Origin of the sequence: Streptomyces sp. NPDC048415 (assembly GCF_040651675.1) — a bacterium.
In the GTDB taxonomy this organism is placed as follows: Bacteria; Actinomycetota; Actinomycetes; order Streptomycetales; family Streptomycetaceae; genus Streptomyces.
The window spans coordinates 1-56,414 of sequence record NZ_JBEZKJ010000039.1 but is presented as its reverse complement, the minus strand read 5'-3'; the positions used below and the strand labels follow the sequence as shown (position 1 = coordinate 56,414).

The window sequence follows — 56,414 nt, the reverse complement described above, 5'->3', positions numbered from 1 at the left end:
CGTCGTCGGCCTGGGCGGTCAGCAGCGCCTCGGCCCAGGCGTCCACCACGGCTGCGGTGAAGGCGTTCCGGCGCCGCGGGCGGTTGAGCATGATCGTCGCCACCCGGTCGTCGACCGAGTACTCAAGGTCAGCCACGGTAACCTCCGTCGATGTCGAGGCCGGCGAGGACCTCGGCGGTGTCCGCCCCGAGAAGAGGGGCGTGCCAGGACGCGTCAGGCGGAGCGTCCCCGGTCGGGCCGGGCATGGTGGGCAGTACGAGATCGCCCTCTGAGGGATGGCTCACCCGGCGGAAGAAGCCGGTGGCGAGGAGGTGCGGGTCACTGAACAGGTCGTCGATCGAGTTGACCGGACTGACCGGGATGCCGCTCGAGGCCAGTTCGTGCAGCCACTCCGCGCTTGTGCGCTCGCCCATCGCCGCCTCGACCATCCCGTAGAGCTCATCGATGTGCAGCGTGCGTTCGGTGATCGTGCGGAAGCGTGGGTCCTCGGCCGCCTCAGGCCGGCCGACGAGGCCGAAGAACGTGGCCCACTGCGCGTCGGTGTAGATCATCACGGCGATGGAGCCGTCCTTCGTGCGGTACGGGCGGCGGTAGGGCGAACTCGTCCGCGCGTAGCCCGAGGGTCCCGCCGGCGGGTCGAAGACCAGTCCGCCCTGCTGCTCGAGCAGCGTGAACGAGACCATCGTCTCCAGCATGGGTATCTCGATCGCACGCCCGCGGCCGGTGCTGTCCCGCTCGTGCAGCGCGGCCAGCAGGGCCGCGGCGCCGTACACGCCGACGATCTTGTCCGCGATGGCACTGCGCACGTAGGCCGGTTCACCGCAACCGCCGCCCTGCAGCGCGGCCAGGCCGCTGCGGGCCTGGATGACATCGTCGTAGGCCGGGTCGTTCTCGGCCGGACCGCCGGCCCCGAAGCCGCGGAACGCGAGCAGGACGCAGCGGGGGTTGCGCGCCAGTACGGCCTCGGCGGTCAGGCCGGCCCGTGCGGCCGCCTGCGGACGCATGGTGTGGACCAGTACGTCGCAGGAGTCGATCAGCCGGTTCAGCGTCGTGCGGCCGCTGTCGTCCTTCAGATCCAGCACGACGCTGCGCTTACCGCGATTGGTGTTGAGAAACACCGGGCCCATGCCGGTGCGACGACGGTCGCCGATGTAGCGGACCACATCGCCGGTCGGTGGCTCGACCTTGATCACGTCGGCACCCCACTGCGCCAGCAGCAGGGTGCAGTACGGACCCATGAACGTGGAGCTCAGGTCGACCACCCGCAGACCCGCCAGCGCCGGCCCCGTCATACCACCACCCGCTCTTGGTCGCGCGCGGCTCGGGCAACGCGCCCGAGGCATGCACCCAAGGCGGCGGGCGCGACACGCTTTTCCGGAGTGAACGCGTACTCGCGCTCCCGCCGGTTCAACAGGATGGGCGCGAAGCGACCGCGCACCGCGTACTTCACATCCGCCACAGGATTCCCCTCTCGTCAGCGTTTTCGGCCACAACGTCTCAGGCGTGGGGACGGGTGGCCCGCAGCGCGCCGGAGTCGACCAGTCCGTCCGTGCCGATGATTCCGAGGTCGATCAGCTCACCCAGCTCCGTTGCGGACAGGCCGAGTTCGGCCCGCAGGATCTCCTCGGTGTGCTGACCCACCCGTGGTGACACCTTGGGCAGGGACTGATGGCCGTCCATGACCACGGGCGAGCCCGGCGCCAGATGCCTGCCGACCCCGGGTTGGTCAAGCTCTGACAGCAAGGGGTTGTCGCGCAGCAGGAGCGCACCGTCGGCCGCGAGATCGGTGAAGCTCTGGTACGTCGACCACAGCACTCGGGCGTGGCGCAGCACCGCCTCCGACTCGGCGAGGGTGTGCCTCTCGAACCAGCCCGCGAGCAGTCCGCCGAGCATCGCACGATGCCGGTACCGTTCGTCCTCGTCGTCGAAGTCGACGCCAAGTGCGGTGGCCAGTGCCGAAACAGCGTCGGTCATGTCGGTTGCCCCGAGCAGGTCGCGCCAGTGCCGGACCGTGAGCGCGACGATCATCAGCCGCTCACCGTCCGCCGTTTCGAAGTCCCGCCCGAAGGTGCCGTAGACGTAGTTGCCGCCTCGCTCACGCGGTGTGGTCACCTGCGCCTCGGCGAGATAGCCGAGGTTTCCGGCGGTTGCCATCGCGACGTCCTCGAGTGCGATCCGCACCTGCTGTCCCTCACCGGTGAGGAGCCGGTGGCGTTCCGCGGCCAACAGGCCGATCGTCAGGTAGAGGCCTGCCGCCACATCCCACGCCGGCAGCACGTTGTTCACCGGCTGCGTCCAGCCCTCCGGACCGTTCAACTGGGGGAACCCGGTCTTCGCTTGAACCGTGAAGTCCACTGCGGTTCCACCGTCGCGCCGACCGGTGAGCTGTACGTGGACAAGGTCGGGCCGCCGCACGCGCAAAGCGTCGTACGTCAGATCGGGATACCGCTCGGAGTTGCTGATCACGATCCCGCCGCGCGGTCCTCCGCCGACGATCAGATTCTCCACGAGCTCGCGACCGCGCTCGGACGAGAGGTCCACCGCCATGGCGCGTTTGCCCTTGTTCACGCCCGACCAGAGCAGGCTCGTACCGCTCTGCGACCGCGGCCACCGGGTGCGGTCGGCGGCGCCACCGAGCGGCTCGATCCGGATCACGTCGGCGCCCAGCTGCGCCAAGGTCATGCCACTCAACGGGGACGCGACGTAGCTCGACATCTCGACGATCCGCATGCCTCGCAACGGCTCGCTCTGCGGCTGCTCCGAAGCGTGTCGCTCGTCATCGGTCACCGTCAAAGGCGACTCGTGCCGGCTCATCGTGCCTGCCAGTTCGGACGACGCTTCTCGGTGAAGGCACGGGCGCCTTCCTTGGCGTCCTCGGAGCTGAAGACGGGATCGATGATCTCGCGCTGGCGGGCGAACCGCTCCGGCTCCGGCCACTGCTCGTGTTCACGGATGACGCGCTTGCTGGCCAGGACGGCGAGAGGGCCGTTCGCCGCGATCCGGGAGGCGAGCGCCAAGGCCATGCCGAGGGCGTCACCGTCCTCGGCGAGCCTGTTGACCAGGCCCACCTCGTAGGCCCGCTCCGCGGTGAGCATGTCCCCGGTCAGGGCCAGTTCCATCGCGATCTGCTGAGGTATGCGGTGCGGCAGGCGCAGCAGTCCACCCGCCGCGGCCACCAGGCCGCGCTTCACTTCGGGGATCCCGAACCTGGCTGAGCGCGCGGCGACAACGAGGTCGCAGGCGAGGACGATCTCGCAGCCACCTGCCAGTGCATAGCCCTCGACCGCCGCGATCAACGGCTTCTTCGGCGGGGCCTCGGTCACGCCCGCGAACCCGCGGCCCTCGATGCTGGGCCGTTCGCCGCCCAGGAACCCCTTCAGGTCCATACCCGCGCAGAAGCTGCCGCCGGCGCCCGTGATGATGGCGGCCCGAAGGTCGTCCCGGCGATCGAGCTCGTCGAGCGCGGACGCGACACGCTCCGACACCGCCCTGGTGACGGCGTTCTTCGCGTGCGGCCGGTTGAGGGTGATCACCATGACGCCGGGCTCGTGGCCGATCAGCACCTCGTCGGCGGCGACAGCTTCCCTGATCTCGTTCGTCATCGTTCTTGCGTCCTTACTGAAACCCCGCGGGGACAGTCATCAAGCATCGTTTGCGCGCTCGCCGTTGGAGCCGTCAAAGAAGCCATTTGCCTGGGAAGTCCGGCTCGGTCTTGTCCACGAAAGCCCGCTTGGCAGCAGGAGCGTCAGTGGCGTAGTTGACCACCTGTACCCGGGCCTCGCTCTCCAGCGCTTCCCTCAGGGAGCCGGTGGTCGCCTCGTTGAGCATCAGCTTCGACTGGGCCAAGGCGATCGGCGGGCCTTCGGCCAGGCGCTCGGCGAGGTCGTCGGTGAACTCGTCGATTTCCTCCGGTTTCTTCACCCAGGTGACGAGACCCAGTCGCAGGGCCTCCTCGGCATCGATGAAGTCCGCCAGCAGGGCGAGACGCTTTGCCTGCTGCAACCCGACGATCCGGGGCAGCAGCCACGATCCTCCGAAGTCCAGGGAGAGACCGCGGCGGGCGAAGATCTGGGAGAAACGGGCGGTCGTCGACGCCACCACGAGATCGCAGCCCAGGGCCAGATTCCAGCCGGCACCCACGGCGACACCTGACACCTTCGCGATGACCGGCTTGGGCATGTCGTGCAGTGCCATGGCGATGTCGCCGTACCAGCGCATGCGGTTCAGCGGGTGCCTTTCGACCTGTGCCCCGCTCAGATCGGCCCCGGCGCAGAAGTCATCCCCCGCTCCCGTAAGCACCACAGCCCGTACGCCCTCATCCATGCGTGCGTTCCGCAGTGCGTCCTGCAGCCGCGACCAGGCATCGGCGTCCATCGCGTTCTTGCGTCGAGGACGGTTGAGCGTGAGGGTGAGCACGGGGCCCTTGCGCAGGACGAGGACCGACTCGCCGGCATCGGTTGTTTCGGTTGTCACGCTGTGCACTCCCCGTCCTTGAGGGCGCGATCGACGGCCAGTTCGCCTGCTTCCCGGCGCAATTGCGTCTTGAGCACTTTCCCCATCGCATTGCGCGGGAGTTCGGAAGCGAGACGGATCTGTCGAGGGCACTTGTAGGCCGCCATCCGCTCCCGGCACCAGCGCTCGATCTCGTCAGCGGTGGGCGAGGCGCTCGCATCGCGTGGCACGATGACCGCCAGCGGGGTCTCGCCCCACCGGCTGTGGGGCGTGCCGACCACGGCGACCTCAGCCACCTGGGGGTGAGCCGCGAGGACGTTCTCCACCTCGGCGCAGTAGATGTTCTCCCCACCGGAAATGATCATGTCCTTCTTCCGGTCAACGACGTAGAAGTAGCCGTCGTTGTCCTGCCGCACCAGGTCGCCGGAGTGGAACCAGCCTCCCGTGAACGCCTCGGCGGTCTCACGTGGTCTGTTCCAGTACTCCTTCATGACTGAAGGGCCGCGGTAGACGATCTCTCCGGTCTCTCCCTGAGGCACGTCGTTCATCTCGTCGTCGACTACACGCACCTCGACGTTGAGGAGCGGTGTCCCCACGGAACCGATTTTGCGGAGAGCGTCCTCGCCCCGGAGCACGGTGGTGACCGGGCTGCACTCGGTCTGGCCGAAGGTCGACTCGATCTCGGCATGCGGGAAGGTGTCGTGCAGGGTCCGCAGCAGCGTGGTCGTCGCGGGTGCGGCGCCCCACCGGACGATGCGGATCGGCAGGTCGCGGTGGGCGATGCCGGGAACATCGCAGATGGCCTGCCACTGGGCCGGAACGAAGAAGCATTCCGCGATCCGCTCCCGCTCGAGAAGGTCCACCATCTCGACCGGGTCGAAGCTCCCGGACCGGGCCAGCACGACCCGGCCGCCGGCCAGGATGGAAGGGAACAACCCCGCGAGGCCGGCGATGTGGAACAACGGCGTCGCCGCCAGCCACACCCGGCAGTCGGTCGGCATCCCCAGATGTGCGATGCGGCTGATGGTCTGGACGAACAGGTTGTGGTGGGTGAGCACCGCGCCTTTGGGCCGGCCGGTCGTCCCCGACGTATACATGATGTAGGCGGGTGCATGCTCGTCGGCCGAGCCCTCGGCGCAACCGGGCGAGGCCTGTTGCAGCGCTGCCTCGTAGTCGTTCGCGTCCGGCAGTGTGCCTGCGGCCGCGCTTCCGATCACGAGCCAAGCGCGGACGTTCGGCGCCCCAGCCCGCGCGCGGAACGCGGTGTCCGCCAGGGCGGCCTCGGCAATGAAGAAGCACGCCCCGCTGTCAGCAAGGACGTAGGCCACTTCGTCGGCCACGAGACGGAAGTTGACCGGCACGCAGATCGCGCCCAGCCGAGCGCAGGCGAAGTACACCTCGACCGTTTCCAGTCCGTTGTACGCCATCAGCGCCACGCGGTCGCCAACCCCCACGCCGTACTGGCGAAGGGCGTGGGTGAGCCGGTTGACGCGTTCATCGAGCTGCCGGTAGGTCCGATCCGTTTCGCCGAAGCGGAAGGCCACCTGGTCGGGGATCGTGCGCGCGTGCCGGCTCAATTGACCGCTGATGGTCATGTCCTGCCCAGGCGTCACCGTCGTCGCCATCGTGCTCCTTGTGTTCGTGGGTGATCGGGCCCACCGCTCACCAAGCCGTGCTGGGCCGCCGAACCTCCCGCCGCGCGAGCCCGGTTACCTCCCCACCCGCGGGGTTCGTCTCTCCTTCGCGCCGTCTCCGGGCCACCCGAGTGCATCACCACGCACGGGCGTCGCACAAAGACTCAGGTGTGTACGGATCCATTTACAGAACCTATGTCCGCAGGTCACAGCGGTACACGCTGCCCACCAGCCGGGGAGAGGTGCCGTAGCCTGCTGTGGTGGATCTCCGTCTGGTCGAGTACTTCGTCACTGTCGTCGATCACAGCAGCATCACCAAGGCCGCGAAGGCCCTCTACATCTCGCAGCCATCGCTGTCGCAGGCCATCCGTAACCTGGAGGGCCAGCTCGGTGTCCAACTGTTCGACCGTTCCGGCAGGCAGCTCACCTTGACGGCCGAGGGGGAGTCGTTCGTCGGACCGGCCCGACAGATCCTGGCCGACGTCAAGCGCGCCAAGGAGAGAGTGCACGCCGTCCGGGAGCTTGCCACCGGGCGTCTTGAGATCTCCGCCCTGTCGACTTTGGCCGTCGACCCGCTACCGGACCTGACCATCAGGTTGCATCAGCGCCATCCCGGCATCCTGGTGGATGTACAGGATCCCGGCAGCTCAGTCGGTGTCGTCAGCCAGGTCCGCCGCGGGCAGGCGGAGCTGGGCTTGACGGAACTGCCGGTCGTGGGAGACACCTTGCAGAGTCAGGAACTCTGGGTGCAGGAGACCGTCATTGTCCTGCCCCCTGCTCTGGCCGCCGAACTGCCCGACCCGGTGCCACTCGAGGCGGTCGGCGGGATTCCGCTGGTACTGGAGTTCTCGGGCTCCCAGGGTCGAGCCCGCCTCGATGAGACGCTGGATCAAGCGATCGGCCATGTCGCCGTCGAGTGCGCTCACCGGGAAGCCATCTGGGAGTTGGTCATGCACGGCGCGGGCGCGACGTTCCTTCCCCGGCGCATCGCCGAGAGCGAGCTCAGCGGTGTGGTGGTGCGCTCGACCAAACCGCAGATCAGGCGTTCGGTGGGCTTCGTGTTCCGCCCCGGTCCCCTGTCACCGGCGGCCCAGGCGTTCTTGGACGTTGCGGAGGTCATGCGTGCGGAGCGCGCGAACGAGCCAGGTCCACAAACGCACGACCTGCGGGCGACAACGTCGAAGCGTCGTAAACCAGACCGTAAGCGCGGCTGATCCGCGGTTCCACGGCCCGCACCACCGCCCCTCGAGCTACCGAGGCCTCGGCCATCGACCGCTCCATGAAGCTGCCGCCCACACCCGCGAGAACGAAGGGCAGCCGCGCCTCGCGGTGCTGCACAACCGCCGCGGGCCGGACCACGCGACCCGCCGCCGCAACCGCGTGTTCGACCTCGCCGGCCTGCGGGAAGCCTCGCGGCACGATGACTTGTGGCAGGTCCGGGAGCGCAGAGAGCGGCAAAGGGTCCTCGGGCGGCAACTGTGAGCCGGGAGGAAAGACCAGCCACCACTCCTGTACTCCGAGTTCACAGACAGCCAGGCCGGCGCTGCCTGGAGTCGGCAGGTGGCACACCACGATCTCGCAGTGGTCATCCCTGATCAGAGAGGCACCGGCCGCCTCGTCACGCAGGTGCCCGATCCGGACGTGCACCTTGGGGAACTCCTGCCGGAACGCGCCGACCAGTCGCGCCACCGGATCCACCGACAGGGCGGGCATGGCGACGATGTCCAGTCGGCCGCGCCGCCGCCCGGCCGCATCGACCAACGCCCCCTCCGCGGCGACGACATCGCGGAGAATCCGCCGCGCGGGCCCCACCATGCTGTGACCGGCGGAGGACAGCACCATGCCGCGGCCGATCCGGTGGAACAGCGGGACGCCCAACTCGCGTTCCAGTGCTCGGACGGCATGCGAAATCGTGGGCTGGGCGACATCGAGTGCGGTTGCCGCCGCATTGATGCCGTTGTGGTCGACGACCGCGAGAAAGTACTCAACCTGGTGCAGATCCACGGACCCACCCTAGACGCGATACCGGGAATCACTTTGGTGATCTTGTCGACTCAGGCGACTGGGTCTGCGGTGCACAGGACCTGGAAGCGGCTTGCTCGTCGACGGGGTCGATGGGGCGCGGGAGTCGTGTCGATTCAGCGGATGAGGAAGGTTGCGCATCGGGCGCGGACCGTGGCGCCGGGCGCCGGAAGGGCGGTCAGCGGTGACCACCTCCCACCGGTCAGCGCGGTGCCATCCGGATGGCACCGTCGAGCCGGATGGTCTCGCCGTTGAGGTAGCCGTTCTCGAGAATCTGACAGGCCAGCTGCGCGAACTCGTCCGTGCGGCCGAGCCGGACGGGGTTGGGCACGGCAGCTGACAGTGAGGCCCGCACGTCGTCGCGCAGGCGGGCGAGCAGCGGCGTGTCCATGATGCCGGGGGCGATCGTGCACACCCGGATCGACCTGCCGGCCAGATCACGCGCGGCGGTCAAGGTCATCCCCACGATGCCTGCTTTCGATGCCGTGTACGGGATTTGCCCTATCTGACCTTCATACGCGGCGACGGAAGCGGTCAGCACGATGGCGCCACGCTCGCCGTCGAGCTCCTCGTGGCGGGCGATGCGGGACGCGCCGAGCCGCAGCGCGTTGAACGAGCCGATCAGGTTGAGCTTGATCACCCACTCGAAGTCTTCGAGCGATCCGGGGTTGCCTTCCTTGTCGAGCAATCGGAGCTTTCGGCTCGCGCCGGCGCAGTGGATGAGGCTTCGGAGCTCGCCGTGTTCGTCGGCCGTGTCGAGCGCCGCTTCGAACTGCTCGGCGTCGGTGACGTCAGCGGCGACAAACCGAGCCGCCTCACCGAGCTCCGTGGCGATGTCCGCGCCGTTGGAGGTGGGCAGGTCGATGATGGTGACCTTGCTGCCCGCCTTGACCAGCCGCCGAGCCGTGGCCAGCCCGAGCCCGGAGGCACCTCCAGTGACGGCCGTGGACAATCCTTCCAAACGCATGTGCGTCCCTTCTCAGTACGCAGAGGCAACTCAGAGGTCAGGCGCTGGGCGGTAATCGTTCTCAGCGCCCAGTGGTGGCCGCCGTACATCCGGCCAGTCTCGGCGGCGTCAACCGCACTCAACTCACCCGCATGCACAGTGGCCGTCATGTAGGTGAATGCCTTGCGCTCTTGCCCGGGCGGGTTGTGGGCCGGACCTGATCTCTCGGCGATGTTGTGCGGGTATCAGAGCAGCTCGAGGATGGTGGCGTTGGCTTGACCGCCTGCTTCGCACATCGTCTGCAGGCCGTAAGCGATACGCCGGTCCTTCATGTGGTGCACGAGACGCGTCATCAGGATGGCGCCGGAACCGCCGAGGGGGTGCCCCACCGCGATCGCCCCACCCAGCGGGTTGAGCCGATCACCGGCACCTCCGGTTTCCGCCTGCCAGGCGAGTGGCACCGGCGCGAACGCCTCGTTGACTTCGAAGGCGCCGATGTCGTCGATGACGAGTCCCGACTTCTTCAGTGCCTTGGCCGTCGCCTCGATCGGCCCAGTGAGCATGATGACCGGGTCGTCCCCGGCCAGCGCCACTGTGTGTATCCGGGCGATCGGCCGCAGACCTCGCGCCCGGGCGGTTTCGCTCGACGTGATGAGCAGGGCGCCCGAGCCGTCCGAGATCTGCGAGGAGTTGCCGGCGGTGATCACACCGTCTTCGCGAAAGGCGGTTTTCAGGCCGGCCAGCGTCTCCACCGACGAGCCGCGCCGAATGCCTTCATCGGCATGCAACCTGCTTTCGACGGGTGCGAGCTGGCCGTCGAGGGCACCGGAGTCCACGGCCGCCGCCGCCCGAGCGTGCGACTGTGCCGCATACTCGTCCAGTCGCTGTCGGGAGAAGCCCCAGCGCTCGGCGATCATCTCCGCGCCGACGCCCTGATGGAAGCCATCGACTCCGTAGCGCTCGAGCACTCGGTCGGGGAAGGGGTTTCCGTCTCGCGCGGCCGATCCCATGGGTACGCGGCTCATGGACTCGACGCCGCCGGCGATCACGAAGTCGTAGTGCCCGGCGATGACCCCCGCGGCCGCGAAGTGGACCGCCTGCTGGCTGGAGCCGCACCGGCGGTCGACCGTCGTGCCGGGGACTGACTCCGGCCACCCTGCGGCCAGTACGGCCACCCGCCCGACGTTGCCGGCCTGGTCACCGACCTGGCTGACGCATCCCCATATGACGTCGTCGATCTCGGCCGGATCCACCTCGTTGCGCGCGACGAGCGCCTTCAGCACGTGCGCCGAGAGCTCCGCAGGGTGCACGCCGGCCAGTGACCCGTTGCGCTTGCCCACGGGAGTGCGGATCGCATCGACAATGACCGCGTCCCTCATATGTCTTCTTCCTTCTCGAGCCATTCGGTCAACCGGAACAACTACGTGCCTCCGCTTCGGCGCAGTGACCTGACCGAGCGGCCGCCGCCCGGTCCGGGGCAGCGGCCAGGAGCACACGTGGCCGGTAATACGTGGGCTCATGACACCCGTTACAGCGCGTGCCCACATTGAACGAGGCCTGATCAAGGTGGTCAAAGTCGTGTGTCCGAACGCAGCGTTAGCCGTTGCCTATGAGCCCCTGTCAGCACGGGATACGGACGGCCCCTGGCCGACTGAACGGAGGGAACCCCGCACAAGCATCTGCGGAATCGTGAGCCCGCGGGCCCAGTCCATCGGCGAGCGGTCACGGGGGCGACCGACACGAGGCCGGCCCTTCCTGTCGGTTACCGCACTCCACATGTACCGAACGGTGTGGTGCGTCCGGCTCCGCCTTTGCGTGCCAGGAACGCTACGAATGCTCTGTGCTTCACCATCAGACGTACGTACGCCTCAATCGCCTGCCGACGGCGCCCAGGCTTCAAGGGTTTGTCGCCCATGTCGTCGAGACCGCCTTCCGGTCCAATCCGGTCTCCCCGGCGATCTCCGACGGGCTCGTCGCTCCGGACTCCAACAGGCCGGCGAAACACCGCAGTTCAGTGACGACCGTCGTCTGATGCCCGCGCCGACGAGCGAGCCGAAGCGACCATGTTCACCGCGGCGCGAAGAACGCGCCCGTGAATCGCCCGGGTTCGGTGCCGAGCGCAGAACATCGAATCGTCGGCGAATGGGGCGACCGGCGCCGCTACCTCCCCCGGGAGAGTCGACAACGCGCTGCTTCGCCCCGTGCTTTCCGTGCTGCACAGAACTGATCGTCACAACTCGCGCGCGACATACGCCGGCCAGTTCGGGAAATCCAGTCCCGCGATCGTGGTCGCGTCGGAGCTCAGCTGGTCGGCGCGCCCACAGGGTTGAGGCCGTCGGCGAGGGTCTCGGGGGTGGAGTCGGTCAGGCGCGGGCTTTCGCGATGGCGGTGCATGGCGGTGACGAGCCCCGGCCGGTCGTGCGCGGCGATCCGGTCGATGATGTCCCTGTGCTCCTCGACGCGCTGGCGGCGCGACTCGGATGCGATCATCCGCGTGGCCATGAAGGGCTGAGCGAGCCGCCACAGTCTCGCCAGCTCGTCGACCATGATCGAGTGGGGTGACAGCGAGAAGATCTGGAAGTGGAATTCGCGGTTCAGGGTGAGCGTCTCGGCCGGGTCGTAGTCGTCGGCCACGAGGAGCATCCGGTCGTTGAGCGAACGCAGGTGGGCGAGGGTGTCCGCGGTGGGCCAGGCGATCGATGCGATCACCTCGTCCTCGATGAGTTCGAGCATGCGGTGGTACTGCCTGAGCTCGCGATGGCTTCGCTTGGCGACGAAGAAGCCGCGGTGCTTCTGGTGGACGAGCACGCGTTGCTCCAGCAGCACCTGGAGTGCCTCGCGCACGGGGACCCGGCTCACGCCGAGCTCTTTGGCCAGGTCTTCCTGGCGTAGCTGCTCTCCCGGCCCGAGGCTGCCGGTGCTGATCCGGCCCAGGAGGGTGCCGACGATCCGGTCCACGGAGGCCCCCGACTTGGTCAGCTGCCGCTGCTGGGAATCGGTCATCGTCGTAGTACCCCATCGTATGGGGGCCCTGGCCCCCGCCCCGAGACATGAGCATGCAAGTTCGCATTCAATGTTACCTTGCCGACCAGCCTCCTCATGGGCCGCTCACCGCCTGACGAGGCGCGATCTTCCGCGATCCAACCTGCCGGCCGGGCCCGCCCGCCCTGGTTCGAGCGGGCGCGCCGGGTGCCGTGCCGGAGACCGGCGGTCCACCATCTGTGCGGCGCGCCGAAGTCGCCCCAGTCTCACAGTGCGCGGCTACAGCAGTGCACAGGGTATTCGGCCGTTGGCCACACGTAGTCCCCCGCGGCGCCGGCCCGTCATGCCACCACTGGTTCTTGGCCGTCCGCGATTCGGGCGAGGTAGTCCTTGGAGTTCGTGATCTCGGCGAAGGGGCTCTCACGCAGGACGTCGATGGCCCGGTCGTGCACTCGTTGATTGAGCGCGCCGACACAGTCGGCGAACAGGACGGGCTCGAAGTCGTACTGGTATGCCGACTTGCAGGTGGTCTCGACACAGACGTTGGTGTAGGCGCCGGACACGAGCACGTGGCGCACTCCCATGTTGGTCAGGATCGCCGCCAGCGGGGTGGCGAGAAATCCGTCGAATCGGGTCTTGTCGACGACGGTGTCCTCGGGATGGGGGGCGAGCTCGTCGATGATCTCCGCATCCCAGGTGCCACGCGCCAGGCCGCCACGTCGCATCGCCTCGGGGACCAGTCGGCGGAACACCGCGTCCGCGTCGGCGTAGTTCGGCTGGAACACCATGCGCAGATACACGATGGGGACACCGAGCGAGCGCATTTCGGTGATCGTGCGACCGAGCGTGCTCACCTGCTCGTCGAGCCGGTGGATCGGCCCGGCCAATGACCGCATCACGCCGTCGGGGTGGCAGAAGCTGTTCTGCATGTCGATGACGAGCAGTGCGTGCGACGATGCCGAACTGTCCATGGGGTGCCTCGTTTCGGTTGGGGATCATGTGGAGAGGTGATCGGGACGATCAGTGCCGCGTGAAGGCCTGCGTGGTCATCGCGCCAGTTCCTCCAGTTCGCGCCCGGCGGCCTGCTTGCTCCCGAGCAGCATCACCAGCGCGCCGGCGGCGGACAGCGTCCCGGCGGTGAGAGCGGTGACGGAGAACAGCGCCGCTCCGATCAGTGCGGCGAAGGCGGCGGGCGCGATCGCGTTGCCGGCGAAGAAGAAGGCGTTGAGGAGGCCCGCGGCGGTGCCGCGCACCCGGGTGGGGAAGGACTCCAACCCGTAGCGGCCCCACGCCGCCAGGCTGCCCTGGCCGAAGAAGCCGAAGCCCGCCATGGTCGCCCACGCCCATGCGGTGTTTCCCTCGACCGCCATGAGGCCGACCGCGACCGCCCCGGCGATTCCGAACCCGACCAGCAGCGTTCGGGCTGCGCACCGGTTGCCCAGCAGGCCCACGACGATGTTGCCGGCGAGCGCGGCGACCGCCTCGATGCTCAGGGAAAGCGCGACGTCCCGAGTCGGCAGATGGTAGTAGGCCTCGAAGTACGTGGCGGACAGCGCCAGTACGAAACCGGTGCTGAGGTTCATGAGCAGTCCGCCGACCGAGGTCACGATCGTCTGTCGGCGCAGGTCCGGTGCGAGCAGCTGGCGCCATGGGGACTGCTGGGTATGGGCGACGCCGATGTCGTGCTGCGACTCCGCCGGCCCGGTCACCGCGGCCTTCCTGACGCGAGCAGCCTCGGCCGCCCGGGCCGGCTCGCGGATGAACAGCGGGGAGAGCACCAGCAGCAGCAACGGCACGAACGTCAACAAGAACAGCAGGCGCCAGTGCCCTCCGGGCAGCAGTATCGCGCCGACGGCGCCCACCAGCAGGGTCCCGACAGAGAAGGACCCGGTGACCAGGGCCAGAGCGAGACCGCGTCGTCGTGGGGTGACCTCCTCCCCGACGATCACCAGCATCGGCGTCATCACCACCAGACAGGAGCCGGAGAGCGCTCCGATGATCGCGTACTGCCAGCTCGCGGTCACGAACGCGGTGAGCCCGCTGAACGTGCCCGCCGCGAGCAGCGCGAACTGCAGCGCGCGCTTGCGGCCCACTCGGTCCATGGCCGGACCGATGACCAGGTTGAGCAGCGCTGTCACGACGAAGGCGGCGCTGAAGACCAACCCGCCGAACGCCACGGACATGTCCAGACTGCGCAGAATCTGCGGGAGCGCCAGATTTCGGGCCACCGAGTCGAAGGCCACGGTGACCATGGCGACGACGCCGAACATCGTCACGGCGGGGCCGCGGCCCCGAGTCCTGGAGGGGTTTCGGGACGGCGATCCAGCCTCCGCAAGAGCTCTCTCCAGCATGGCCAACCTCCAGGTGAGTCGCGTTTGACTGTGCGCCGACACGATCTGACCGGGTCCTGTGCGGCGCGACGAAGGCTAGCGAAGGTGCACACCAAACTGAAGGCGCTTTTGCATTCAATCTTGCTATGCAATAGTGAAGGCAGGATTTTCTTGGCAAGGAGGCCGAGAGTGACATCAGCACCCAGGACGACGACGCCCCTGGAGGACGACGTACAGGTCTTGATCGTGGGTGGCGGCCCGGCCGGGCTCACGACCGCTCTCGAATTGGCGCGCCGCGGGGTACGCGGGCTGCTGATCGAGCGGCGGGATTTCAGCACCCACTTCCCGCGGGCACATCTGTTGAACGTCCGGACGATGGAGACCTTCGCCGATGTCGGGGTCGCCGACGCCATCTACGCCGAGTCCCCGCCCGAGGACCGGTGGCACCGGGTGGCCTGGTACACCTCGCTTGCCGGGCCAACTCCCCTGCACGGCAAGCGGATCGGCTACCTCCCCGCCTGGGGCGGCGGTCCCGACGGCCCTCGCTACGCGGTCGCCAGTCCGCGGCGTTTCGCGAATCTTCCGCAGCGGCGGGTCGACCGGATCCTGTGGGAGCGTGCCGACCGGGAATGGCCGGAAGGCATCCGGGCACGCACGGAACTGGTCGGCCTCGTCCTCGACGGCGACGGCGCGGTCGCGACCGTCCGCGACCTGGCAGCGGAGCGTACCTACCGGATCCGGGCCCGCTTCGTGGTCGCCGCCGACGGTGGTCGCACCTGCCCGGAGCTGCTGGGGATCGAGGTCTCCGGACCGCGGGCGCTGGCCGACGTCCTCAGCGTCTTCTTCTCGGCCGATCTGTCCGCGTACGCCGACCCCGAGGCACTGCTGACCCATTTCATCCAGCCGGAGGGCGGAGGCCCGGTCGGCGCCCTGCTCGCGCTGGGTCCGGGCCGATGGGGCGCGGAGTCCCCCCAGTGGTCGCTGGGGATGCGCCTCTCGCCGGATGCTCCGATCAGCCGGAACCCGGACACCTTGGCGCAACGCGTCCGCGAGGTACTCGGCGTACCCGACCTGGACGTGGAGGTGCACGCGGCCAGCCACTGGCAGTACGAGGGAGTGGTCGCCGACCGGTTCCGGGTGGGTCCGGTGTTCCTTGTGGGCGACGCCGCTCACCGGCACCCACCGACCGGTGGTCTGGGACTGAACACGGCTGTGGGTGATGCCGCGAACCTGGGGTGGAAGCTCGCGGCCGTCCTGTCCGGGCAGGCCGCCGAAGGGCTCCTCGACACCTACGAACCGGAGCGTCGGCAGGTGGCACTGCGCAACGTGGAGCACTCCCTGCGCAACGCCGGCCGGCACGCACCGATCGGGGCCGCGATGGGGTTGCGCAAGGGCATGACGCCCGAGGAAGGGTGGGCCGAAGTCGCGATCTGGGCGAGCGACACCCCGGAGGGGGAACGCCGGCGCGCCGCCACCGAGCGGGCCGTCGCGCACAACGCCGAGGACTACAGCCAGCTCAACATCGAGGCCGGCTTCTGCTACGAGACAGGCGCCCTCGTACCCGACGACACGCCACCTCCCGCAGGCCACGACTCGCCGACCAAGTTCACCCCTTGCGCACGCCCGGGCCACCACGTCCCGCACGTCTGGTTGTCCGCCGCGGACGGCTCGAAGATCTCCACCTCGGACCTGGTCGCGCCGGAGGGACTTACCCTCTTCGTCAGCGCCGACGACGCCCCCGCCTGGGAACAGGCGGCCCGCGCTGCCTCCTCGGTGGCCGGCTGCCCGATCCCGGTGGTCGTGATCGGGGGCACGGCGCTCGCCGATTCCGGGGAAACGTGGGCGCAGGTGTGCGGCGTCGGCGCTTCCGGCGGCGTGCTGGTCCGGCCCGATCGCCATGTCGCCTGGCGCACCGTCGAGGCACCGGTCGACCGCGCGACCGCCCTCGCCGAGGTCGTCATACGTGTCATGAACGACGCTCCGCCCCCGCCCGAGTCCGATGCCGGCTTGGGGGGCATCGCCGAGGCCGGAGAGGCGCTCCGCACCGGCCGCGCCCGCGAAGCCCGCCTGTTCACCGTCCTCGACGCCTGATTCACCGCAAGCCATCAAGAGAAGGACACCATGGCCGAGATCGTTTTCGGGGCCGGCACGTCGCACAGCCCGCTCCTGGCCGCGCCTCCGCACATGTGGGCGGAGCGGGCCGACCAGGACCGCCGCAATCCCATGCTCTACGACGACACCGGCGTCATCCGCAGCTTCGACGAGCTGGCCACGGCCGCCGCCGATCGCTACACAGACGCCTGCACGATGCCCGTCTGGGAGGCCAACTGGAACCGCTGCCAGGCCGCCCTGGACCGGCTGCGCGGCGACTTCCGTCGAGCCGACCCGGATGTGGTCCTCGTGATCGGCGACGACCAGCACGAACTCTTCAACGACACCAACCAGCCGGCGATGGCGATCTCGGCGGCGGCGGAGATGAAGACGGGCCTGCTGGACGACCACGACTCGGACTTCTTCAAAGAGGCGGCACGTGGCTACCTGATGGACGCCGAGTTCCAGTTCGCCGGGCACGCCGCGCTGGCGGAGGACTTGACGAAGGGCCTTATGAACGAAGGCTTCGACATCGCCTGGATGTCCGGAGCGCCCGATGGCACGGGCTTCGGACACGCGTACGGCTTTCCGATCCGCAGGTTCCTGCAGCCGCATCCGGTCCCGGTCATCCCGTTCATGCTCAACACGTACTTCCCCCCGAACCAGCCGACTCCACGTCGCTGCTTCGAACTCGGTCGCGCCCTGCGCGCGGCGGCGGCGGCATCCCCGATCGACGCGCGCATCGCGGTCCTCGCCTCCGGCGGCCTGAGTCACTTCGTCGTCAACGAGGACCTCGATCGCACGGTGCTCGACGCGATCACGAAGAAGGACGCCGACACCCTGTGCGGCCTGCCCGTCGAACCGCTCAACAGCGGCTCCTCCGAGATCCGGAACTGGATCACCGCCGCCGGCGCCATGGAGGGCCACGCCGTGGACTGGTACGAGTACGTGCCGATCGTGCGTTCCCCGGCCGGCACCGGCTGCGGCATGGCGTTCCTCGGCTGGCAGTAGCCGCCCTCATCTCACCGATTGACGACCCATCCTGACGAAAGGACGTCGACCGACATGACCCGACGATCGATCGAGGTGCCCGGACTGCACCACGGCGGGTTGCCGATCCCGCAGGCCTGCGTCGTGGGCACCCTGCTCATGTCCGGCGGCATCTCGCCGGTTGACCCGAGCACGGGGTCCGTCCCCGAAGGCACCGACGAGCAGGTCGAGCTCGCGTTCGCCAACGTCCGCCGCGTACTCGACGCCGCGGGCGGCAGGCCCGAGGACATCGTGAAGTGCACGGTGTTCGTACGGGACAAGGCGATTCGCCCCGTCATCGACAAGTACTGGCTGGAGCTGTTTCCGGACGAATCCAGCAGGCCCGCCCGGCACACCCTGCGCACCGACCTCGCCGGTTCGTTGCAGGTCCAGCTCGAAATCACCGCCGTTCTCGGAGAAGGCTGACCTCTCATGATCATCGACTCGCACGCACACCTGCTCGCCCCGGCCGACCTGTACGCCTTCAAGGCCAGTCTCCTTGCCGACGGCGGCTACCACACCAAGGGGCCGAAGATCGCCGACGAGGCGCTCGCCAAGTTCGCGGCCGGGAACGTGGCCGTCATGGACTCCGTCGGTACCGACGTGCAGTTGCTGTCCCCGCGGCCCTTCCATCTGGGGAACTCGATGTCCCCCGGGCGGATGGTGGCGCCGTGGATCCGGGCGAACAACGAGACCATCGCCCGTACAGTCGCGCTGCACCCGGACCGGTTCGCCGGGGTCGGCGCGCTGCCGCTGGTTCCCGAACAGCCGGTCTCGGTCGGCTTCGCGGAGCTGGACCGGATGGTCGACGCGGGTTTCGTCGGTGTCCTGCTCAACCCCGACCTGCACGAGGGCCGCGGCAGCACCCCACACCTCGGCGACCGCTACTGGTATCCGCTCTACGAGAAGCTGGTCGAACGCGATCTGCCCATCCACGTCCACTCCGCGGGCTGCTACAGCGACCGCGAGACGTACAGCGAGCACTTCATCACCGAGGAATCCATCGCGATCCTGTCCATACTCCGCAGCGACGTCTTCACCGACTTCCCGTCCCTGCGCGTGATGATCTCTCACGGTGGGGGATCGGTGCCCTACCAGATCGGGCGCTGGCAGGCCGAGGCGCTGCACCCCGGCCTGGGCGGCAGCCCCGACGCCGAGCGGTTCGAGATCGGACTGCGCCGGTTCTGGTTCGACACGGTGCTGCAGAACCCGCTCTCACTGGAGTTCCTGCTTCGCACCGTCGGAGCGGACAGGGTCCTGTTCGGCACCGAGAAGCCCGGCAGCGGCAGCGCCCCCAACCCGGACACCGGTCACGACTTCGACGACATCAAGCCCGTCATCGACGGTTTCGAGTTCCTCTCCGACACCGAACGCCAGGCAGTGTTCGAGGACAACGCCCGCCGCGTGTTCCCGGCTCTGAAGACCGTGGCCGGCGCGTCATGACCGGCACCATCGCGCGGCTGCGGGCCCTGGACACCTGCGCGGTGTCAGACGCCCTCGACCGGCACGGCATCCGCGGGGTGCTCACCGGACTTGCCCCGCTCGCCGCCGACCGGCAGATCGCCGGGCGCGCGGTGACGGTGGAGCTCGGGCCGCCCCCGGCCGACACTGCGGCCGCGCCGGGCCGGCATCTGGGCACGGCCGCGGTCGACGCATCCGGGCCCGGCGACGTCATCGTCGTCGCCCACCAGGGACGTACCGACTGCGCGGGCTGGGGCGGTCTGCTCTCCCTCGCCGCGGCCGCCCGCGGAATCGACGGGGTGATCATCGACGGCGCCGCCCGCGACCTCACCGAAGCGGCCACGGCTGGCCTTGCGGTGTACGCGCGGACACCGACTCCGGTGACCGCGCGAGGCCGCGCGGTCGAGCACGCGTGGGGAGAGACCGTCGAGGTCGCCGGTATCACCGTCGCCCCCGGCGACCTGGTGCTGGCCGATCCGGGCGGGGTGGTCGTGATTCCGGCCGCCCACGCCGACGAGGTGCTCGCCACCGCGGAATCCATCACGGCGACCGAGGCCGTGATGGCGCGAGCGATCGGCGCCGGTGTGCCGGTGTCGGATGTGATGGGCAAGTCCTACGAGGAGCTGACCGATGGCAACCAGTGAAGACGACTCCGAAACCGACCTGCCGGCCCGACTGGGCAAGCTGTCGACCTCGGGAGTGTCCGACGCGCTCGACCGCCTGGGCATCCCCGGACAGGCCCTCGGCATCGCTCCGCTCGACCGGTCGTTCCGAGTGGTCGGCCGCGCCTGGACGCTGCGCTACGGCCCGGTCGGGCAGGACCGCGGCACCGTCGGTGACTACATCGACGACCTCGGCCCGGGCGACGTCGTCGTCCTCGACAACCAGGGCCGCCTCGACGCCACCGTCTGGGGCGACATCCTCACCACCGTCGCTCACCGGCGGGCTGTGGCCGGCACCGTGATCGACGGGGTGTGCCGCGATGTCGACCGCAGTCTCCAGCTCGGCTATCCGGTGTTCGCGCGCGGCAATTGCATGCGCACCGGCAAGGACCGCGTCCGCGTCGAGGCCACTCAGGTGCCCGTGTCCATCGGTGGCATCCGGGTGGAACCGGGCGACCTGCTACTCGGCGACGGGGACGGCCTCGTCGTCATCCCCGCCGTTCGCGCGGGCGAGGTGCTCGCTGTCGCGGAAGGCATCGAGCAGGCCGAGGAGACCATCCTGGCCGCCGTCGAGGCCGGGACGCCTCTGCGCGAGGCGCGAAGCGCGACCGGCTACCACGACCTGCAGCACCGCGTTGCCGGAGATGAGCGATGACCACTATCGACGTGTCGCTCAACTCGGCCACCGTGCACGAAGCCGCGGGCCGGATCGGCGCGCTGCCGTCCGCGATCAAGCCTCTCGACACCGCGATGCGGCTCGCCGCACCGGCCTTCCCGGTCAGGACCCCACCGGGAGACAACCTGTGGCTGCACCGCGCCGTCTACGCCGCGAGCCCCGGGGAGGTGCTCGTCGTCGACGCCGGTTGGGGATTTGAGTACGGCTACTGGGGCGAGATCCTCGCCGAGGCCGCCATCGCGCGCGGCCTGGCGGGGCTTGTGATCCACGGCGGCGTCCGTGACTCCCGCCGGCTGGTCGAACTGGGCATGCCCGTCTTCGCCGAGCGCGTCTGCGTCAGCGGGACGGTCAAGGACCCGGCCGGCCCGGGAGCACTGGGCGAGGCCATCACGATCGGGAACGCCTCCATCCGGCGCGGAGACCTCATCGTCGCCGACGCGGACGGCGTGGTGTGCATCCCGTCGGACCGAGCCGATGACATCCGTGCCCTGTCTGCCCAGCGAGAGCGGGCCGAGACCGAATACATCCGCCGCATCCGAGACGGCGAGACGACCGTCGCCATCTACAAACTGCCTTGACGCCGCTCGGACGCGCATGAGGAGGCGCCGCGCAACCTTGCCGATTCCGATTCCCGGTCACATCTCGCCCCACGGGCGAATGACCCATGTGCCAGAGCACCCTCCATTTCACAGCCGAAGAGCATTTCGTGAGCTCGCCAGGCCGTGCAGCCCTCAGAACAGGAGCCATCATGCGATCCACCACGACACGTAACAGCATCCCCCTCAAGTGCACGCCTCAGGCGGCGTACGAGTTCGTCACCACGCCGGACAACTGGGTCGGGACTCACCCGGTGACAGCCGAGGTCATCGGGGACAACACCGGGCAGTCCGCAGTGGTGGGAGCCAGCTGGATCGAGGTGATCGTCCATGAGGGAGAAGCGCCCTTCAAGGCCGAGTGGACGGTCACCGAGGCGATTCCCGGCGCCCGATGGGTGATTGTGGCCTATGAACTCCGGGGCCCCCGCGAGCACTGCGAGATCGTGTACACCTTCGATGAAGCCGACGGGGGGACCGAGTTCACTCGTGTGATGACCGTCCACTCCCCGTCCGTGGACCGGCACGGCGTCTATCTGAAGAAGGTCAAGGAAGCGCTGGAAGGCTGAACGGCCGGTACTTCGGCCGATTGCGCGGGGCTCGTCGCCAAGCAGGGTCCCGGCTGCACCAACGTGACGGGCCTCGTGACCGTACCGCTGACGGTGTCGGCATCGTCGGCAGCGCCGCCAACGCGGGCCGCATGGCAGGCGATGGCCGCGATGATCTGCTCACGGTGCTCGGCCACGCCATGGCGTAGGTCGTCCAGCACGAGGACATCAGCCGCAGCTGACGGCAGCTGTGGGAAGCGCAATGTGCCCAGGCCGCAGGGAGTTGTCGTTGGGGGGCTGGCTGGTGGTTGCGGTGTGGCACCGGAGGGCGTCTCGCAAAAATGTGGACGCCGGTCAGGCCCGTAAAGCCGCAGGTGGTGTCCGGACCGACCTCGCATCGGTGCCCGGCGAAGGCCTCCAGGATGGCCGTTCTGGGAGCCTTCGTACCTCCGGCCCCAAGTCGAGATCGGCGTCCTCGTCGCGCTCGACCGTATGCGGTCCCCTCGCACGGCGACGTGGTTCGCCGCCGTCGGCTATATCGGCACAGGCCAGCGATATGCGCGAGAACTCGGCTTCGTACCTCGCGCGGTCCCCTCACTCATCCGCTGGTCGACGACCCCGTCCCCGCGCTCGACGAGTTGCCCTTCACTCAGTGTCCGAACCGGACCGAGTCGTGGCCGGTCGCGGTCCGGGGTAGAGCGGCGCTCGCCGCGCCGGTCCATCGACCACAGTTGGGGATTGAGTTCCAGCTCCAGCGCGACCTCCCAGGACAGGGCCGGCGGTCCGATCACTTGGCGGGCCGACCGGACCACGGCTCGCGCCAGCGCCGGATCCGCGGCCACCGTGTCCGCGATGGCGACCGCGGTGGGCGTGCGGACCTTCCAGGCCGAGGACGAGATCTCCGGCATCGGGGCGGCGTTCGGCGGTGCCCTGGGCGTGACGACGACCTCTGGGCCCGGGGTGGCCCTGAAGTCGGAGACCATCGGTCTCGCTGCAGCCGCTGCTGATCATCGACGTCCAGCGCGGGGGCCCCTCGACCGGCCTGCCAACCAAGACCGAACAGGCCGACTTGCTGCAGGCCATGTACGGCCGCAACGGCGATGCACCCGTGCCCGTCGCGGCGCGCGCCGCGCCCGGGAACTGCTTTGACGCGGCCATGGAGGCGGCCCGGATCGCGCTCACCTACCGAACCCGGTCTCTCTGCTCGCCGACGGCTCCCTCGCCAATGGCCCCTAGCCCTGGCGTGTACCGGACGTCAACGAACTGCCGGACTTGCGGGTACGGTTCGCCACCGCCCCAACCATGACGATGACTTCTGGCCCTATCTCCGGGACCCCGGGACTCGCTGCGGCAAGGTTGTCCCCGGCGAGGGCGTGCAGGGGCAGGCGCACTGGCAGGACTAGCTGGTAACCCGGCCGATCAGTCTGTGCCTACCGCCGATTCGGGGGTGTTTGGCGTTGTGTCTCTGGTGGACCGTCGGCGTGGTCGTGTGAGTACTCGTTCCGCTGCGGTGAGCAGGTGATCGCGCAGCTCGTCGTCGGTGAACTCGGGGAAAGCGGCGGATGCCACGGCCAGGCCGCGGGTGGCGGCGAAGATGTAGACGCGTTCGGCCGGATCGTCCAAGTCACCACCGAAGAGCTCCTCGATCCTGGCGGTGACCATATTCCACTTGGACCGAACGGGTTCGGTGAGTCCGGCTTTGCCACCGCGCGCCAAGAAGGCCAGGAACGCTCGGTGCTTCACCATCAACCGTACGTACTCCTCGAGCGCCTGCCGGCGACGCCCGGGCTTCGAGGGTTTGTCGCCCATCTCGTCGAGGAACACCTTCAGATCGGCGAACGCAGGCTCCCCCACGGCGTTGAGCAGGATCTCCTTGGTGGGGAAATGGTAGGAGACAGCCGCCTTGGACAGGTCCATCGACGAAGCGATCATCTGGATCGAGGTGCCCTCGTAACCGTGCTCCCCGAACAGAGCGAGTGCCGTACGAATCATGCGGTCCCGGGTCTGTTCCACTGCCTCGGCCACCGTAGTCCTCCTCGGCCCCGCTGTGCCGTCTCCATGGATGCTTGACGATCGTCCAGCACGCGAACTCTACAATCGGACCATGCTTCACTCTGACCGTTCCCCACGCGCCCGGCCTGTCGGAGGGATCAGTCGCGTCGCCTACTCCCGCGTCGGGGACGGAGCACCAGGGGTACCTCCGAACGAAAGCGTGCAGCGCCGCCCGCCGGTCGCGCCCGTCCCGCTGAGGCGCGGCCGGCATTTCGGGACTGAATCAGGTGGGCAGGTAGACGGACTTGAGCTGGAAGTACGCGTGCAGGCCTTCGGGCCCGAGTTCACGGCCCAGTCCGCTTGCCTTGTAGCCGCCGAAGGGTGAGGCGAAGTCCAGCGTGTAACCGTTGATGCCGACGGTGCCTGTCTGGATCCGGCCCGCCAGAGCTGTGCCCCGGTCGATGTCGGAGGTCCACACGCTGCCGCCGAGGCCGTACTCGGAGTCGTTGGCGAGTGTGACTGCCTCCTCCTCGTCGCGGTAGGGGATGACCACCACGACCGGACCGAAGATCTCCTCCTGCGCGATGGTCATGTCGTTGCGCACGTCGCCGAACACGGTCGGCTCGACGTACCAGCCGCGGTTCAGATGCTTGGGACGGCCGCCGCCAGTCGTCAGCCTCGCACCGGCGTCCCTGCCCAGGGCGATGTAGTGCTCGACTCGCTCCCGCTGTCTGGCGGAGACGACCGGCCCGAGCGCCGTCGCCGGGTCGAACGGGTCACCCATGGGCAGGGACGCGGCCATTGTGGTCACCGCGTCGAGAACCTCCTCGTAACGGCTCACGGGTGCCAGCACCCGTGTGCTGGCGTAGCACGTCTGTCCACTGTTGGGGAAGGACACCCTGGCCAGCCCCGCCACGGTGGCCTCCAGGTCGGCGTCGTCCAGGATGACGGCCGCGGACTTGCCGCCGAGTTCAAGAGTGACCGGGCGCAGGAGCCGGCCGCAGACCTCGCCGATGCTGCGGCCGGCCGGTGTGGAGCCGGTGAAAGCGACCTTGTTCACGCCCGGGTGGGCGACCAGGGCCTCGCCCGCCTCGAGTCCGCCGGGCACCACGTTGAACACGCCGGGGGGCAGGCCGGCCTCGGCTGCGGCATCCGCCACGATGTTGGCGTCGAGGGCCGTCTCCAGCGCCGGCTTGAGAACGATGGTGCACCCGGCGGCCAGCGCGGGCGCGATCTTCATCATGGCCAGCGGCTGCGGATAGTTCCACGCCACAATGGCGCCGACCACCCCGACGGGTTCGCGTCGCACCTGTGTGGTGCCCCCGCGGAAGGCCACGCGGTCCTCCGTCAGCGGCAACGTGCGTGCCAGTCCGGCGTAGTAGCGCAGGACCGCAGGTCCGAAACTGCCGTTGACCTGCTTCGACAGAGAGATCGGCATGCCGATTTCTCCCGTGACCGTCTCGGCGATCCGCTGGGCGCGGGCCTCCAACGCGGTGGCAAAGCGTTCCAGGGCGTCGGCTCGCTCGCCTGGTGCGAGGTCGGACCAGCCGGTGCCGTCGAAGGCCCGGCGAGCTGCCGCGACGGCCGCGTCGATGTCCTTGGCGCCGCCGAGCGGAGTGCGTCCCATGGGTTCCTCGGTGGACGCCGCTATCACGGTGTTCACCTCGGCGTCGGCAGCCGGTACCCATTCACCGCCGATGAACAGTGATCGGTAGTCGTGCTTCATGACCTCTCCAGGGACTTGAGACGGCACAGGTGCGGGGCGGTGCGGAGATGTCGTCATGCTGATGAGGCCGCCGTGTCCGCGTCTTCGGCATGCTTCTCGTAGGAGGACGCTCCGCCGCCGGGCAGCTCGCCAACGGTGATGGCCAGGTTGCCTACGGTGTGCTCCCGCAGCGCCTGCGCGGCGCCTTCCGGCGTACTGCGCTGAACGTGCCACGCCTGGGCACAGGCCGCCACGAGCAGCGGAATCAGCGGCGTCGTCTGTGACGGCGGGACCCCCAGTCCGTCCGCCAGCTCGTCACCGTGGAAGTACCGCAGCAGGCCGTTGAGCAGATCACGCACCACGGGCTTGTCCATGCCCAGTTGCCCGGCGGCCAGGATGTCCGCTCCGGCGTCCAACTGCGCCTCGGTCAGCAGCCGGGAGTTCTCGTCCGGCTCGGCGATGGTGACGTCCAGCAGGTCCTTCAGTACCAGCGCCTGGGTGTTGTTGCCGTATTCGAGGTAGAAGCGCTCATCCAGGCCCAACAGGTGGGCGATGTACCACCAGTAGCGGTAGATGGCGTGCTGCTCCTCGTCGCCGAAGACGATCCCGAGCTTCTCCATGGCCAGTTGCGGTACGACCGTGAAGTCCAGCCAGGTACGGGCGAGGTCGACCTGGTTGATGGGGACGCCCCACTGCTCGCTGTTCCAGCCGTGCTTCAGCGAGGTCGCCCGCACACGCGCGTGCAGCAGGCGGACCTGCGCGGTCTGCACGTATCCCGGTGCGCCGCGCAGCAGCCCCCCGGGGGCCCTGGTCTGCGCCTGCCACATACCGGTCTCCGCCAGCCGCCGCGGTGCCATCTTGGCGAGGGGGCCCGTCTGGACGAGCAGCTTGGCGATGGGGGGCGAGGCGTAGACATCGCTCAGCTTGCTGCTGACCTCCGCCAGGCTCGCCCACAGGGGATTGATCGACAGGTATCCGACCTCTCCCGCCTCCAGCGCGGCCCGGTCGACCCACTCCGGGACCGTCTCCAGGTGGCGCAGCCAGGCGGCGATGGCGGGCGGCGGGTCGGTCAGGCTGTCCAGCCCGTCCGCCAGACCGGCGTTGATGAACCGCCTGGCCTCCTTGCCGAGCTCGTCCATCTCGACGATGACGGCGTCGGCGAGCGGATCGCCGACTTGAAGCATCTCTGCCATGAAGTCGGCCTTGGCGCCGTGCCTGGACCTGGCTTCCTCAAAGTTGATCAAGCGTTCGGGGTGCCGGATGCTCTGTTCCGTCGTACTCATGATGACCTCGTCTAGCTTGATGCAATCGGAAGCAACCAGCGGATTTGTAGGACCCGCTGCCACAGAACGACTGGACGGTCGTCCAGTTCCACTCTGCTCTCGTACTGGACGATCGTCAAGTTGAGAGCTTGACGATCGTCCAGTTGCGGCGATGGATTTCCAGGGGGCGCGGCCCGTCGTTCGGGCGGCGGCAAGCACCAGTAGCGGTCAGACACGAAGGCCGACGAGTCGAAGCATCGACTGTCCACGTCGAGCACCATCACCCTCGGTGTGAGGGCTACCGCCAGAGCGCCGAGCGGGTGCAAGCCCGGAGTACCGCCTCGCTGACTGGGAGCGGCCTTCCCCCCACTCGCCCTGGCTGATTTCAACAAATTGATGAACCGGGCGTTGAGTCAGGTGGCTTCAGTGGCAGAACTCGGCGAGCTGTTCAATCTGATCGAGTCGCGAGCGAGAAGCTGTCGCACCCCCGAAACCGACGGAGAGCGTCGTCACCCCGGCGTTCCGATAAGCGGCGACGCGGGCCTTCACCTCGTCGGCGCTTCCTATGAGTGTCGTCCCGCGTACAAGTTCCTCGGGTACCGCCGCGACGGCCTCGTCCTTGCTGCCTGCCAGGTAGAGATCCTGGATCTTTCTGGCTTCGGCCTCGAACCCGTAGCGGCAGGCGAGGTCGTTGTAGAAGTTCTTTTCGCGAGCGCCCATACCGCCGATATAGAGCGCCAGCCGGGATCGCGCCGCGTGCAAGGCCGCACTGTGTTCACCGTCGCCGATGGAAACTGTCACCGCGCTGACACAGATATCGAGCTCTCCCAGTTCGGGAGGACGTTTGGCCTTGCCATCGGTGAGTGCCTCACCCCACACGGTGTTCGCCTTCTCCGGATAGAAGAAGACAGGCGCCCACCCCTCGGCCACTTCGGCCGCCAGCGCCACGTTTTTCGGACCGATGGCCGCCAGGAGAATGGGGATGCGGTCACGGACCGGGTGCTGGACCAGCTTGAGGGGCTTGCCGAGGCCCGTGCCCTCCCCCGGAGGGAGCGGCACCTGGTAGTGCTTGCCGGAATGGACCACCGCTTCACGGCGCCACACTGACCGGCAGATCTCGACGATTTCACGAGTGCGCGCCAACGGCGCGTGGTACGGCACGCCGTGAAAGCCCTCCACGACTTGCGGCCCGGAGGCGCCGAGGCCGAGAGTGAACCGGCCGCCGGAAACGTGATCGAGCCCGGCCGCCGTCATGGCGGTCAACGTCGGTGTCCGTGAGTAGAACTGGAGGATCCCGGTGGCGATCTCCAGCCGATCGGTCTTCGCCGCGATATAACCGAGCTGGCTGACCGCGTCGAACGAGTACCCCTCGGCGACGAAGACCATGTCGAGCCCTGCTGACTCCAGGTCGCGCAACTCCTCGACTGTGTCGGTGAAACCGCCCCTGTAGTCGAGTGCCATCCCGATACGCATGGGTTGATGTCCTCTCATGGCGGTGGTGTGGGGTCAGCGGGAGAGGGGGGCCGCGGGAGCGGAGGGATACCGGGCTTCCGCACCGCCCGTTGGATCACCGACCACTCGACATCCAGCCGGGCACGTCCCCAGCCGTTCGCCCGGCCCGGGCATCACGACTGACGTGTCCGGCCACATGCGTGCCAGAACTCCGGTGGACCTGGCTCAGGTGCCATTTGGACCCCTACTCCGCCGGCTGCTCTGCCGGACCGGGGGTCAATGCGTGATGAACGAACTGGATGCAGGCGGTGCGCGCGGCGTCCAGGTCGACGCCCTCGGTGTCGATCAGGAACTGCGCGGCGACGCCTCGCAGTTGGCCGACCAGCGCGATGGACACACCGACAGGGTCTACGCCGGACCTGACCGTCCGGTTCTGCTGACCGGCCCGCACCAGCTCTTCGATGGCCTGGCGGAAGCGTGCGTCGTCGGCTACGAACACCGAACGCAGCGCTGCCTCCTCAGGCAGGGCAGCGCCCCACATGACGTAGAAGGCCCGCACCTCGCCCCGGTTCTGGCTGAGCGCCGTCAGATAGGCCTCGACGAGCGCCACCAGCGCTCGCACCTCATGGCCGCCGATCTCTCCCAGGCTCTCGACGAAGTGGCGCTGGCTGCGTTGGGCCAGCCGCTCCACCAGTGCCGCCTTGGAGCCGAAGTGGTGACTGGCGAGACCGCGGCTGTAGCCGGCCTCCTCGCCCACCTCGGCCAGTGAGGTCTGGTCGATACCCCGGCGGGCGAACAGCCTGACGGCGGCATCCAGCAGCGACTGCTCGGCCTGGCTGCGCCGCTCTTCCTGGCTGCGCCGGCGGGAAGGTGTATGAGGCTCGGCCGGGCCGGGCCCCGACTCGGCGTCCGGGGCTGAGGAGGAAGTACTCGGCGTGGGCGGGGTCGGTGTGCGGGACGACATACCAATACGGTACGTACTTGTTGGTGGCTTAACAAGTAAGCTCTTTTCGGCCCTGCGCCTTGGCCGACGGCCGGGTGCTGCCGTTCACCCGGATTCGTGCTGTCGGCGGCCCCCGCTACGTGCATGATGCATGACCACAGCCGCTCCGCCGTGTTCTTCGCGAGCTGCGAGAGGCCGCTGGTCTCCGGGATGGCAGCATGCCATGAGCCCGTGCAGATCGGAACAGGCCGCTGGCGCCAGAGGATCTCCAGTCGATCAGGTCACGCCTACGGTCGCCTGGAGAGTACTCGTCCTTGTGCCGACAGTGCGCCGTCGGCTCGGTGCCGTTTGGAGCATCCGGTCCCGAGTCTGTTCCACTGCTCCGGCCACCGAGAAATCCGCCTTGACGATCGTCCGGCAAGCCAACCGTACAGTCGGCCTGATGTCTCACCTGACAGCTCCCACGTCGGTGGCGTGATGGTCATGTCGTTGCGTACGTCGCCGAACACGGTCGGCTCGACGTACCAGCCGCGGTTGAGATGCTTGGGGCGGCCGCCGCCTGTCGTCAGCCGTGCACCGGCGTCCCTGCCGAGGGTGACGTAGTGCTCGACTCGCTCCCGCTGTCTGGCGGAGACGACCGGCCCGAGCGCTGTCGCCGAGTCGCAGGGGCCCCATGGGCAGGGACGCGGCCATTGCGGTCACCGCGTCGAGAACCTCCTCGTAACGGCTCGCGGGTGCCAGCACCCGCGAGCCGACGTAGCAGGTCTGCCCATTTCCGCGGCTGCGGAAGAGAGGCCCTCGAAGACGGTCCGACCAGTACTTCCGGGGCGTTCGGCCGAAGCGGCGGAAGTCGTGCAACGACCGGACGATTGCCAGGTTGCGCTTCAGACGTTGCGGCGGTACTCGCCGCCGACCTCGAAGAACGCCTCCGTGATCTGCTGCAGGGTGCAGACGCGTGCGGCGTCCATGAGGACGGCGAACACGTTGCGTCCGCTCGTCGCCGCATCCTTCAGGGCGGCCAGGGCGGCGTACGCCTGGTCGCGGTGACGGGCCTGGAAGTCGTGTACGCGTGCCAGCTGGGACTGCTTCTCCTCCTCGGTCGCGCGCGCCAGCTCGATGGTGCCGGGCGCGCCGGCGTCCGCGTGGGGGTTGCGAAAGGTGTTGACACCGATGATCGGCAGCGTGCCGTCGTGCTTGCGCTGCTCGTAGAGCATCGACTCGTCCTGGATGCGGCCGCGCTGGTAGCCGGTCTCCATGGCTCCGAGTACGCCGCCTCGTTCGCTGATCCGCTCGAACTCCCGCAGCACCGCCTCCTCGACCAGGTCGGTGAGCTCGTCGATGACGAACGAGCCCTGCAGTGGGTTCTCGTTCATCGCCAGGCCCCACTCCCGGTTGATGATCAGCTGGATCGCCAGGGCCCGGCGGACGGACTCCTCGGTCGGGGTGGTCACCGCCTCGTCGTAGGCGTTGGTGTGCAGGCTGTTGCAGTTGTCGTAGAGGGCGATGAGCGCCTGCAGGGTGGTGCGGATGTCGTTGAAGTCCATCTCCTGGGCGTGCAGGGAGCGGCCGGAGGTCTGCACGTGGTATTTCAGCTTCTGGCTGCGCTCGTTCGCGCCGTAGCGCTCCCGCATGGCCACCGCCCAGATGCGGCGGGCGACGCGTCCGAGGACGGAGTACTCCGGATCCATGCCGTTGGAGAAGAAGAAGGAGAGGTTGGGCGCGAAGTCGTCGATGTCCATGCCCCGGGCCAGGTAGGCCTCGACGTAGGTGAAGCCGTTCGCCAGGGTGAAGGCGAGCTGGCTGAGCGGGTTGGCCCCGGCCTCGGCGATGTGGTAGCCGGAGATGGACACGGAGTAGAAGTTACGCACGCCCTCCTGGATGAACCACTCCTGGACGTCGGTCATCATCCGCAACGAGAACTCGGTGGAGAACAGGCACGTGTTCTGGCCCTGGTCCTCCTTGAGGATGTCCGCCTGAACGGTGCCGCGCACCGATTGCAGGGTGCGGGCGCGGGTGGCGTCGGCCTCCTCGGCGGTCGGCTCGCGGCCGAGTTCGGCTCGGACGGCATTGAGTTGCTGGTCGATGGCGGTGTTGAGGAAGAAGGCGAGGAGGGTGGGCGCGGGTCCGTTGATGGTCATGGACACCGAGGTGGTGGGCGCGACGAGGTCGAAGCCGTCGTACAGCGCCTTCATGTCCTCCAGGGTGGCGACGGAGACGCCGGAGGTGCCGATCTTGCCGTAGATGTCGGGGCGCGCGTCGGGATCGCGGCCGTAGAGGGTGACCGAGTCGAAGGCGGTGGACAGCCGGGTGGCCTCGCTGTCCTTGGACAGGTAGTGGAACCGCCGGTTGGTGCGCTGCGGATCGCCCTCGCCGGCGAACATCCGGGCGGGGTCCTCGCCCTCGCGCTTGAACGGGAACACACCTGCGGTGAAGGGGAAGCGCCCGGGCAGGTTCTCGCTGCGCAGGAACCGCAGAAGCTCGCCGTGATCGGTGTACCGGGGGAGCGCGACGCGCGGGATGCGGCTGCCGGCGAGCGACTCGCGTACCAGGGCCGTGCGCAGTTCGCGGTTCCGTACGGTGACCACCAGCTCATCGCCCGAGTACGCACGCAACGTCTCCGGCCAGTCGGCGAGCAACCTGCCTGCCTCGGTGGCCAGATGGTCCCGCGCCTGTGCGAGCAGAGCGTCGATGTCGTCGGTCGCGGTGCCGGCGGCGGCCAGCTCGGCACGGACGGCGGTCAGGCGCTGCACGCGCCGGGCCGCATCGGACTGGTCGGCGGTACCGGCGTGGTATCGGCGTACGGACTCGGCGATCTCGGCCAGGTACCGTACCCGCGCGGGGGGCACGACCTGGGCGGCACCGGTGGATCGGCGCACTGGGACCTCGGGGAGCGCACCGGCCCTCACGGGCAGGCCGCGCTCGCCGAGCAGGCCGCGCAGATGCTGGTAGAGGGCGGTGACGCCGTCGTCGTTGAAGGTGGCCGCGCTGGTGCCGAAGACCGGCATGTCCTCCGGTCCGGAGCCGAACGCTTCGCGGTTGCGGACGAGTTGGCGGGCAACGTCCCGCATCGCGTCTGCGGCTCCCCGGCGTTCGAACTTGTTGACGGCCACCACGTCGGCGAAGTCGAGCATGTCGATCTTCTCCAGCTGGGAGGCCGCACCGAACTCGGGTGTCATCACGTACAGCGACACATCCGCGTACGGCACGATCGCGGCGTCGCCCTGGCCGATGCCCGGCGTCTCCACGATCACCAGGTCATAGCCGGCGGCCTTGCAGGCGATGATCGCCTCGTCCAGGCCCTCGGGGAGTTCGCTGTCACCGCGTGTCGCGAGCGAGCGGAAGAAGATCCGGTCGCCGTCCAGCGAGTTCATCCGGATCCGGTCGCCCAGCAGCGCTCCACCGCCGCGTCGGCGGGTGGGGTCGACCGCCAGGACCGCGATCCGCAGCTTGTCCCGCTGGTCGGTACGCAGCCGGCGGACGAGTTCGTCGGTGAGGGAGGACTTGCCCGACCCGCCCGTCCCAGTGATGCCCAGCACGGGCACCGTACGGGACTGTGCCGCCCGGCGGAGTTCGCGGAGCTCCGGGGCCGACAGCGAGACCGCCTCCAGTGCGGTCAGCACCCGTGCCAGCGCGGGCCGTTCACCGGACAGAACGGCGGGGATCGGGGCCGGGGCGTCCTCCCAGGGCGCGGTGTCGCATGCCTCGATCATGGAGTTGATCATCCCGGCGAGACCGAGCCGCTGGCCGTCCTCGGGGGAGAAGATCCGCACCCCGGCACGGGCCAGGCGCCGGATCTCGTCGGGGACGATGACGCCGCCCCCGCCGCCGAAGACCTTCACGTGGCCGGCGCCGCGCTCGCGGAGCAGCTCCGTCAGGTACGCGAAGTACTCGATGTGTCCGCCCTGGTAGGAGCTGACGGCCACGCCCTGGACGTCCTCCTCCAGTGCGGCGTCGACCACTTCCGCCACCGAGCGGTTGTGCCCGAGGTGGATGACCTCGGCTCCCTGGGACTGCAGAATCCGCCGCATGATGTTGATCGACGCGTCATGCCCGTCGAACAGACTCGACGCGGTCACGAACCGGACGGGGTTCTTGGGTCGGTAGAGCGTTGGGGCCGAAACGGCGGTGGACATACAGCCCTCCTGGGTGGGCGGAAGGGGCGGTCGGCGTTGGTCCGTGCCCGGGGAAGGGGACTGCGGCGGCGTTCGTGCGCCATCGTCGGCGCGGGCACCTGCCCCAGGCCGTGGGTCAGGTGAAGAGCTCGCCCCTGTCGGCCCTCTCGACCAGGGAGGCGGGAGGGGTGAAGCGATCGCCGTACTGCACGGCGAGTTCGCGGGCGCGGGCGACGAAGCCGGCCGGTCCGCCGTCGTACTGGTTGATGTACTGGACGACTCCACCGGTCCAGCCCGGGAAGCCGATGCCGAACAGCGAACCGATGTTGGCGTCGGGCACGGAGCGGAGCACGCCCTCGTCGAAGCAGCGGACCGTTTCGAGGGCCTCGGCGAACAGCATGCGTTCCTGCATGTCCCGGAAGGGGATCTCGTGGCCGGGCTTGGTGAAGTGCTCGACCAGGCCCGGCCACAGGCCGGTGCGCCTGCCGGCGGCGTACTCGTAGAAGCCCGCACCCGAGGACCGGCCCGCGCGGCCGTACGTGTCGATCATGCGGTCGATCACGGCCTCGGAGCCGTGCGCCTGCCATTCCATGCCCCCGGCCAGGGCCGCCGCCTTGGTCTCCTCCCGGATCCTGCGCGGCAGCGTGAGGGTGAGCTCGTCCATCAGCTGCAGCGCCGGGGCCGGGTAACCGGCCTGGCCCGCGGCCTGTTCGACGGAGGCCGGATGGATGCCTTCGCCGACCATGGCTACCGCCTCGTCGAGGAAGGTGCCGATCACCCGGCTGGTGAAGAATCCGCGGCTGTCGTTGACGACGATCGGGGTCTTGCCTATCTGGCGGGCGAGGTCGATGGCCTTCGCCAGCGCGGCGTCCGAGGTCTTCTCCCCGACGACGATCTCCAGCAGCTGCATCTTGTCGACCGGGGAGAAGAAGTGCAGGCCGATGAAGTTCTCCCGGTCCTTCACGCCCTCGGCCAGCCCGGTGACGGGAAGTGTCGAGGTGTTGGATCCGAGCAGCGCGCCGGACTCGACGACGTCCTCGACCTCCTGGAACACCTTCCGCTTCAGCTCAGGGCTCTCGAAGACCGCCTCGATGACGAGGTCGCAGCCGGTCAGGTCCTTGAGGTCGGCCGTGGGCGTGATTCGGGCAAGCGTCTTCTCGGCCTGTTCGCGGGTGGTCCTGCCGCGGGCGACGGACTTCTCCCACAGCGTGACCGAGTAGTCCTTGCCCTTCTCGGCGGCCTCGACGGAGACGTCCTTGAGGACCACCTCCATGCCGCCGCGGGCGCAGACATGGGCGATGCCGGCCCCCATCATGCCCGCGCCGAGCACCGCGACCTTCTTCGCCCGCCATGTGCCGTGGCCGCCTGGCCGACTGCCGCCGCTGTTGATGTGCTGCAGGTCGAAGAAGAACGCCTGGGTCATGTTCTTCGAGATCTGACCGGTGACCAGTTCCACGAAGTAGCGGCCCTCGATGGCGAACGCGGTGTCGATGTCGACCTGGGCCCCCTCGACCGCGGCGGCCAGGATGTTGCGCGGGGCAGGGTAGTTGGCGCCCTTGAGCTGCTGGCGCAGGGTGGCGGGAAACGCAGGGAGGTCGGCCGCGAAGGCCGGGGTCGCCGGGGTACCGCCGGGAATCCTGTAGCCCTTGACGTCCCAGGGCTGGACGGCCTCGGGATTCTCCTTCGCCCATTGCTTGGCCCGGGCCAGCAGTTCCTCGTGCGTCGAGACGACCTCGTGCACCAGACCCGTTCCGAGCGCTTGGGCCGGCGTGTGACGCTGCCCCTGCAGCAGCACCTTGAGCAGGGCGGCGGCGATGCCGAGCAGCCGCACCGTGCGGGTCACGCCGCCGGCGCCCGGCAGCAGACCGAGGGTGACCTCGGGCAGGCCGATCCGGGTGCCTTCGTCGTCGAGAGCGATCCGGTGGTGGCAGGACAGGGCGATCTCCAGGCCACCGCCGAGCGCGGCACCGTTGATGGCCGCCACGACCGGCCTGCCCAGGGTCTCCAGTCGGCGCAGCAGGCTCTTGATGCGGGTGACGAACGCCATCGACGCCGCCGCGTCCTGCGGCCCGGTCCGGATGAGCTCAGTCAGGTCGCCGCCGGCGAAGAAGGTCCTCTTCGCGGAGGTGACCACCACGCCGGTGATCGCGTCCTTCTCGGCCTCCAGCCGGTCCACGACGACCGCGAGGGCGTCGACGAACGCGGTGTTCATCGTGTTGGCGGACTGGTCCGGAGCGTCCATGGTCAGGACGACGATGCCGTCCGCGTCCCGCTCCCAGCGGATGAAGTTCTGCTCGCTCATTGCACTGTCACTCATTTCCGTGGGTCGCGAGGGGGTCAGAGGCGCTCGACGACGGTGGCGATGCCCATCCCGCCGCCGACGCACAACGTGCACAGGCCGTAGCGCAGATCGCGCCGCTCCAGCTCGTCGATCACGGTGCCGAGGATCATCGCGCCGGTCGCACCGAGTGGATGGCCCATGGCGATGGAACCGCCGTTGACGTTCACCTTCTCCATGGGCAGGTCCATGTCCTTCATGAAGCGCAGGACGACCGCGGCGAACGCCTCGTTGATCTCCACCAGGTCGATGTCGTCGATGGTCAGGCCCGCCTTGGCGAGAGCCTTGCGGGTGGCAGGAGCGGGACCGGTGAGCATGATCGTGGAGTCGGCGCCGGACACGGCGGTCGCCACGACGCGGGCGCGCGGGGTGAGTCCGGCGTCCCGGCCGACCTGCTCGCTTCCGATGACGACGAGCGAGGCGCCGTCGACGATGCCGGAGGAGTTGCCCGGCGTGTGCACGTGGTCGATCCTCTCGACCCGGTGGTACTTCTGCAGGGCCACGGCGTCGAACCCGGCGGACTCGCCCAGGGAGGCGAACGAGGGCCTCAGGACTCCGAGCCCCTCCAGTGTGGTGTCCGGCCTGATGAACTCGTCGTGGTCGAGGACGGTCAGACCGTTGCGGTCCTTCACCGGTACGACGGACTTGGCGAACCGGCCCCCTGCCTGCGCCTTCGCGGCCCGCTCCTGCGAGAGCAGCGCGTAGTGGTCGACGTCCTCGCGGGAGAAGCCCTCGAGGGTCGCGATCAGGTCGGCGCCGATGCCCTGCGGGATGAAGTACGTGTCGTAGGAGGTTTCCGGGTCCATGGCCCAGGCGCCGCCGTCGGACCCCATCGGCACCCGTGACATCGACTCCACGCCGCCGGCCAGCACCAGGTCCTCGAAGCCCGAACGCACCTTCTGTGCCGCGGTGTTCACCGCTTCCAGGCCCGAGGCGCAGAACCGGTTGAGCTGCACCCCGGCGGTCGTGTCCGGCAGGCCCGCCGCCAGGGCCGCGGTCTTGGCGATGTCGGATCCCTGGTCGCCGACGGGCGTGACGACGCCGAGCACGATGTCGTCGATCAGGTCCGGGTCGAGCGTGGGATGGCGGCGCCGCACCTCGTCGATGAGGCCGACCACCAGGGAGACGGGTTTGACCCCGTGCAGCGAGCCGGTCTGCTTGCCCCTGCCCCGAGGTGTCCGGATCGCATCGTAGACAAACGCTTCAGTACTCAAGGGAGTTCTTCCTCTCCGTCGTCTTACGCCGGCTGCTCACAGCGAGCGGGCGATGAGCTCCTTCATGACCTCGTTGGCGCCGCCGTAGATGCGCTGGATGCGGCCGTCGGCGAAGATCCTGGCGACCGGGTACTCGAGCATGTAGCCGTATCCGCCGTGCAGTTGCACGCAGCGGTCCACGACCTCGGTCTGCCGGTCGGTGATCCAGTACTTCGCCATCGACGCCGTGACGGCGTCCAGCTCCCCGCGCAGGTGGCTTGCGATGCAGTCATCCAGGAAGACCCGGCATACGCGGGCGAGGGTGGCGCATTCCGCCAGCTCGAACCGGGTGTTCTGCAGGGCCATGAGCGGCTTGCCGAACGCGTGCCGCTGCTTGACGTACTCGGTCGTCACCTCGACCGCGGTCTCCATCCAGGTCAGGCCGAGGGCGGCGATGACCAGCCGCTCATGGGGCAGCTGCTGCATCAACTGGACGAAGCCCCGGCCCTCCTCGGGACCCAGCAGGTTGGCCGCCGGGACCCGCATCTCATCGAAGAACAGCTCGGCGGTGTCCGTGCTCTTCTGGCCCACCTTCTGCAGCACCCGCCCGCGCTGGAAGCCGGGTGTCTCGTCGTCGACCTCGGCCACGATGAGGGATACGCCCTTGGCCCCCTGGGTCGGATCGGTCTTCGCCGCGATGACCAGCAGCCCGGCGTTCTTGCCGTTGGTGATGAAGGTCTTGGCCCCGCTGATGACGTACTCGTCGCCGTCGCGCACCGCGCGGGTCTGGATGTTCTGCAGGTCCGAGCCGGTCCCGGGCTCGGTCATCGCGATCGACCCGAGCAACTCGCCGCTCGCCATCTTCGGCAGCCACCGCCGCTTCTGCTCCTCGGTGGCGTAGGCGGTCAGGTAAGGGGCCACGATCCCGGAGTGCACGCTCAGGGCCATCGCTCCCGCGCCGGCCCGCAGTTGCTCGTCGAACACCACGATGTCGTGGGCGACCGTCCCGCCGCCACCGCCGTACTCCTCAGGGATCGAAGTACACAGCAGCCCGAGCTCACCGGCCCGTCGCCAGAGCTCCAGGTCCGGCCGGCCCTGCCGCGCGAACTTCTCCTCCAGTGGCGCGGCCTCCTTCATGAAGAAGGTGCGAGCCAGCTCCCGCACGGCGTCGAGCTCCGCTGTCTCCCAGGGGGACCTGTACCGCGTCACGCCCATGTGCCAACCTCCTTCTGCGATTCATTTCTTCCTAATGCTCATTAACAATGAGACGCAGATTCCCTTGCTGTCAACCATTCCTGTGGGCAGACTGAAGCCTAATGGTGACTAACAAACGGAGGGCTGCCATGAGCATGTACAAGCAGGTGAGCTACGTTGTGGCCGAGCGCGTGGCGACGATCAGGCTCGATCGGCCGGAGGCGCGCAACGGCTTCACGGTCCGGATGGCTCAGGAGCTGCGGCATGCCTTTGACCGCGCGGACGCGGACGACGAGGTGCGGGCCGTGGTGCTCACCGGCGCCGGCCGGGACTTCTGTGTCGGCGCCGACCTGTCCGGCGGCAGCTTCGACGTCACCGGGCAGGGAGAGGACGACCTGCCGCAGCTCACCATGGAACCGGCCGGCTGGGTGTCGTCGCGGATCTTCACGATGAACAAACCGGTCATCGCGGTACTTCACGGTGCCGCGGTGGGCGCCGGCGCGACCATTCCACTGGCCGCCGACATCCGGCTGGCCGCCACCACCGCCAAGTTCGCCTTCCCCTTCACTCGGCGGGGCATCGTGGCCGAGGGCGGCTCCACCTGGTTCCTGCCTCGTCTGGTCGGGTTGCCCAAGGCGCTCGACTGGATGATGAGCGGCCGGGTGTTCGACGCGCAGGAGGCACGGGAGGCCGGGCTGCTGCACAGCGTCCACGAGCCCGAGGCGCTGCTGGGGGCGGCATACGACCTGGCGGCCGGGATCGTGAGCCGGGCGGCTCCGGTGGCGGTCGCCATCACCCGGCAGATGCTTTACCGTATGTCGCCTCTCGACTCGCCCGTGCGGGCCCACGACCTGGAGACTCAACTGGTGGCCGACCTCGTCCGCAAACCCGATGCAACGGAAGGCATCGCGTCGTTCTTCGAGAAGCGGGCACCCAAGTTCTCGACGCCGGTGAGCGACGGCCTGCCCGACTTCCTCCCCTGGGTGGACGAGGAATGACCCCGCAGGCGCGCAGCGCCACGCGTTCGAGACCGCGGGGCCGGCGCGACCAGCTCGCGCTGATCGCCGCTGAGCTGTTCGCGCGGCAGAGCTACCACAACGTGTCCGTCAACGACATCGCCGCCGCCGCGGGGATCAGCGGTCCCGCGATATACCGACACTTTCCGAGCAAACAGGCACTTCTCGATCACATTCTTCGGACGGGTCTCGAACAACTGCTGCGCATAGTCGACGAGCGGCTGGGCCCCGGGGCGCCGAATGCTTCCGCGGACCCGGCCGACCGGCTACGCGGCGTGTACGAGGAACTGGCCGCCCATGTGATCAGGCACCGCGAGGTCGGCGCACTGTGGCGTCGCGAGCGGCGCCACCTGCACGGACCGCAGCGAGCCGCCATGGCCCGGATCATGGCGCGCGCGGCGGATCTGATCGTCGACGAACTGCGCCGGATGCGACCGGAGTTGCCGACCGCCGACGCCGAACTGCTGGCCTGGGCCGGAGCCAGTGTGCTGGGCAGCATCTCCGATCACCGGGTACGCCTGCCGCAGGCCGCACTCGAACGGCTGCTCACCGCGATCGCCATGAACGTGCTCACCGCCGAGCCCCGGACGCCGACGGCGGACGCACTGGGCCGGTCGCCGTACCCGGAGCCGACCATCCTGGACAGCCGCCGCGAGCAGCTGCTGGCCGCCGCGGCACAGCAGTTCCGAGACCGCGGCTACCACGCGGTGACGATGGAGGACATCGGCGCGGCCGCCGGCATCACGGGCCCGAGCATCTACAGCCATTTCAGCGGCAAGACCGAGCTGCTTCAGGCCATTGCCGACCGCATTGGCGACCGACTGCGGCAGACATCCGCACAGGCGTACGCCGCCGGTCAACCACCGCGCAGGACCCTGGACCTACTCGTCGGCTACTACGTCGACACCGTGGTGGACTATCACGACTTCGTCGCGGCCTACTTCAGCGAGGGCCGCAATCTGCCCCAGCGTGCCGCGGCGGAACTGCGCCGGTTCCAGCGGGCGTACACCCAGCACTGGACGGACCTGGTCATCACCGTGATGCCACAGCTGCCGGAGAAGCAGGCTCGTATCCAGGTCCACGCAGCCTTCGCCGTGGTCAACGACATCGCGCAGACCCGACGCTTCCGGTCTCGTCCCGGCCATGCGGCCGAGCTGCGCACACTCATGCTGGCCGTACTCACCGTCACCGACCTGTCGGCGGCTACTCATCCCTGAACCCCTCACCTGGTGCGATGCGGCGTATGGCGGGCCGGAGGGCCCGCCACGTCCGGTGTGCGATGGGGGGTGAGGGCTGGTGTCAGCTCATTCCGCCGCGGGCGCCTCCATTGACCGCGATCATCTGGCCGGTGACGTAGTCCGACAGCGGTGAGCACAGCCAGAAGATGGAGTCGGCGGCCTCTCGGATGGTGCCTGTGCGGCCGAGGAGCATCCCGGGGAGCTTCTTGGCCGCGTACATTTCCTCGTCGGTGACAACCCGGTCGGGGTCGACCTGGACGCCCATGCGCTGGGCTTGTTTGGCGGGCATGCCGACGTGGATGGTGCGGCCGCCGGTCTGGATGACCTCGTGGTCGGACTGAGGGAGGGCGAACCGGGTCTGGATGATGCCGAAGGCGACGGCGTTGACATTGACGTGCATGGCGCCCCATTCCTGGGCCAGGGAGCGCATCAGCCCGAGCATCCCCGCCTTGGCCGCGGCGTAGTTGGCGGCGCCGTCCAGGCCCCAGGCGCCGGCCATCGAGGAGACCATCACGGTCTTGCGGTGCCGGACCCGGCCGGCCTCGGCGTCGGCCTTGACGGCGGCGCGGAAGATCGGTGCGCACGCTCGGGCGAGCCGGAACGGGACGATCAGGTGGATGTCCAGCATGGCCTGGAACTGCTCGTCGGTCATGCTGTGCACACGGCCGTCCCAGGCGTAGCCGGCGTTGTTGACCACGATGTCCACGGCGCCGAAGGTATCCATGGTGTGGGCGACCAAGGCGTCGCAGGCATCCGGGGCGACCAGGTCGGCGATGAACGCCGAGGCGGTGTCGGGCCCGAAGGAGTCGTTGAGCGTCTTGACGGCTTCGTCCGCCTTGGCCTTGTCGACCTCGGCGATCACGACGCGGGCACCGTTGGCGGCCAGGGTGGTGGCGGTGGCGCCGCCGATGCCGCGGGCGCCGCCGGTGATGATGGCGACCTGCCCGGCCAACAGCTCCGAGCGCAGCGTGGGTTCGATGATCACGGTCAGCGTCCCTTCCACACCGCGGGGCGCTTCTCGGCGAAGGCGCGCAGGCCCTCCTGTAGGTCTTCGGAGGCCATCACGGGGGCCGCGTATTCCATCTGTTTGCTCCAGGCGTCGGATTCGACCCAGTCATAGGCGTGCTGGACGATCTGCTTGCTCGCGCGCACCGCCAGCGGTCCGGCCGCCAGGACTTCCTGAGCCAGTTCGAGCGCGCCGGCCAGGGCCTGTCCGGGTTCGGTGAGCTTGTTGACCAGGCCGAGTTCCGCGAAGCGGGTGGCGGGCCAGGCCTTGCCGGTGATCGCCAGTTCCATGGCCAGGTGGTAGGGGATCCGCTTGGGCAGCCGGAAACAGCCGCCGCCCACCGCCACGAGCGACTTGGCCGCTTCGGGGATGCCCATCGTCGCGGTGCGCGAGGACACGACCAGGTCGCAGGCCAGGCACAGTTCCAGGCCGCCGGCCAGGGCATGCCCTTCGACTGCGGCGATGATCGGTTTCGTCGGCGGCTGGCCCATGATCCCGAACCCGCCGCGGCGCTTGGTGGCGCCCTTGTCGTTGTGGACGGCGGCGATGAGGTCCTGGCCGGACGAGAACACGATGTCGGAGCCGGTCAGGACGGCGCAGCGCAGTTGGTCGTCTTCCTCGTAGGCGTCGATCACCGCTTCCAGCGCCTGTGCGGTGGCGCCGTCGAAGGCGTTGCGCCGGTGTGGGCGGTTCATCCGGATGATCAGGATGTGCTCGCCGTGGCGTTCGGTGAGGATGGCGTCGTCCCCGCTGGGTTGCGCGGCCTTGGTACTGGCTGACTGAGAAGGGTTACTGGCTGACACTGAAGCCTCCGTTGACGGGATAGGTCTGCCCGGTGATCCAGCTTCCGGCCCGGGAGGCGAGGAACGTCACCATGGCGGCCGCGTCGGTGGGTTCGCCGACACGGCGGATGAGGTAGTTCGACAGCACTCGGCGGGTCAGGTCGGCGTCCTGGAGAGCGTGCGCCATGGCCGGGGTGTTGGTGATGCCGATCGCGACGCTGTTGGCGGTGATGCCGTAGCGGCCGACGCTGCGCGCCAGTGCGCGCATCAGACCGGCGGCGCCGGCCTTGGCCGCGGAGTAGGCCTCCAGACCGGCCTCGCCGACGCGGCCTGCGTCGCTGATGATGGTGATCAGCCGCCCGTGCCCGGCCTGGATCATGCCGGGGATGACCGAGCGGCAACAGGCCAGCACGCCGTCCAGGTTCACCGCCACGAACGGCTCCCACGCCGACGGGTCGCTCTCCCAGAACGGAGCGCGCTCGTCCGCCGCGGGGCCGGCGCCGGCGTTGCCGGCGTTGTTGACCAGAACGGTGACCGGACCGAGTTCGCCCGTCACCCGTTTCACTATCGCCTCGACGGCGGCGAAGTCGGTGACGTCGGCTTGCACGGCAATGGCCGTACCGCCCTCCTCCCGGATCTCCCGGGCGACGGCCTCGGCCCGCTCGGCCCGGAAGTCGTTGACGGCCACGGCGGCGCCCTGCGCGGCCAGATACCGTGCGGTCGCCGCGCCCACGCCCTGGCCCGCGCCGGTGACCAGCGCCACCTGGCCGCGCAGATCCAGCAGTTCGGGCAACGACGCCGGGGTGGGGCCTGAAGCGGTGGGGTCAGACACGGCGCTCGCGTCCCTTCCAGTACGGAGCCCTCAGCACGTGCTTTTGCACCTTGCCCATCGGGCTCACGGGCAGCTCCTCGACGAAGGCGAACCGACGGGGCCTCTTGTAGGAGGCGAGGCGGCCGTCCAGGAACGCCAGGAGGTCCTTTTCGCTCGGCTCGGCAGCCGGATCGGCGACGACGAACGCCATGGGCTGCTCACCGAAGTCGTCCTGGGGGATGCCGATCACAGCGGCGTCGAGCACGGCGGGGTGCTGGACGAGGATTTTTTCGATCTCGGCGGGATAGATGTTGACCCCACCGGCGACGATCATGTCTTTGATGCGGTCGGTGATGAACAGGAAGCCGTCTTCATCCAGGTGACCGATGTCTCCGGTGCGGTAGAAGCCGTCCTTGACCGCATCCTCATCGAGCTTGTCGCGGCCGAGGTAACTGCTGATGACCACCGGGGTGTTGACGGCGATCTCCCCGGCCTCACCGGGTGGCAGCCGGTTCCAGTGCTCGTCGACGATGGCGATGTCCACGCCCTCGTAGGGGATGCCGCTGGTGCCGGGCTTGGTCAGCTGGTACTCCGGCCGGGCGTAGGAGATCATCCCTGCTTCGCTGGCGCCGTAGGCCTCCCACAGGACGCCCTCGCCGAGGCGGTCGACGAGCCATTCCTTCAGCGACTGCGGGACCGCCGCCGCGCCGGTGCTCAGCGCGGTGAGCGAGGACAGGTCGTAGCGGTCCAGGACGTGGCCGGGCAGATTCTGGATGCGCAGCAGCATGGTGGGCACCGTCGACCACACCTGCACCTTGTGCCGGTCGATCAGTCGCAGCGCCTCTTCGGCGTCGTAGGGATCCAGGACGACCACCGTGCCGCCCTCGGCGCAGGTGTCGGCCGCCTCCTTCGGACCCGCACCGTGATGCACCGGCAAGGTCAGCAGGGTGACGCAGGAGTCGGGGCGGGGCGGGACGGCGGCGACCGAGGCGGTGTAGCGCATCAGCCGCTCCACGTCCTTGATCGTGGAGCGGTCGAGCGGCGGCACCCCGCGGGGAGCGCCGGTGGTGCCCGAGGTGTACAGCACCAGGTTCGGTCGAAGCGGACCGAACCGGGGTTCGGTGACCGGAGTGTCCAGCAGGTCCTCGTAGCGAACGCCAGGAGCGTCGGCCGACTGCCCCACGGTGATCAGGAGGCCGACATCGGGGCGGTCCCATCCCGTGACGTCGGCGTCGTTGCACGCCAGGCCCCTGGCCCCGCTGTCAGCGATGATGTAGAACGCCTCGTCCGGAGTGAGCTTCCAGTTGACCGCGACCTGAGGGACGCCGAGCTTCTGCAGCGCCCGCTGGATGACGAACCACTCGATGCCCAGCCGGAAACGTATTCCCAGCCGGTCGCCTTGGCCCAGGCCCAGTGCGGCCAGACCTTTCGCGACTCGGTCCGCTTTGTCGTTCCATTCGCGGTAGGTCATCACGGTGTCCCCGTGAATGACCGCGGGCGCGTCCGGCCGGATGCGTGCCCAGTACTCCGGTGTACCTCGCTCGGGTTCCATCAAGACCTCTACTCCTTCGGCGGCTCTGCCGGATCGGGGGTCAATGCGTGATGAACGAACTGCGTGCTGGTGGTGCGTGTGGCGTCCACGCCGGCGTCATCGGGGTCGATCAGTAACTGGTCGCTGATGCCGCGCAGTTGGCCGACCAGGCGAGCTCACGGCCGTAGCCGGTTTCCTCACCCACCTCGGCCCGTGAGGTCTGGCCGACAGCCCCGACGGCCGAACAGCCTGATGGCGGCATCCAGGAATGTCCGCTCGGCCTGGCTGCGCCGCCCCACGTGGCTTCGCCGCCGAGGGCGCCCGCCCTGCTCGACCGGCCGAGGACGGCCGGCTTCGCGTGGTGCTCGGGGGAGGCGGGGTCCGGAGTCGAATGTGTCGATGCGCTGGACGACATGCCCACACCGTACTAACTTGTTGGTGCCTTAACAAGTAAGTTGCGCGGAGGAAACATGATGCGAACGCCTGCCCACCCCGGCCTCTATGACGTGGAGGCTGATCCGCCGATCCTCAACGGCACCACATGCTCCGAGTGCGGACGTGTGTACTTCCCACCGCTGGGGATCGGCTGCGAGGCCTGCGGGGCCGCAGCCGAGCGCCTGCTCCCGATTCCGGTCGCGGCCAGTGGGACCGTCCACTCCCTCGCACAGGTCCATCTCCACCGCGGACAGCCCCCGGTGCCTTTCACCATCGCCGAGATCCGGCTCGACGACGGGCCCCTGATCCGCGGCACTCTGGGCCCCGACGCCGACGGGGTAGGCATCGGCGACCCCGTCTCGGCGACATGGGCGGTCACCGCAACCCAGGACGACGGCGCCCAGGTCGTCGAGCCCGCCTTCGTACCGACCATCGCCGCATCCTCGACCGGAGCCGCCTCATGAGCGCCACACTCGCCCAGCTGCGACCTGTCCGCGTGGTGGGCGTCGGTCTGCACCCCTACCAGCGGCTCAGCGAGACCCCCTACACCCAGCTCGGTGTGCACGCCGTGCGCGCCGCGCTCACCGACGCCGGCCTGGAGTGGAACGAGGTCGAGACCGCGTACACCGGCACCGCCACCACCGCCATGGGCCTGTCCCGCCTGATGTATCGGCACCTGCGCGCCACCGGCATCCCCATGGTCCAGGTGGAGAACGCTTCGGCCTCCGGCTCGTCCGCGTTCCGCCAGGCGTGCATCGAGGTCGCGGCCGGCCTGGCCGACGTGGCGATCGCGGTCGGGGTCGACAAGCCGTTGAACCGCACCTCCGCGCAACAGGCCGCCGGACTGCACGACCTGGTCGACGGCCGGGTGGTGCCGTTCACCCACTTCGCGCTGCTGGCGGCCCGCTACATGCACGATCATGGCGCCACCCCCGAGCAGATCGCCGCGGTCGCGGTCAAGAACAGCCGCAACGGCGCGCTCAACCCCAACGCCCAGCGCCGCAAGGCCCGCACGCTGGACGAGGTGCTCGCCCCGCCTCGGATCAGCGGCGCGCTGACCCGGCTGCAGTGCTGTCCGGTCGGGGAAGGCGCCGCCGCTGTGATCGTCGCCTCCGACGACGCCATCGCCCGCCTCGGCCTGGACCGCGACCGGGCGGTCACCGTACTGGCGTCGGCGGCCCGCTCCGAGACCGTCTACGACGGCGAGAACTTCGACGCGGCCCTCACCCGCGAGACCACTGCGCAGGCGCTGGCCGAGGCGGGCGTGCCCGCCACGGACCTGGACCTGGTGGAGCTGCACGACGCCTTCACCGTGGAAGAGCTGCTGTACATCGAGGCCATGGGCCTGTCCAAACCGGGACAGGCCGCCGCGGCCCTGGAGGCCGGCGAATTCGACATCGGCGGCCGCGTGGCGGTCAGCGCTTCCGGCGGCCTGCTGTCGATGGGGCATCCCATCGGCCCGACGGGCGTCGGCCAGATCGCCGAGATCACCACTCAACTCCGCGGCGAAGCCGGGAACCGTCAACACCCCCAGGCGCGCACCGCCTTGGCCCACATGGTCGGCGTCGGAGCGGTCTGCGTCGTGCACGTCCTGCGCAAGGACTGATCAGCGGCTTCAGCGATGAGCGGAGCGGCGACGGTGAGTGCCACGGGCGACCCGGGGCGGGCCATACGGGCGCAGTGCGAGAGCCCGGACTGGTCGAGACAAACGGGCACCACCCGATCTCCGACCAGCAGGCCGGCAGCGCGTTGTGGTCCCAGGTCCTTCAGACACCGACACCGTCCTCCACCGCTGTGGGGAGAGAAGTTCAGTGGCTTACGGACTCCGGTGGCGCCGTCGGCCAGGCTGCCAGTGACCTCGATGCACGCTTGACGGAACGCGGTCGAGCCGGAGGCCGAGGCGTTCTCTTCCTGAGCCGTGAGGATGCCGCTGGTGCCCAACGCCGGTACATCGGGCGGGACAGGCCCATGGCGGTGGTGGGGGTGCCGGTGTACGCGGTCTGGAACTGGTTCCACTCCGGGCCGGCGTCGGTGAGCGCGGCGCGCACGGCGTGCACACCGAGCTGGGTGTGGGGCGTGTCGGTGGGACGTTGGCAGGGATGCAGGCCGACGTCCACCACGTGGACCGGTCGTAGCTGGGCGAGTGTGGCCTTCATGAGTCGGCTCCGGCCGGGAGCGTATGGGTGGCGGTCGGTACGAGGGCGGGCTCGACGAGCTCGTCGCCGTCGTCCTGGGTTCCGGTCATCGCCTATATCGCCGAGACCGCACGACGAGGGAAGCGCCGGAGCTCGCAGCGGCTCCCCTCGATCAGCGGAAGGCGGTGCGTGAGGCGACGAGGTTGCCCGGCGGAGGCTGAGTGCACAGACTCCTTACCTGGCTGAGTACGCGGGACAGTGACCTCGAAGAACGGTCCGTCGCACGCCGCTCAGTGGCTCCCGCAACTGGGGGTCGAGGGGTCTCAGGTTCACATCCTGTCGTCCCGACGGTGCGAAGGGTCCTCACAGGTGAACACCTGTAAGGGCCCTTTTCGTATGGGTCGGTTTTCGGCTTCGAGGTTGAGCACGCCGCTCATGGGCGCCTTACGGAGGCCGGCGAGGACGTCGCTACGCACCTCCCTGACCTGGGTGGGCCGGCCGTCGGCTGGGCCACGGTGAATGGGGCCGGGCGGGCTGGCGGTTCAACGACATGGTGGTGGGCGGTGCGTGGGAGGCCTCGCTGTTGATCGACCGGGGCCACTCGGACTGAGTCGTTCTGTGCGTCGAATCCTTGACCCCCGCTCGGCCCTCCACGATGCTGTGTTGCGACACGTGAGATGCGTGCCGTAATGAGCAACATTCGACTCGGGTCTTGAACCAGCTGAGGAGTGGCAATGTCTCACCAGGTCCGTGGTGTCGTCGCACGGGGGAAGGGCGCCCCCGTCAGCCTGGAAACGATCATCGTGCCCGATCCCGGCCCGGGTGAGGCGCTCGTGAAGATCGAGGCCTGCGGGGTCTGTCACACCGATCTGCACTATCGCGAGGGCGGCATCAACGACGACTTCCCGTTCCTGCTGGGTCACGAGGCCGCGGGTGTCGTGGAGTCGGTGGGGGAGGGCGTCACCGAGGTCGCCGCGGGTGACTTCGTCATCCTCAACTGGCGCGCGGTGTGCGGGCAGTGCCGGGCCTGTCTGCGCGGACGGCCGTGGTACTGCTTCAACACGCACAACGCGAAGCAGAAGATGACCTTGGCCGACGGCACCGAGCTGTCTCCGGCCCTGGGTATCGGTGCGTTCGCGGAGAAGACGCTGGTGGCGGCGGGTCAGTGCACGAAGGTCGACCGGGCCGCGTCGGCTGCCGTCGCCGGACTGCTGGGCTGCGGGGTGATGGCGGGCATCGGCGCGGCCATCAACACCGGCAACGTCGGACGTGGTGACAGCGTGGCGGTCATCGGCTGCGGTGGTGTCGGCGACGCGGCGATCGCCGGGGCCCGGCTCGCGGGCGCGGCGAAGATCATCGCTGTGGACATCGACGAGCGGAAGCTCGAAACCGCGAAGAAGATCGGCGCGACCCACACCGTCAACTCCAAGCAGAGCGATCCGGTGGAGGCCGTCCGCGAACTGACCGGTGGGTTCGGCGCCGATGTGGTGATCGAGGCGGTCGGGCGGCCGGAGACGTACAAGCAGGCCTTCTACGCCCGCGACCTGGCGGGCACGGTCGTCCTCGTCGGCGTACCGACCCCGGAGATGAAGCTCGAACTGCCCCTGCTCGACGTCTTCGGCCGGGGTGGCGCACTGAAGTCGTCCTGGTACGGCGACTGCCTGCCCTCCCGCGACTTCCCGATGCTCATCGACCTCCATCTGCAGGGCCGACTGGATCTGGACGCCTTTGTGACCGAGACCATCGCCCTTGACGAGGTCGAGAAGGCCTTCGAGCGGATGCACGGCGGCGATGTGCTGCGCTCGGTGGTGGTCTTCTGATGTCCGGCCCGGCCGGTGCCCGCATCGAGCATCTCGTGACCTCGGGGACTTTCTCCCTGGACGGTGGCACCTGGGACGTCGACAACAACGTCTGGATCATCGGTGACGACACCGAGGCCCTTGTCATCGACGCCGCACACGACGCCGACGCCGTAGCCGAAGCGCTCGGCGGGCGCACTCTGCGGGCCATCGTGTGCACCCACGCCCACAACGACCACATCGACGCCGCGCCCGAACTCGCCGCCCGTACCGGCGCTCCGATCCTGCTCCACGGCGACGACCTGCCGCTGTGGAAGCAGACACACCCGGAGCGGACACCCGACGGCGAACTGGCCGACGGCCAGGTCGTCACGGTGGCGGGTGTCGAGCTGACCGTGCTGCACACTCCCGGCCACGCCCCCGGCGCTGTCTGCCTGTACGCGCCGGGTCTGAAGGCGCTCTTCAGCGGTGACACGCTCTTCGCGGGCGGGCCCGGGGCGACGGGAAGGTCGTACAGCGACTTCGGCACCATCGTCGACTCGATCCGGGACCGGCTGCTGAGTCTGCCGGGCGACACCGTCGTGCACACCGGCCACGGGGAGATGACCACCATCGCCGCCGAGGCCCCGCACCTCCAGGAGTGGATCGACCGCGGATTCTGACCGCACGGCGGCCTCGTCCCGCCTCACCGCTCGATGGCGTCCCCGCACTCGATGACGTTGACGGCGGGGCCCCCGCGCGAGGTCTCCTTGTACTTCACCTTCCCCCGCTGATCGGCAGTCCGGACTCGTGGGCGCGCAGCAGCAGTTCGGACGCCGAGGCGAGGGGGAGCCGTACGGGTGTGCCATCGGGCTTGACGCGGTCGGCGCCCGGCGCGCTCTCGTCGACGACGAAACCGCGCCCACCGAGTAGGACGTGCGCGCCCTCAGCTCGCCGCCGTCGCGGTTCCTGGCGGTGAGCAGCATGCCGTCGGGGTGGAGCGGCAGCGTGCGGCGGCGGTGCACCACCAGGTGCTCGCGCTCGCGGAATTCAACCTCCTGGCGGCCCAGCGGCCGCGGCCGGCCGGCCTCGTGGATCCGGTGCACCCCTTGCCACTGCCGTGGCCGTGACCGGTGGCGCCGAGCGATCCGAAGAGTTCTGCCCGGACCGAGGAGGCGCGGGGCGGCGGGCCGTCCTCGTGCAGCCCGGTGACGAACGGACGGGCGGCCTTCATGGGCCCCACGGTGTGTGAGCCCGACGGCCCGATACCCACCTGAACAGGTCGAAGACGCTGATCGCCACCTCGAGCTCCTTCAGGCGATGTGTTGTCTATGGTGCATAGAGTTGCGTAAGGAGCAACGATGAACAAGCGGTCGGCCTGTCCTCTGGATGCCTTGACAAGGGTTTGGGGGCGCCCTCAAACTGGCGTTGCGCTTACCGCAATCCGTTTCGCTATACGCACCGAGGTGTCATGATGATTCCCGCGTGCCTTCTCGTGGATCTGCCGCGAGGCGAGGCCTACCGGCTCGACATCGATCCGCCGGTTTCGGTGTTCCACACCGATGACGGCGAGGTCTTCGCCATCGACGACACCTGCACCCACCAGGACGCCTCGCTCGCCGACGGCTGGCTGGAGGGCTGTGAGGTGGAATGCCCGCTGCATGCCTCGAAGTTCGACCTCCGGACCGGAGCCGTCGACGCTCCGCCGGCCAAGCGCCCGGTCCGCACGCACGAGGTTTTCGTCGAGGACGGGATGATCTACGTCCAGCCGTCCACGGAGGCCCCCAACCTGCCGCCCTGCATCGCGTCCCGGCTCGCCGGAGGTCCCGCGTGAGGACAGTGGTCGTGGTGGGTGCCTCGCTGGCCGGTCTGTCGGCGGCGCGCTCGTTGCGCAAACGGGGGTACGACGGGCGGCTGGTCGTCATCGGCGACGAACCGCACCGCCCGTACGACAGGCCGCCGCTGTCCAAGGAGTTCCTGGCCGGTGGCGTCGGCGAAGCGGATCTCGCGCTGGAGACGGACGACGAGGACCTGCACGCCGAGTGGCTGCTCGGCGCCCGCGCCACGGGACTCGACCGTGCGCACCGCGCAGTGCGGCTCGCCGACGGCCGGGAGGTCCGGGCCGACGGCGTCGTCATCGCGACCGGCGCCGCCGCGCGGATTCTGCCGGGTACGGAGGGTCTGGCCGGAGTGCACTCACTGCGCACCCTGGACGACGCCCGCGCCCTGCGGGACGAACTGACCCGGGGCGGACGGCTGGTCGTGATCGGCGGCGGATTCATCGGCGCCGAGGTCGCCTCCACCGCGTACGCTCTCGGACTCGATGTGACGGTGGTCGAGGCGGCGCCCACGCCGCTCGCCGGACCGCTCGGCGAGTCCATGGGCGGCATCGTCTCCGCGCTCCACGCGGACCATGGCGTACGGCTGTTGTGCGGTGTGGGGGTCAAAGGGCTGAGCGGGGACGAGCGAAGCGAGATGGGGGTCCCGCCGGACGGAGTCGGGGGGAGGGTCGACGCCGTCCTGCTCGAGGACGGCCGCAGTATCCCCGCCGACATCGTCGTCGTCGGTGTGGGCGCGCGCCCGTGCGTCGAGTGGCTGGAAGGATCCGGCGTCGTGCTCGACAACGGCGTCAAGTGCGGTGCGGACGGCCGCACCAGCCTGGCCGGTGTGGTCGCGGTCGGTGACTGCGCCTCCTGGTACGACCCCCACGCGGGGATCCACCGCCGCGTCGAGCACTGGACCGGTGCGCGGGAGCGGCCCGACGCGGCCATGGCCACGCTGCTGTCGTCGGGTGCGGCGGAACCGGGCGTGCCCCGGCCGCCGTACTTCTGGTCGGACCAGTACGGCGTGAAGATCCAGTTCGTCGGTCACTCGGCCGGTGCCGACAGTGTGACGGTCGAGGAAGGCGCCCCGGGCGACCGCAGTTTTCTGGCCGTGTACCGGCGCGGCGGGCATCCGGTCGCCGTGCTCGCGATGAACCAGCCGCGGCTGTTCATGCGCTGGCGCAAGCAGCTCAGCGCCGCGACATCTTGACACCACCGATGCGGCATTTCATGCTGCAGTTGCGTATAGCACGCAGCGTTGCTCCATGCACAACACCGTCCGGAGTCGCTCTTCCCGGCGCGTGAATGACCGATCCACGACGTTCTCCGAGGAGTGCACTGTGACCTCGACCAGCCTGCCCGACAGCCTGATCGCCACCCTCCCCGGCTCCTCCTACACGGATCCGGGGATCTTCGCCCAGGAGCAGGAGCGCATCTTCGAAACGATGTGGTTCTGCGCCGTGCGCTCCTCGGATCTGGCCAGGCCCGGCGCCTTCCGGACCGTGGAGGTGGGCCGCGAGAGCATCCTGATCACGCGCGCGCGGGACAATTCCGTCCGCGCCTTCTTCAACGTGTGCCGGCACCGCGGGGCCAAGCTCTGCACGGAGGAGGCCGGCGAGGTCAAGCGCGCCTTCCAGTGTCCGTACCACGCCTGGACGTACGACCTGACGGGCAAACTCGTCGCGGCGCCCAACCTCACCAAGATGCCCGACATCAGCCGCACGGAGTACGGGCTGGCGAGCGTGGCGACCCGTGAGTGGCTCGGCTATGTGTGGGTGTGCCTCGCGAAGAACCCGCCTCCTTTCGAGGAGGTCGTAGAAGAGGTCGTAGCACGCCTCGGCGACACCGAGTCGATCGAGCGATACGACGTGGAGAACCTTGAGGTCGGCAAGCGGATCGTCTATGACGTCAAGGCGAACTGGAAGCTGATCGTCGAGAACTTCATGGAGTGCTACCACTGCGCCACGATCCACCCCGAACTCACCGAAGTACTCCCGGAGTTCGCCGACGGGTACGCCGCTCAGTACTACGTGGGGCACGGCGCGGAGTTCGGTGCCGAGATCAAGGGTTTCACCGTCGACGGCTCCGAGGGCCTGGACCGCATTCCGGGGGTCTCCGAGGATCAGGACCGGCGCTACTACGCGATCACCGTCAGGCCGCAGGTGTTCATCAACCTCGTGCCCGACCATGTGATCTTCCACCGGATGTACCCGGTCGCGCCGGACCGCACGATTGTCGAGTGCGACTGGCTCTACCTCAAGCACGTGGTCGAGAGCGGCAAGGACGTCAGCCGGTCGGTGGAGCTCTTCGACCGCGTCAACCGGCAGGACTTCGACGCGTGCGAGCGCTGTCAGCCCGCGATGAGCTCCCGGCTGTACGCCAAGGGCGGCGTACTGGTGCCCAGCGAGCACCACATCGGCGAGTTCCACGACTGGGTCCAGGAGCGTCTCGGGACGGGGCAGTCGCAGTAGCGGCGGTTCTCGGCGGGCCGGCGCCCGGGGCCCGGCGGCCGACGCGGTCGTCGATGGCGACGCGGGCACGGTCGCTCAGCCCAGGTAGCCCATCCGGTGACTGATCTCCTCCGCGCCCTTGACCAGCACCGGAGCGAGCTCGTGCAGGCGCTCCTCGGTGAACCGGTACGAGGGCCCGGAGGCGCTGAGCGCCGCGATGACCTCTCCGTCCCGGTCGCGGATCGGTGCGGCCATGGCGTGGAGCCCGATCTCCAGCTCCTCAAGGGTCCAGGAGTAGCCACGCTCCCGAGCCTCGGCGAGATTCTTCTCGAGCTTCGTCTTCGAGGTCAGGGTGTGCGGCGTCACCTTCTTCAGGCCGGCCTCGGACAGCAGCGCGGCGCGCTCCTTGGCGGGCAGGTGGGCCAGCAGGATCTTGCCGCTGGAGGTGGCGTGCAACGGGGTCAGCTGCCCGACCCAGTTGTGCGCGGTGACGGCCCCCGGACCGCGCACCTGGTAGAGGTTGATCGCGAAGTGCTCCTGCATCACGGCGATGTTGACGGTCTCGCCGATCTCGTCGGCGAGGCGCTCGCAGACCGGGCGGCCCTGCTGGGTGATGTCGATGCGCCCCGTGACCGCGCCGGCCAGGCGTACGATGCCGAAGCCGAGCCGGTACTTGCCGCGCTCGCCCGCCTGCTCCACCAGACCGCGCGCCTCCAGGGCGCCGAGCAGGCGGAACGCGGTCGACTTGTGAACATCGATCTCGCCGGCCACCTCGCTGACGCCGGCCTCGCCGCGCTGGGCCAGGATCTCCAGCACGCTGATGGCGCGGTCGACGGACTGCACCCCGCCGGACTGAGAACCTGTCGTTTCAGTATCTGGACCGTAGTTGCTCATAGCGAAACTATACGCGCAGTAAACAACACCAGCGCAAGTAACCGGGATGAAACCTAGACCCTGCAAGTTGCGTGGCTCGCAACCTAGTGCGCATAGCGATACTCGTACTAGCATGCCACGCGTATCTACGGCGCGAGCGAGACGAGGCACCATGGCTCCCCTGCAATACGACTTCGTCATCGTCGGCGGTGGATCGGCCGGCAGCGCACTGGCGAACCGACTCTCCGCCGACCCGGGCAACCAGGTGCTGGTCCTGGAGGCCGGCCGCCCCGACTATCCGTGGGATGTCTTCATCCACATGCCCGCGGCGCTGACGTACCCGATCGGCAGCCGGTTCTACGACTGGAAGTACGAGTCCGAACCCGAGCCCCACATGGGCGACCGGCGTGTCTACCACGCGCGCGGCAAGGTACTGGGCGGATCGAGCAGCATCAACGGCATGATCTTCCAGCGCGGCAACCCCATGGACTACGAGCGCTGGGCCGCCGACGCCGGCATGCAGACCTGGGACTACGCGCACTGTCTGCCGTACTTCAAGCGCATGGAGAACTGTCTCGCGGCCGACCCCGACGACGAGTTCCGCGGCCACGACGGCCCTCTCGTCCTTGAGCGCGGCCCCGCCTCCAACCCGCTGTTCACGGCTTTCCTCAAGGCCGTTCAGGAGGCGGGCTACCCCCGCACCGACGACGTCAACGGCTACCAGCAGGAGGGCTTCGCCCCCTTCGACCGCAACGTCCACCGGGGACGCCGTCTGTCGGCCTCGAAGGCGTACCTCAAGCCCGCGAGGAAGCGGCCCAACCTCACCGTCACCACCCGCGCCCTGGTCACCCGTGTCCTCTTCGAGGGCAAGCGGGCCGTCGGAGTCGAGTACCGGCGCGGCCGCGGCAAGCCCCAGCAGGTGCGCGCCCGCGAGGTCATTCTCTGCGGCGGCGCGATCAACTCCCCGCAGCTGCTCCAGCTGTCCGGCGTCGGCAACGCCGAGGAACTGAGCGCGCTCGGCATCGACGTCGTCCACGACCTCCCGGGCGTCGGCGAGAACATGCAGGACCACCTGGAGGTGTACATCCAGTACGCCTGCAAGCAGCCCGTCTCCATGCAGCCGTACATGGCGAAGTGGCGCGCCCCCTTCATCGGCCTGCAGTGGCTCTTCCGCAAGGGCCCCGCCTCGACCAACCACTTCGAGGCAGGTGGCTTCGCCCGGAGCAACGAGGACGTGGACTACCCCAATCTGATGTTCCACTTCCTGCCCATCGCGGTCCGCTACGACGGCTCCTCGCCCTCCGGCGGGCACGGCTACCAGGTGCACGTAGGGCCCATGTACTCCGATGCCATCGGCTCGGTGAAGATCAAGAGCAAGGACCCCGACGAGCACCCGGCGCTGCGCTTCAACTACCTGTCCACCGAACAGGACCGCCGCGAGTGGGTCGAGTCGATCCGCGTTGCCCGCAAGCTCCTCAACCAGCCCGCCCTCGCCCCGTACAACGACGGGGAGATCTCGCCCGGACCGTCCGTGGAGTCCGACGAGGAGATCCTCGCCTGGGTCGCGAAGGAGGGCGAGACCGCCCTGCACCCCTCCTGCACCTGCAAGATGGGCACCGACGAGATGTCCGTGGTCGACCCCGCCAGCATGCGCGTGCACGGCGTGGAGGGACTGCGTGTCGTCGACGCGTCCGTGATGCCCTATGTCACCAACGGCAACATCTACGCACCGGTGATGATGATCGCGGAGAAGGCGGCCGACCTCATCCTCGGCAAGGAGCCGCTGGCCCCCTCCAAGGCGGCGTACTACCGGCACCGCGACGCCCACAAGCAGGTCGGGTAGACCTTGGGCGCCGAGGGATTCCGGGCGCTGCTGCACAGCGTCCGCTACGAGGTGCTGCCCGCGAAGGCGACCGAGGACAAGGTGCTCGCGCATGTCCCGCGCGATGTCGCCGTCACCGTGACGGCGTCGCCGGTCAAAGGCCTGGAGCCGACGCTCGACCTGTCGACCCGGCTCACCGGGCACGGCTACCGCGTCGTCCCGCACGTGCCCGCGCGCCTGTTGCGGGACGACGCGCACCTGAAGGAGGTCGTCGACCGGCTTCGGGAGGCGGGCGTCGACGACGTCTTTGTCCCGGCGGGCGACGCCCATCCGCCGGCCGGGGCCTACGACGGGGCACTACCGGTGCTGCGCAGGCTGAGCGAGCTGGGCAGCCCCTTCGCCCATGTCGGCATCACCGGTTATCCCGAGAGTCACCCGCTCATCCACGACGATCTGACCATCCAGGCGATGTGGGACAAGCACGCGCACGCCACGTACATCGTGAGCAACCTGTGCTTCGACCCGCGTGTGCTGGGTGACTGGGTCGGACGGATTCGTCGCCGCGACGTCACCCTGCCCGTCCACGTGGGCGTCGCGGGGCCCGTGCAGCGGGCGAAGCTGCTGTCCATGGCGGCGAAGATCGGCGTGGGGGAGTCGACCCGCTTTCTGACCAGGCACGCCTCCTGGTTCCTGCGTTTCGCGGCGCCCGGTGGCTACTCGCCCGACAGGCTGCTCGCCCGCGGCGCCGAGGCGCTCACCGCGCCCTCGGCGGGAGTGGCGGGCCTGCACCTCTTCACGTTCAACCAGATCGCCGAGACGGAACGGTGGCGCTGCGCTGTGCTTGACCGGTTGAGTGGCTGAGCGGTGCCTGAGGAGTGTGCCCGGAGTGCAGCGTGCCTTGCTGGAGGCTGTGCCTGAGGAGTGTGTCCGGGGTGCAGCGTGCCTTGCTGGAGTCTGTGCGCTCAGACCTCCCTTTTCGCCCTGGACGGCCTCGTCCTCCATCGCCGGACGGGCTGATGGTGTCGGCCTGCGTCCCAAGAGGCGGCGCTGAGCCATGGGCACGAGCGTGGGGCGGGCTGGAAGTTCCAGGCCGCCCC

The 56,414-nt window shown here is 68.8% G+C and carries 50 protein-coding genes and 4 pseudogenes (1 of these 54 running past the window's edge); 22 read left to right on the top strand and 32 right to left on the bottom strand.

Translation table 11 applies throughout. The annotated features are described in order from the left end of the window. The 7 genes from AB0D27_RS24540 to AB0D27_RS24510 form a co-directional block, all read right to left on the bottom strand. Positions 1-136: the 5' end (the start) of an enoyl-CoA hydratase-related protein gene (locus tag AB0D27_RS24540; protein ID WP_362512519.1), read on the bottom strand. 638 nt of this gene lie to the left of the window's left edge; only the first 136 of its 774 coding nucleotides appear in the window; its start codon is at positions 134-136; the stop codon falls past the left edge of the window. Beyond that, positions 129-1,292, bottom strand: coding sequence for a CoA transferase (locus AB0D27_RS24535; RefSeq protein WP_362512516.1), 1,164 nt, complete (start codon positions 1,290-1,292; stop codon positions 129-131). The genes AB0D27_RS24540 and AB0D27_RS24535 overlap by 8 nt, the downstream gene beginning before the upstream one ends. Continuing rightward, positions 1,289-1,459: a hypothetical protein gene (locus tag AB0D27_RS24530; RefSeq protein ID WP_362512514.1), complete on the bottom strand. Its 171-nt coding sequence runs from the start codon at positions 1,457-1,459 to the stop codon at positions 1,289-1,291. Before AB0D27_RS24530 ends, AB0D27_RS24535 begins: the two co-directional genes overlap by 4 nt. A gap of 38 nt (positions 1,460-1,497) precedes the next feature. Further along, entirely contained in the window at positions 1,498-2,787 is a 1,290-nt protein-coding gene (locus AB0D27_RS24525; RefSeq protein WP_362512511.1) for a CoA transferase, read from the bottom strand. Positions 2,788-2,810: 23 nt separating this feature from the next. Continuing rightward, positions 2,811-3,602, bottom strand: coding sequence for a crotonase/enoyl-CoA hydratase family protein (locus AB0D27_RS24520; protein WP_362512508.1), 792 nt, complete (start codon positions 3,600-3,602; stop codon positions 2,811-2,813). A gap of 73 nt (positions 3,603-3,675) precedes the next feature. Continuing rightward, complete coding sequence (locus AB0D27_RS24515; RefSeq protein ID WP_362512505.1) at positions 3,676-4,473, bottom strand: enoyl-CoA hydratase-related protein; 798 nt, start codon at positions 4,471-4,473, stop codon at positions 3,676-3,678. Continuing rightward, positions 4,470-6,077: a long-chain-fatty-acid--CoA ligase gene (locus AB0D27_RS24510; RefSeq protein WP_362512502.1), complete on the bottom strand. Its 1,608-nt coding sequence runs from the start codon at positions 6,075-6,077 to the stop codon at positions 4,470-4,472. Before AB0D27_RS24510 ends, AB0D27_RS24515 begins: the two co-directional genes overlap by 4 nt. A 269-nt stretch (positions 6,078-6,346) precedes the next feature. Here AB0D27_RS24510 and AB0D27_RS24505 point away from each other — a divergent pair, with 269 nt between their 5' ends. Continuing rightward, positions 6,347-7,300 (top strand): LysR family transcriptional regulator, encoded by a 954-nt coding sequence (locus AB0D27_RS24505; protein ID WP_362512499.1) that lies wholly within the window; start codon positions 6,347-6,349, stop codon positions 7,298-7,300. Here the strand turns inward: AB0D27_RS24505 and AB0D27_RS24500 are convergent. From AB0D27_RS24500 to AB0D27_RS24490, 3 genes are all read right to left on the bottom strand, one after another. Next, a complete protein-coding gene (locus AB0D27_RS24500) occupies positions 7,203-8,090 on the bottom strand; it encodes a LysR family transcriptional regulator (RefSeq protein WP_362512496.1) in 888 nt (295 codons plus the stop codon). The two genes, AB0D27_RS24505 and AB0D27_RS24500, sit on opposite strands and share 98 nt — an antisense overlap. Positions 8,091-8,310: 220 nt before the next feature. Further along, positions 8,311-9,075 carry an SDR family NAD(P)-dependent oxidoreductase gene (locus AB0D27_RS24495; protein ID WP_362512493.1) on the bottom strand — a complete coding sequence of 255 codons (765 nt, stop codon included), beginning with the start codon at positions 9,073-9,075 and terminating at the stop codon, positions 8,311-8,313. Positions 9,076-9,299: 224 nt separating this feature from the next. Further along, positions 9,300-10,433, bottom strand: a complete 1,134-nt coding sequence (locus AB0D27_RS24490) for an acetyl-CoA C-acyltransferase (RefSeq protein ID WP_362512491.1) — start codon at positions 10,431-10,433, stop codon at positions 9,300-9,302. Between the two features lie 461 nt (positions 10,434-10,894). On the opposite strand from AB0D27_RS24490, the gene AB0D27_RS24485 reads away from it, so the two are divergent. Continuing rightward, positions 10,895-11,086: a hypothetical protein gene (locus AB0D27_RS24485; protein ID WP_362512488.1), complete on the top strand. Its 192-nt coding sequence runs from the start codon at positions 10,895-10,897 to the stop codon at positions 11,084-11,086. Between the two features lie 269 nt (positions 11,087-11,355). Here AB0D27_RS24485 and AB0D27_RS24480 read toward each other — a convergent pair whose 3' ends face one another. The 3 genes from AB0D27_RS24480 to AB0D27_RS24470 all read right to left on the bottom strand — a co-directional run bounded on the left by AB0D27_RS24480 (position 11,356) and on the right by AB0D27_RS24470 (position 14,306). Continuing rightward, entirely contained in the window at positions 11,356-12,057 is a 702-nt protein-coding gene (locus tag AB0D27_RS24480) for a GntR family transcriptional regulator (protein WP_362512485.1), read from the bottom strand. Positions 12,058-12,377: 320 nt separating this feature from the next. Further along, the gene (locus tag AB0D27_RS24475; protein WP_362512482.1) at positions 12,378-13,007 is read right to left on the bottom strand and encodes an isochorismatase family cysteine hydrolase; all 630 of its coding nucleotides are present in this window, start codon (positions 13,005-13,007) and stop codon (positions 12,378-12,380) included. Between the two features lie 75 nt (positions 13,008-13,082). Further along, positions 13,083-14,306, bottom strand: coding sequence for an MFS transporter (locus tag AB0D27_RS24470; protein WP_362512555.1), 1,224 nt, complete (start codon positions 14,304-14,306; stop codon positions 13,083-13,085). A gap of 249 nt (positions 14,307-14,555) precedes the next feature. On the opposite strand from AB0D27_RS24470, the gene AB0D27_RS24465 reads away from it, so the two are divergent. The 8 genes from AB0D27_RS24465 to AB0D27_RS24430 all read left to right on the top strand — a co-directional run bounded on the left by AB0D27_RS24465 (position 14,556) and on the right by AB0D27_RS24430 (position 21,447). Beyond that, a complete protein-coding gene (locus tag AB0D27_RS24465) occupies positions 14,556-16,457 on the top strand; it encodes an FAD-dependent oxidoreductase (RefSeq protein ID WP_362512479.1) in 1,902 nt (633 codons plus the stop codon). Between the two features lie 30 nt (positions 16,458-16,487). Continuing rightward, the gene (locus tag AB0D27_RS24460; protein WP_362512476.1) at positions 16,488-17,468 is read left to right on the top strand and encodes a hypothetical protein; all 981 of its coding nucleotides are present in this window, start codon (positions 16,488-16,490) and stop codon (positions 17,466-17,468) included. Positions 17,469-17,522: 54 nt separating this feature from the next. Continuing rightward, positions 17,523-17,912 carry a RidA family protein gene (locus AB0D27_RS24455; protein ID WP_362512473.1) on the top strand — a complete coding sequence of 130 codons (390 nt, stop codon included), beginning with the start codon at positions 17,523-17,525 and terminating at the stop codon, positions 17,910-17,912. Positions 17,913-17,918: 6 nt separating this feature from the next. Next, positions 17,919-18,929, top strand: coding sequence for an amidohydrolase family protein (locus AB0D27_RS24450; RefSeq protein ID WP_362512470.1), 1,011 nt, complete (start codon positions 17,919-17,921; stop codon positions 18,927-18,929). After that, positions 18,926-19,591 carry a 4-carboxy-4-hydroxy-2-oxoadipate aldolase/oxaloacetate decarboxylase gene (locus tag AB0D27_RS24445; protein WP_362512468.1) on the top strand — a complete coding sequence of 222 codons (666 nt, stop codon included), beginning with the start codon at positions 18,926-18,928 and terminating at the stop codon, positions 19,589-19,591. The genes AB0D27_RS24450 and AB0D27_RS24445 overlap by 4 nt, the downstream gene beginning before the upstream one ends. Beyond that, positions 19,578-20,264 carry an RraA family protein gene (locus AB0D27_RS24440; protein ID WP_362512465.1) on the top strand — a complete coding sequence of 229 codons (687 nt, stop codon included), beginning with the start codon at positions 19,578-19,580 and terminating at the stop codon, positions 20,262-20,264. Before AB0D27_RS24445 ends, AB0D27_RS24440 begins: the two co-directional genes overlap by 14 nt. Further along, a complete protein-coding gene (locus tag AB0D27_RS24435) occupies positions 20,261-20,863 on the top strand; it encodes an RraA family protein (protein ID WP_362512462.1) in 603 nt (200 codons plus the stop codon). The genes AB0D27_RS24440 and AB0D27_RS24435 overlap by 4 nt, the downstream gene beginning before the upstream one ends. A 170-nt stretch (positions 20,864-21,033) precedes the next feature. Next, positions 21,034-21,447 carry an SRPBCC family protein gene (locus tag AB0D27_RS24430; protein WP_362512459.1) on the top strand — a complete coding sequence of 138 codons (414 nt, stop codon included), beginning with the start codon at positions 21,034-21,036 and terminating at the stop codon, positions 21,445-21,447. Between the two features lie 512 nt (positions 21,448-21,959). Here the strand turns inward: AB0D27_RS24430 and AB0D27_RS24425 are convergent. Then, positions 21,960-22,409 carry a hypothetical protein gene (locus AB0D27_RS24425; protein ID WP_362512561.1) on the bottom strand — a complete coding sequence of 150 codons (450 nt, stop codon included), beginning with the start codon at positions 22,407-22,409 and terminating at the stop codon, positions 21,960-21,962. Here AB0D27_RS24425 and AB0D27_RS24420 point away from each other — a divergent pair. Beyond that, positions 22,294-22,769 (top strand): annotated as a pseudogene (locus AB0D27_RS24420) (2-oxoglutarate ferredoxin oxidoreductase subunit alpha); the annotation flags it as partial. The gene AB0D27_RS24425 and the pseudogene AB0D27_RS24420 sit on opposite strands and share 116 nt — an antisense overlap. A 76-nt stretch (positions 22,770-22,845) precedes the next feature. On the opposite strand, the gene AB0D27_RS24415 reads toward AB0D27_RS24420, so the two are convergent. The 10 genes and pseudogenes from AB0D27_RS24415 to AB0D27_RS24370 form a co-directional block, all read right to left on the bottom strand. Further along, entirely contained in the window at positions 22,846-23,451 is a 606-nt protein-coding gene (locus AB0D27_RS24415; protein WP_362512456.1) for a TetR/AcrR family transcriptional regulator, read from the bottom strand. Between the two features lie 250 nt (positions 23,452-23,701). Then, the gene (locus tag AB0D27_RS24410; RefSeq protein ID WP_362512453.1) at positions 23,702-25,144 is read right to left on the bottom strand and encodes an aldehyde dehydrogenase; all 1,443 of its coding nucleotides are present in this window, start codon (positions 25,142-25,144) and stop codon (positions 23,702-23,704) included. Between the two features lie 53 nt (positions 25,145-25,197). Beyond that, positions 25,198-26,406 carry an oxygenase MpaB family protein gene (locus AB0D27_RS24405; RefSeq protein WP_362512450.1) on the bottom strand — a complete coding sequence of 403 codons (1,209 nt, stop codon included), beginning with the start codon at positions 26,404-26,406 and terminating at the stop codon, positions 25,198-25,200. A gap of 402 nt (positions 26,407-26,808) precedes the next feature. Further along, positions 26,809-27,858 carry an LLM class F420-dependent oxidoreductase gene (locus tag AB0D27_RS24400; RefSeq protein ID WP_362512447.1) on the bottom strand — a complete coding sequence of 350 codons (1,050 nt, stop codon included), beginning with the start codon at positions 27,856-27,858 and terminating at the stop codon, positions 26,809-26,811. A 223-nt stretch (positions 27,859-28,081) separates the two neighbouring features. Then, a complete protein-coding gene (locus AB0D27_RS24395; protein WP_362512444.1) occupies positions 28,082-28,801 on the bottom strand; it encodes a TetR family transcriptional regulator in 720 nt (239 codons plus the stop codon). 266 nt (positions 28,802-29,067) lie between these two features. Continuing rightward, a pseudogene (locus AB0D27_RS24390) lies at positions 29,068-29,388 on the bottom strand (aldehyde dehydrogenase family protein); the annotation flags it as partial. A 276-nt stretch (positions 29,389-29,664) separates the two neighbouring features. After that, entirely contained in the window at positions 29,665-32,913 is a 3,249-nt protein-coding gene (gene icmF / locus AB0D27_RS24385) for a fused isobutyryl-CoA mutase/GTPase IcmF (protein WP_362512442.1), read from the bottom strand. A gap of 115 nt (positions 32,914-33,028) precedes the next feature. Further along, a complete protein-coding gene (locus AB0D27_RS24380) occupies positions 33,029-35,194 on the bottom strand; it encodes a 3-hydroxyacyl-CoA dehydrogenase NAD-binding domain-containing protein (protein WP_362512439.1) in 2,166 nt (721 codons plus the stop codon). 35 nt (positions 35,195-35,229) lie between these two features. After that, entirely contained in the window at positions 35,230-36,444 is a 1,215-nt protein-coding gene (locus AB0D27_RS24375; protein ID WP_362512436.1) for an acetyl-CoA C-acetyltransferase, read from the bottom strand. Between the two features lie 36 nt (positions 36,445-36,480). Further along, on the bottom strand, positions 36,481-37,638 hold the full coding sequence (locus AB0D27_RS24370; protein WP_362512433.1) for an acyl-CoA dehydrogenase family protein: 1,158 nt from the start codon (positions 37,636-37,638) through the stop codon (positions 36,481-36,483). Positions 37,639-37,766: 128 nt separating this feature from the next. Here AB0D27_RS24370 and AB0D27_RS24365 point away from each other — a divergent pair, with 128 nt between their 5' ends. Together AB0D27_RS24365 and AB0D27_RS24360 are read left to right on the top strand one after the other, a co-directional pair. Further along, positions 37,767-38,615, top strand: a complete 849-nt coding sequence (locus tag AB0D27_RS24365) for an enoyl-CoA hydratase-related protein (RefSeq protein ID WP_362512430.1) — start codon at positions 37,767-37,769, stop codon at positions 38,613-38,615. Continuing rightward, on the top strand, positions 38,612-39,850 hold the full coding sequence (locus AB0D27_RS24360; protein ID WP_362512428.1) for a TetR family transcriptional regulator: 1,239 nt from the start codon (positions 38,612-38,614) through the stop codon (positions 39,848-39,850). The genes AB0D27_RS24365 and AB0D27_RS24360 overlap by 4 nt, the downstream gene beginning before the upstream one ends. 82 nt (positions 39,851-39,932) lie before the next feature. Here AB0D27_RS24360 and AB0D27_RS24355 read toward each other — a convergent pair whose 3' ends face one another. The 5 genes from AB0D27_RS24355 to AB0D27_RS24335 form a co-directional block, all read right to left on the bottom strand. Then, a complete protein-coding gene (locus tag AB0D27_RS24355) occupies positions 39,933-40,856 on the bottom strand; it encodes an SDR family oxidoreductase (RefSeq protein ID WP_362512425.1) in 924 nt (307 codons plus the stop codon). Between the two features lie 2 nt (positions 40,857-40,858). Further along, on the bottom strand, positions 40,859-41,680 hold the full coding sequence (locus tag AB0D27_RS24350) for a crotonase/enoyl-CoA hydratase family protein (RefSeq protein WP_362512422.1): 822 nt from the start codon (positions 41,678-41,680) through the stop codon (positions 40,859-40,861). Continuing rightward, the gene (locus AB0D27_RS24345) at positions 41,667-42,491 is read right to left on the bottom strand and encodes an SDR family oxidoreductase (protein ID WP_362512419.1); all 825 of its coding nucleotides are present in this window, start codon (positions 42,489-42,491) and stop codon (positions 41,667-41,669) included. Before AB0D27_RS24345 ends, AB0D27_RS24350 begins: the two co-directional genes overlap by 14 nt. Beyond that, a complete protein-coding gene (locus tag AB0D27_RS24340; protein WP_362512416.1) occupies positions 42,484-44,022 on the bottom strand; it encodes an AMP-binding protein in 1,539 nt (512 codons plus the stop codon). The genes AB0D27_RS24345 and AB0D27_RS24340 overlap by 8 nt, the downstream gene beginning before the upstream one ends. Positions 44,023-44,131: 109 nt before the next feature. Beyond that, entirely contained in the window at positions 44,132-44,416 is a 285-nt protein-coding gene (locus AB0D27_RS24335) for a hypothetical protein (RefSeq protein ID WP_362512413.1), read from the bottom strand. 55 nt (positions 44,417-44,471) lie between these two features. On the opposite strand from AB0D27_RS24335, the gene AB0D27_RS24330 reads away from it, so the two are divergent. From AB0D27_RS24330 to AB0D27_RS24315, 4 genes are all read left to right on the top strand, one after another. Then, the gene (locus AB0D27_RS24330) at positions 44,472-44,900 is read left to right on the top strand and encodes a zinc ribbon domain-containing protein (RefSeq protein WP_362512410.1); all 429 of its coding nucleotides are present in this window, start codon (positions 44,472-44,474) and stop codon (positions 44,898-44,900) included. Continuing rightward, on the top strand, positions 44,897-46,042 hold the full coding sequence (locus AB0D27_RS24325; protein ID WP_362512407.1) for a thiolase family protein: 1,146 nt from the start codon (positions 44,897-44,899) through the stop codon (positions 46,040-46,042). Before AB0D27_RS24330 ends, AB0D27_RS24325 begins: the two co-directional genes overlap by 4 nt. Positions 46,043-47,305: 1,263 nt before the next feature. After that, on the top strand, positions 47,306-48,391 hold the full coding sequence (locus AB0D27_RS24320; RefSeq protein ID WP_362512404.1) for an S-(hydroxymethyl)mycothiol dehydrogenase: 1,086 nt from the start codon (positions 47,306-47,308) through the stop codon (positions 48,389-48,391). Continuing rightward, positions 48,391-49,032 (top strand): MBL fold metallo-hydrolase, encoded by a 642-nt coding sequence (locus AB0D27_RS24315; RefSeq protein ID WP_362512401.1) that lies wholly within the window; start codon positions 48,391-48,393, stop codon positions 49,030-49,032. The genes AB0D27_RS24320 and AB0D27_RS24315 overlap by 1 nt, the downstream gene beginning before the upstream one ends. Positions 49,033-49,278: 246 nt before the next feature. On the opposite strand, the pseudogene AB0D27_RS24310 reads toward AB0D27_RS24315, so the two are convergent. Next, positions 49,279-49,455, bottom strand: a pseudogene (locus AB0D27_RS24310) (serine dehydratase beta chain); the annotation flags it as partial. Between the two features lie 11 nt (positions 49,456-49,466). Beyond that, positions 49,467-49,622, bottom strand: a pseudogene (locus AB0D27_RS24305) (serine dehydratase beta chain); the annotation flags it as partial. Positions 49,623-49,820: 198 nt separating this feature from the next. Between AB0D27_RS24305 and AB0D27_RS24300 the strand changes: the two are divergent. The 3 genes from AB0D27_RS24300 to AB0D27_RS24290 all read left to right on the top strand — a co-directional run bounded on the left by AB0D27_RS24300 (position 49,821) and on the right by AB0D27_RS24290 (position 52,643). Next, complete coding sequence (locus AB0D27_RS24300) at positions 49,821-50,183, top strand: bifunctional 3-phenylpropionate/cinnamic acid dioxygenase ferredoxin subunit (RefSeq protein ID WP_362512398.1); 363 nt, start codon at positions 49,821-49,823, stop codon at positions 50,181-50,183. Continuing rightward, entirely contained in the window at positions 50,180-51,382 is a 1,203-nt protein-coding gene (locus tag AB0D27_RS24295) for an FAD-dependent oxidoreductase (RefSeq protein ID WP_362512395.1), read from the top strand. Before AB0D27_RS24300 ends, AB0D27_RS24295 begins: the two co-directional genes overlap by 4 nt. 130 nt (positions 51,383-51,512) lie before the next feature. Beyond that, the gene (locus AB0D27_RS24290; RefSeq protein ID WP_362512392.1) at positions 51,513-52,643 is read left to right on the top strand and encodes an aromatic ring-hydroxylating dioxygenase subunit alpha; all 1,131 of its coding nucleotides are present in this window, start codon (positions 51,513-51,515) and stop codon (positions 52,641-52,643) included. 75 nt (positions 52,644-52,718) lie between these two features. On the opposite strand, the gene AB0D27_RS24285 is transcribed toward AB0D27_RS24290, so the two are convergent. After that, positions 52,719-53,516 carry an IclR family transcriptional regulator gene (locus tag AB0D27_RS24285; RefSeq protein WP_362512389.1) on the bottom strand — a complete coding sequence of 266 codons (798 nt, stop codon included), beginning with the start codon at positions 53,514-53,516 and terminating at the stop codon, positions 52,719-52,721. Positions 53,517-53,667: 151 nt separating this feature from the next. On the opposite strand from AB0D27_RS24285, the gene betA reads away from it, so the two are divergent. Further along, a complete protein-coding gene (gene betA / locus AB0D27_RS24280) occupies positions 53,668-55,338 on the top strand; it encodes a choline dehydrogenase (RefSeq protein ID WP_362512386.1) in 1,671 nt (556 codons plus the stop codon). A 3-nt stretch (positions 55,339-55,341) separates the two neighbouring features. Further along, positions 55,342-56,178, top strand: a complete 837-nt coding sequence (locus AB0D27_RS24275) for a 5,10-methylenetetrahydrofolate reductase (protein WP_362512383.1) — start codon at positions 55,342-55,344, stop codon at positions 56,176-56,178. The last annotated feature ends 236 nt before the right edge of the window (positions 56,179-56,414 follow it).

What these genes read in the sequence shown, in the direction of transcription:
- AB0D27_RS24410 (WP_362512453.1), bottom strand. Translation starts at nt 25,144, where the DNA reads ATGAAGCACGACTACCGATCACTGTTCATCGGCGGTGAATGGGTACCG.
- AB0D27_RS24440 (WP_362512465.1), top strand. Translation starts at nt 19,578, where the DNA reads ATGGCAACCAGTGAAGACGACTCCGAAACCGACCTGCCGGCCCGACTG.
- AB0D27_RS24315 (WP_362512401.1), top strand. Translation starts at nt 48,391, where the DNA reads ATGTCCGGCCCGGCCGGTGCCCGCATCGAGCATCTCGTGACCTCGGGG.
- AB0D27_RS24425 (WP_362512561.1), bottom strand. Translation starts at nt 22,409, where the DNA reads ATGGTCTCCGACTTCAGGGCCACCCCGGGCCCAGAGGTCGTCGTCACG.
- AB0D27_RS24300 (WP_362512398.1), top strand. Translation starts at nt 49,821, where the DNA reads ATGATGATTCCCGCGTGCCTTCTCGTGGATCTGCCGCGAGGCGAGGCC.
- AB0D27_RS24325 (WP_362512407.1), top strand. Translation starts at nt 44,897, where the DNA reads ATGAGCGCCACACTCGCCCAGCTGCGACCTGTCCGCGTGGTGGGCGTC.
- AB0D27_RS24370 (WP_362512433.1), bottom strand. Translation starts at nt 37,638, where the DNA reads ATGGGCGTGACGCGGTACAGGTCCCCCTGGGAGACAGCGGAGCTCGAC.
- AB0D27_RS24520 (WP_362512508.1), bottom strand. Translation starts at nt 3,602, where the DNA reads ATGACGAACGAGATCAGGGAAGCTGTCGCCGCCGACGAGGTGCTGATC.
- AB0D27_RS24380 (WP_362512439.1), bottom strand. Translation starts at nt 35,194, where the DNA reads ATGAGCGAGCAGAACTTCATCCGCTGGGAGCGGGACGCGGACGGCATC.
- AB0D27_RS24480 (WP_362512485.1), bottom strand. Translation starts at nt 12,057, where the DNA reads ATGACCGATTCCCAGCAGCGGCAGCTGACCAAGTCGGGGGCCTCCGTG.
- AB0D27_RS24320 (WP_362512404.1), top strand. Translation starts at nt 47,306, where the DNA reads ATGTCTCACCAGGTCCGTGGTGTCGTCGCACGGGGGAAGGGCGCCCCC.
- AB0D27_RS24430 (WP_362512459.1), top strand. Translation starts at nt 21,034, where the DNA reads ATGCGATCCACCACGACACGTAACAGCATCCCCCTCAAGTGCACGCCT.
- AB0D27_RS24445 (WP_362512468.1), top strand. Translation starts at nt 18,926, where the DNA reads ATGACCGGCACCATCGCGCGGCTGCGGGCCCTGGACACCTGCGCGGTG.
- AB0D27_RS24405 (WP_362512450.1), bottom strand. Translation starts at nt 26,406, where the DNA reads ATGAGTACGACGGAACAGAGCATCCGGCACCCCGAACGCTTGATCAAC.
- AB0D27_RS24340 (WP_362512416.1), bottom strand. Translation starts at nt 44,022, where the DNA reads ATGGAACCCGAGCGAGGTACACCGGAGTACTGGGCACGCATCCGGCCG.
- AB0D27_RS24360 (WP_362512428.1), top strand. Translation starts at nt 38,612, where the DNA reads ATGACCCCGCAGGCGCGCAGCGCCACGCGTTCGAGACCGCGGGGCCGG.
- AB0D27_RS24330 (WP_362512410.1), top strand. Translation starts at nt 44,472, where the DNA reads ATGATGCGAACGCCTGCCCACCCCGGCCTCTATGACGTGGAGGCTGAT.
- AB0D27_RS24400 (WP_362512447.1), bottom strand. Translation starts at nt 27,858, where the DNA reads ATGCGTATCGGGATGGCACTCGACTACAGGGGCGGTTTCACCGACACA.
- AB0D27_RS24450 (WP_362512470.1), top strand. Translation starts at nt 17,919, where the DNA reads ATGATCATCGACTCGCACGCACACCTGCTCGCCCCGGCCGACCTGTAC.
- icmF (WP_362512442.1), bottom strand. Translation starts at nt 32,913, where the DNA reads ATGTCCACCGCCGTTTCGGCCCCAACGCTCTACCGACCCAAGAACCCC.
- betA (WP_362512386.1), top strand. Translation starts at nt 53,668, where the DNA reads ATGGCTCCCCTGCAATACGACTTCGTCATCGTCGGCGGTGGATCGGCC.
- AB0D27_RS24535 (WP_362512516.1), bottom strand. Translation starts at nt 1,292, where the DNA reads ATGACGGGGCCGGCGCTGGCGGGTCTGCGGGTGGTCGACCTGAGCTCC.
- AB0D27_RS24455 (WP_362512473.1), top strand. Translation starts at nt 17,523, where the DNA reads ATGACCCGACGATCGATCGAGGTGCCCGGACTGCACCACGGCGGGTTG.
- AB0D27_RS24395 (WP_362512444.1), bottom strand. Translation starts at nt 28,801, where the DNA reads ATGTCGTCCCGCACACCGACCCCGCCCACGCCGAGTACTTCCTCCTCA.
- AB0D27_RS24335 (WP_362512413.1), bottom strand. Translation starts at nt 44,416, where the DNA reads ATGTCGTCCAGCGCATCGACACATTCGACTCCGGACCCCGCCTCCCCC.
- AB0D27_RS24495 (WP_362512493.1), bottom strand. Translation starts at nt 9,075, where the DNA reads ATGCGTTTGGAAGGATTGTCCACGGCCGTCACTGGAGGTGCCTCCGGG.
- AB0D27_RS24510 (WP_362512502.1), bottom strand. Translation starts at nt 6,077, where the DNA reads ATGGCGACGACGGTGACGCCTGGGCAGGACATGACCATCAGCGGTCAA.
- AB0D27_RS24475 (WP_362512482.1), bottom strand. Translation starts at nt 13,007, where the DNA reads ATGGACAGTTCGGCATCGTCGCACGCACTGCTCGTCATCGACATGCAG.
- AB0D27_RS24285 (WP_362512389.1), bottom strand. Translation starts at nt 53,516, where the DNA reads ATGAGCAACTACGGTCCAGATACTGAAACGACAGGTTCTCAGTCCGGC.
- AB0D27_RS24460 (WP_362512476.1), top strand. Translation starts at nt 16,488, where the DNA reads ATGGCCGAGATCGTTTTCGGGGCCGGCACGTCGCACAGCCCGCTCCTG.
- AB0D27_RS24470 (WP_362512555.1), bottom strand. Translation starts at nt 14,306, where the DNA reads ATGTTCGGCGTCGTCGCCATGGTCACCGTGGCCTTCGACTCGGTGGCC.
- AB0D27_RS24435 (WP_362512462.1), top strand. Translation starts at nt 20,261, where the DNA reads ATGACCACTATCGACGTGTCGCTCAACTCGGCCACCGTGCACGAAGCC.
- AB0D27_RS24365 (WP_362512430.1), top strand. Translation starts at nt 37,767, where the DNA reads ATGAGCATGTACAAGCAGGTGAGCTACGTTGTGGCCGAGCGCGTGGCG.
- AB0D27_RS24490 (WP_362512491.1), bottom strand. Translation starts at nt 10,433, where the DNA reads ATGAGGGACGCGGTCATTGTCGATGCGATCCGCACTCCCGTGGGCAAG.